The 41,323-nt window shown below is 58.5% G+C and carries 28 protein-coding genes, 1 tRNA gene and 1 pseudogene; 22 read left to right on the top strand and 8 right to left on the bottom strand.

Annotation, left to right across the window (positions count from 1 at the left end):
* Positions 1–422 precede the first annotated feature (422 nt).
* The 10 genes from VEH04_07395 (at position 423) to VEH04_07350 (ending at position 14,866) form a co-directional block, all read left to right on the top strand.
* Positions 423–3,245, top strand: coding sequence for a class I tRNA ligase family protein (locus tag VEH04_07395; GenBank protein HYG22588.1), 2,823 nt, complete (start codon positions 423–425; stop codon positions 3,243–3,245).
* 301 nt (positions 3,246–3,546) lie between these two features.
* Positions 3,547–3,948: a hypothetical protein gene (locus VEH04_07390; GenBank protein ID HYG22587.1), complete on the top strand. Its 402-nt coding sequence runs from the start codon at positions 3,547–3,549 to the stop codon at positions 3,946–3,948.
* A 73-nt stretch (positions 3,949–4,021) separates the two neighbouring features.
* Positions 4,022–4,378, top strand: a complete 357-nt coding sequence (locus tag VEH04_07385; GenBank protein ID HYG22586.1) for a hypothetical protein — start codon at positions 4,022–4,024, stop codon at positions 4,376–4,378.
* A 280-nt stretch (positions 4,379–4,658) separates the two neighbouring features.
* Positions 4,659–9,095, top strand: coding sequence for a hypothetical protein (locus VEH04_07380; GenBank protein ID HYG22585.1), 4,437 nt, complete (start codon positions 4,659–4,661; stop codon positions 9,093–9,095).
* An 879-nt stretch (positions 9,096–9,974) separates the two neighbouring features.
* Entirely contained in the window at positions 9,975–10,238 is a 264-nt protein-coding gene (locus VEH04_07375; protein HYG22584.1) for a hypothetical protein, read from the top strand.
* 140 nt (positions 10,239–10,378) lie between these two features.
* Complete coding sequence (locus VEH04_07370) at positions 10,379–10,726, top strand: hypothetical protein (protein HYG22583.1); 348 nt, start codon at positions 10,379–10,381, stop codon at positions 10,724–10,726.
* 291 nt (positions 10,727–11,017) lie between these two features.
* Positions 11,018–11,230, top strand: a complete 213-nt coding sequence (locus tag VEH04_07365; GenBank protein ID HYG22582.1) for a hypothetical protein — start codon at positions 11,018–11,020, stop codon at positions 11,228–11,230.
* A 398-nt stretch (positions 11,231–11,628) separates the two neighbouring features.
* Entirely contained in the window at positions 11,629–11,781 is a 153-nt protein-coding gene (locus VEH04_07360; GenBank protein ID HYG22581.1) for a hypothetical protein, read from the top strand.
* The gene (locus VEH04_07355; GenBank protein HYG22580.1) at positions 11,781–12,221 is read left to right on the top strand and encodes a Minf_1886 family protein; all 441 of its coding nucleotides are present in this window, start codon (positions 11,781–11,783) and stop codon (positions 12,219–12,221) included. Before VEH04_07360 ends, VEH04_07355 begins: the two co-directional genes overlap by 1 nt.
* A 38-nt stretch (positions 12,222–12,259) precedes the next feature.
* Positions 12,260–14,866: a pitrilysin family protein gene (locus VEH04_07350; GenBank protein HYG22579.1), complete on the top strand. Its 2,607-nt coding sequence runs from the start codon at positions 12,260–12,262 to the stop codon at positions 14,864–14,866.
* Here VEH04_07350 and VEH04_07345 read toward each other — a convergent pair.
* Both VEH04_07345 and VEH04_07340 read right to left on the bottom strand, forming a co-directional pair.
* Positions 14,849–15,181, bottom strand: a complete 333-nt coding sequence (locus VEH04_07345) for a hypothetical protein (GenBank protein HYG22578.1) — start codon at positions 15,179–15,181, stop codon at positions 14,849–14,851. The genes VEH04_07350 and VEH04_07345 overlap by 18 nt on opposite strands.
* Before the next feature lie 359 nt (positions 15,182–15,540).
* Entirely contained in the window at positions 15,541–15,795 is a 255-nt protein-coding gene (locus VEH04_07340; protein HYG22577.1) for a hypothetical protein, read from the bottom strand.
* A 418-nt stretch (positions 15,796–16,213) separates the two neighbouring features.
* Here VEH04_07340 and VEH04_07335 point away from each other — a divergent pair, with 418 nt between their 5' ends.
* The 6 genes and pseudogenes from VEH04_07335 to VEH04_07310 all read left to right on the top strand — a co-directional run bounded on the left by VEH04_07335 (position 16,214) and on the right by VEH04_07310 (position 19,014).
* On the top strand, positions 16,214–17,305 hold the full coding sequence (locus VEH04_07335; GenBank protein ID HYG22576.1) for a glycoside hydrolase family 43 protein: 1,092 nt from the start codon (positions 16,214–16,216) through the stop codon (positions 17,303–17,305).
* A 144-nt stretch (positions 17,306–17,449) separates the two neighbouring features.
* Positions 17,450–17,524, top strand: a tRNA-Asn gene (locus VEH04_07330).
* Between the two features lie 155 nt (positions 17,525–17,679).
* Entirely contained in the window at positions 17,680–17,859 is a 180-nt protein-coding gene (locus tag VEH04_07325) for a hypothetical protein (protein HYG22575.1), read from the top strand.
* Between the two features lie 377 nt (positions 17,860–18,236).
* Positions 18,237–18,422, top strand: coding sequence for a hypothetical protein (locus VEH04_07320; protein ID HYG22574.1), 186 nt, complete (start codon positions 18,237–18,239; stop codon positions 18,420–18,422).
* 6 nt (positions 18,423–18,428) lie between these two features.
* A pseudogene (locus tag VEH04_07315) lies at positions 18,429–18,755 on the top strand (IS1634 family transposase).
* Between the two features lie 13 nt (positions 18,756–18,768).
* Positions 18,769–19,014: a hypothetical protein gene (locus VEH04_07310; GenBank protein ID HYG22573.1), complete on the top strand. Its 246-nt coding sequence runs from the start codon at positions 18,769–18,771 to the stop codon at positions 19,012–19,014.
* Between the two features lie 368 nt (positions 19,015–19,382).
* Here the strand turns inward: VEH04_07310 and VEH04_07305 are convergent, their stop codons facing one another.
* From VEH04_07305 to VEH04_07295, 3 genes are read right to left on the bottom strand one after another with little or no spacing between them, the layout of a single operon-like run.
* Positions 19,383–19,946: a Fic family protein gene (locus tag VEH04_07305; protein HYG22572.1), complete on the bottom strand. Its 564-nt coding sequence runs from the start codon at positions 19,944–19,946 to the stop codon at positions 19,383–19,385.
* Complete coding sequence (locus VEH04_07300; GenBank protein ID HYG22571.1) at positions 19,868–20,428, bottom strand: hypothetical protein; 561 nt, start codon at positions 20,426–20,428, stop codon at positions 19,868–19,870. The genes VEH04_07305 and VEH04_07300 overlap by 79 nt, the downstream gene beginning before the upstream one ends.
* A gap of 52 nt (positions 20,429–20,480) precedes the next feature.
* Positions 20,481–21,842 carry a type I restriction-modification enzyme R subunit C-terminal domain-containing protein gene (locus VEH04_07295; GenBank protein HYG22570.1) on the bottom strand — a complete coding sequence of 454 codons (1,362 nt, stop codon included), beginning with the start codon at positions 21,840–21,842 and terminating at the stop codon, positions 20,481–20,483.
* Positions 21,843–22,252: 410 nt separating this feature from the next.
* On the opposite strand from VEH04_07295, the gene VEH04_07290 reads away from it, so the two are divergent.
* Entirely contained in the window at positions 22,253–22,885 is a 633-nt protein-coding gene (locus tag VEH04_07290; GenBank protein ID HYG22569.1) for a malectin, read from the top strand.
* Between the two features lie 11 nt (positions 22,886–22,896).
* On the opposite strand, the gene VEH04_07285 is transcribed toward VEH04_07290, so the two are convergent.
* Positions 22,897–23,553, bottom strand: a complete 657-nt coding sequence (locus tag VEH04_07285; GenBank protein ID HYG22568.1) for a response regulator transcription factor — start codon at positions 23,551–23,553, stop codon at positions 22,897–22,899.
* A 120-nt stretch (positions 23,554–23,673) separates the two neighbouring features.
* Positions 23,674–26,874 carry an ATP-binding protein gene (locus VEH04_07280; GenBank protein HYG22567.1) on the bottom strand — a complete coding sequence of 1,067 codons (3,201 nt, stop codon included), beginning with the start codon at positions 26,872–26,874 and terminating at the stop codon, positions 23,674–23,676.
* A gap of 654 nt (positions 26,875–27,528) precedes the next feature.
* Between VEH04_07280 and VEH04_07275 the strand changes: the two genes are divergently transcribed.
* The 5 genes from VEH04_07275 to galB all read left to right on the top strand — a co-directional run bounded on the left by VEH04_07275 (position 27,529) and on the right by galB (position 37,584).
* Entirely contained in the window at positions 27,529–29,598 is a 2,070-nt protein-coding gene (locus VEH04_07275) for a choice-of-anchor tandem repeat GloVer-containing protein (protein ID HYG22566.1), read from the top strand.
* Between the two features lie 32 nt (positions 29,599–29,630).
* A complete protein-coding gene (locus tag VEH04_07270; GenBank protein HYG22565.1) occupies positions 29,631–30,986 on the top strand; it encodes a glycoside hydrolase family 43 protein in 1,356 nt (451 codons plus the stop codon).
* Positions 30,987–31,007: 21 nt separating this feature from the next.
* Positions 31,008–33,431 carry a glycoside hydrolase family 127 protein gene (locus VEH04_07265; protein HYG22564.1) on the top strand — a complete coding sequence of 808 codons (2,424 nt, stop codon included), beginning with the start codon at positions 31,008–31,010 and terminating at the stop codon, positions 33,429–33,431.
* 77 nt (positions 33,432–33,508) lie between these two features.
* The gene (locus VEH04_07260; GenBank protein ID HYG22563.1) at positions 33,509–34,753 is read left to right on the top strand and encodes an SGNH/GDSL hydrolase family protein; all 1,245 of its coding nucleotides are present in this window, start codon (positions 33,509–33,511) and stop codon (positions 34,751–34,753) included.
* A 92-nt stretch (positions 34,754–34,845) separates the two neighbouring features.
* Positions 34,846–37,584 carry a beta-galactosidase GalB gene (galB, locus tag VEH04_07255; protein HYG22562.1) on the top strand — a complete coding sequence of 913 codons (2,739 nt, stop codon included), beginning with the start codon at positions 34,846–34,848 and terminating at the stop codon, positions 37,582–37,584.
* A gap of 117 nt (positions 37,585–37,701) precedes the next feature.
* Here galB and VEH04_07250 read toward each other — a convergent pair whose 3' ends face one another.
* Complete coding sequence (locus VEH04_07250) at positions 37,702–40,431, bottom strand: PAS domain S-box protein (protein ID HYG22561.1); 2,730 nt, start codon at positions 40,429–40,431, stop codon at positions 37,702–37,704.
* Positions 40,432–41,323: the final 892 nt, after the last annotated feature.

Below are 41,323 nucleotides of genomic sequence, written 5' to 3'. Positions count from 1 at the left end.
CCGATCCAAAACATCGCTTTCAGTCGGAGCATTGACCAAAACCATGAAGCAAGCCTGCGGCAGGGGGTAAAAAATGTCTAGTCATTTTCTATCCTCATCCCTCTGGACTGTCACCCGCTCGATCCAGATGAATCAGCCGTTCAAAAAGACCGAATTCGGATCAAAGCCGCTTATCCGTCCTCCGACGGGCATGTTTGCGATGAACAATACTTTAGCTGCCGACATCCCTGCCTGCCGTAGAGCCGGCCCTCAGCCCGCGAACGAGCGGGCAACTCCGCCCTCGAGAGCACCAAAAAGATTTCAGCGGTTTCGCACTTTACGCTTTCGTTCGGGCGGCAAGATGCCGCCCTCTGCGTCACGCAGCGATGCCTGACGCTACAACTGCACCAGATTCAAAGTTGTTTCCCAAACCTCTTTCCGCAATGATCACGCGCTCTATGGCCAGCAGCCGCAGACAATATCCATTTCACTTGATTGAACCCAAATGGCAGCACGCCTGGGATCAAAACCACTCGTTTCGCGCATTCAGCCCCGGCGACGCCGTCCCCGCCGATCATCCCTTCGCCCTGCGGCATGGGATCAAGTCCGGCGCCGCGGAAACCAGCCAGCTTCCGCGAAAGTTCTACATTCTCGACATGTTCCCCTACCCCTCCGGCGCAGGCCTCCATGTAGGACATCCCGAAGGCTACACGGCAACGGACATCCTGGCGCGATATCGCCGCTCCCAAGGCTTCAACGTTCTGCACCCGATGGGATGGGATGCATTCGGCCTGCCTGCGGAGCAATATGCCATCAAGACAGGCCAGCATCCGCGGGTCACCACTGAGGCCAACATCGCCAACTTCAAACGCCAGATCAAAAGCCTGGGGTTTAGCTACGATTGGTCGCGCGAAGTCGATACGACTAATCCCGGTTACTTCAAGTGGACCCAATGGATCTTCCTGAAGCTTTACAACGCATGGTTCAACCCTGAAACAAATCGCGCCGAATCCATCGATACTCTGAAGTATCCGCAGGATTGCACCACGGAATCGGCGAAGCGCGCGTTCCGCGATTCCAAACGCCTGGCTTTCGTCAGCGAAGCGCCTGTGAATTGGTGCCCTGAACTCGGTACGGTTCTGGCCAATGAAGAAGTCATCGACGGCAAGAGCGAGGTCGGGGGTTTCCCCGTCGTTCGAAAACCAATGCGCCAATGGATGCTGCGAATCACCGCCTACGCCGAACGCCTCCTTTCCGATCTCGACACGATCGAATGGAGCCATTCCCTGAAGGAAATGCAGCGGAACTGGATAGGCCGCAGCGAAGGAGCCACCGTCACCTTCACTGTTTCGGTTCCTCAAGGATCCAATGCGCCGCAGAGTTCCATCGAGGTCTTCACCACGCGCCCCGACACCCTGTTTGGCGCGACTTACATGGTCCTTTCGCCCGAGCACAAGATTGTCGCGGCGATCACCACCGCGGAGCAGCGAGCTGCAGTGGCAGAATACCAGGAGTTCGCGGCATCGCGGAGTGACCTCGAACGCACGGAGCTCGCCAAGGAAAAAACCGGAGTCTTCACGGGCGCGTTTGCCATCAACCCGGTGAATGGGGAAAAGATCCCGATCTGGATCGCGGATTACGTCCTCGCCAGCTACGGCACGGGCGCGATCATGGCAGTGCCCGCGCACGACACGCGGGATTTTGAGTTTGCGACAAAGTTCAACCTGCCGATTGTGCAGGTCGTTCAACCCGCTGATCCAAACGCGCAATGGCAGGGCTACACCGATGAAGGCACCGCTGTAAATTCGGCGGGCGCGCAGATCTCGCTCAATGGACTGCCCACAGCCGAAGCCAAGCGCAGGATCACGTCGTGGCTTGGATCCCAGGGTCTCGGGAAGAAAACCATCAACTACAAACTGCGCGACTGGCTGTTCAGCCGCCAGCGTTACTGGGGAGAACCGTTTCCGATCGTTTGGAAGAAAGATGCCGGCGGCCAAAGCTATCACGAAGCGCTTCCCGAATCAGCCTTGCCGATCCTGCCTCCCAAACTCGACGACTACAAACCCACGTCGGATGGCCAGCCGCCCCTCGCCCGCGCGGCGGATTGGGTGAGCCTGCCCGACGGCTCCACCCGCGAAACCAATACCATGCCGCAATGGGCGGGATCGTGCTGGTATTATCTGCGATACCTCGACGCGCAGAATGCGACTTCGTTCGTGAGCCGCGAGGCGGAACGATATTGGATGGGCAGCGACTCGAGCGCTAACTCGAACGTCCCGGATTCAACGCCGGAAAAGCCAGCGTCCTCCGCTGCCGTTCAGAATACCTCTACACCCGGTGTCGACTTGTATGTGGGAGGCACGGAGCACGCCGTGTTGCACCTGCTTTATGCGCGCTTCTGGCACAAGGTGCTCTTCGATCTCGGCCATGTCTCCACGCCTGAACCGTTCTTCAAGCTGGTCAACCAGGGCCTGATCCTCGGCGAAGATGGGCAGAAAATGTCAAAGTCGCGCGGCAACGTCGTGAATCCCGACGACATTCTCGTGGAATACGGCGCCGACGCCTTTCGCCTTTACGAAATGTTCATGGGCCCGCTGCAGGACAGCAAGCCGTGGAACACCAAGGGCGTCGAAGGCGTTTACCGCTTCCTCGGACGCGTGTGGCGGCTCTTCGTCGATGAACAAAGCGAAGTCGAATTCGAGCAGGCCGAAACCACCGCGCAACCGGGCGATACACAATTGCTTGATCGGATCAAATTGCATGCCGCGGTCCGGGACGTCACCCCCACAGCCGCGCAATCCAAGGTGCTCCACGCGTGCGTTCGCAAGGTCACTGAGGACCTCGACAACCTGGGATTCAATACCGCCATTTCGGCGATGATGATTTTCAGCAATGAGGCAATCAAGTGGGAGACGCGTCCTGCATCGGTGATGCGTGATTTCCTGGTGCTCCTGCATCCGTTCGCGCCGCATCTCGCTGAGGAGTTGTGGTCCCTGCTGAACACCAATCGCGGCGAAACTCGGCCGTCGCTGCCGTATGCGCCGTGGCCAAAGTTCGATCCCGCGTTGCTGGTCGAAGATATCCTGGAAATTGCCGTGCAGGTGAATGGCAAGCTGCGTGATGTAATTCGTGTCGCTGCAAATGCCGACAACGCCACTCTCGAAGCTGCGGCCAAGGCGTCCGAAAAAGTCCAGCCGTTCCTCGCGGGCAAAACGATCCGGAAAGTCATCGTGGTTCCGAAGAAGCTCGTGAATATTGCGGTCTAATTCCCGCCACTTGGCATAATTCGCGCAAACCCGTTTGCCTGTCCGTGTTCCATCTTCTCACTTTACTCGGAGTGAAGGAGAGGCTGCGGCGAGGAGGAGCCTTGGTTCTTTTATGGTGACCCCTGAACCCTGAGCAAGGTTCATGGAAAGGCCGCGAAGGTCGGCAGCGGAAACCGGCATTGAACAGGAGCAAGCAGAGGTAGCAGAGAGAGGAGCGGGATGTTTCGTGTGATTCGTGTTTTTCGTGGTCATGCAACTCTTTCGCCGTTGACTCGGCGATCCGTTTCAGTTTCGTTCGACCATGACTCCGAAAATTCGCACAAGGATTCTCGTAATAGTGGTGGTCGTGGCGGTATTCACTTTGTTTACCTCGCGACCCGTTCGTTCACCTCAGTTCGATTCCAGACTGCCTGAATCCATAGAATATATTGTTTGGGGCGAGCGGATTGCGCTTCTCACAAATGTCAGCGGGATAATGACTGTGTTGACCGCAGGCAAGGCGGTGCGGGCCCACGACTGCACACCTGCAGGCCAATTTGTCCTGCACTATAGCGGCGGGCGCAGGGCCGAGGTTTGGCTGCAGCCCGGCCATCACGAGGATCAATACGAGTTCGTCTATGACGGGTATTTCTCGATTCCACGTTCGGCTTTTATTTCAACATTGCGCAGCGCCGGAGTCGATGAGACAAAGATTCCGAAATGATGCCCAGTGTGGCTGCAGGCGCGAGTGCGGTGCACCCGATGAATCCCGGTGGCTCAACCCGTGTCGTGCGGCAATGACACCACTACCGATGAACCACGAAGATGCCGCGGCTCAGGTGCTCCAGGACGCAGCGCATATTATGTTGCCGGGAACTCAGTTCCGTGTCATTGCGCAGATCCGGCGTGAATTTGCGATCAACGGATGGTGCGATGGGCGACTCCTCGCCATGCTGGAGGAAGTAATTCGGAGGCGATTGACGCGCTGGTCGCTCGAGGACAAGCGCGGAATCTGGGATGGGCTGATTGAGAGCGGGGCGATGCTGCATCCCGGCGATCAATTTGAAAATTACCCGGAAGACAGCGTCGATATGATACTTGAGCCCGAATTATTGGTGCTCGTCACTGAGATGCTATCGCTGTCGAAGCAATGACAGCCGAGAAAATGAGCAAGGCGTGAGAGCCAACGCTGAGAGCCTGTCGACAGGCCGGGCGATCGACGGCGTCAAGCAAGCAGGGAGACTCACCGTCAATTTTCAGGCAAAGCCCAGAAGCCTTCTTTCGCTCCCACGATGCCCCTCCTCGGGCCATCGGAAGCACGAACCAATCTCAATCGCGGCAACCCGGAGATCCTGTCGCACCGTAAAACTCGGGTCAAGCTGGGCCGAATTTTTCCTGTAATGTTCGTCACCCAATTTCCTCTTTTCCAGATGTATGAATACCATGCGTCTGTTTCAAATTGCCGTATTGTCAGGCTCACTATGGTTTTCCTTGTCACTAATGGCGGGAATCCATACCTGGTCCGGAAATGGTCGTGACGATTTTTGGAGCAACCCGGCCAATTGGACAACTTCTCCGCCGTTGTCCGGCGAGACGGATCTCATTCTGATCTTTCCTCCCGATACGCCGGCAACTCAGGATGCCATTAACGACATTCCCGGTCTGGTTGTGACGAGCCTCACGCTGTCCGGTCACGGCTATCGATTGAGCGCTCTCACCGAGCAAGCCCAGCTCACGCTTGCCGCTGGCGCAACACTCACGTGTTCGGGCTCCAACAACCTCGTCCTCTCTTCGCTGGTGCTTAAAGTCGAAAACGGCATCGCCAACCTGGCGATAAACGGAACGGCTGAGTTCCGGATTCAAAGCGCAATCCTCGGACCGGGATCGATCACCAAGTCTGGAACCGGCACCCTCCGGTTGGAAGGTCTGAACTCAAACACAATCCCCCAATTCTTCGCCACCGGCGGCGTCACGATTTTCGCCAAGCCCGCTGGAATTAACGCGGTCGGCGGGAATGTCGAAATCCATCCCGCGGCCACGGTGCAAATCACGTCTTCAAACCAGATTCCCGATACCGCTGAAGTCGTCATGCATGCATCGGGCCTCGCCGCGCTGCCGGCGTTCGATCTCAACGGAAATCATGAATCGTTGGGAGCAGTCTCGGGCACCGGCGTCCTACAGCTGGGCAATGGCTTGTTGATCCTCGACCAACCCACAGGCACGAGCCGCGCATTCTCTGGCCCAATTCATGGCGCTGGTGGAACGATCCTCAAACGCGGTCAGGGGGTGTTGAGCCTGAACTACAGCTTGATCCCGGGAGCAGGGGCGGTGAGCACTTATTCCGGAGCGACGTATGTGGAAGCAGGCGAGCTCTATTTCAACCGCTCAGCCCCGTTCACCTGGATCCGTGTGCCGGGCTCGGCCCTGGTTGGCGGGACGCGAACGCCCGGAGTCGTCGGAGCTCCTGTGCCGGCGGTGGGTCCGGTGGTCATGATCGATGGTGTCTTTGCGCCCGGCTCACACCTCCTGGGGTTGAGCGATCCGCTCACAAGCGCCGGATTGAATCTCTCAGGTTCAACACGCTTCCACGCGCGGCTTCAATCCCACTCGATCTACAGCCGCGTCAACGTCATTGGCAGTGTCGCCTTGCAGCAGCCCGTTCTGGATATCAGCGTGAGTTTTACCCCCGCCGCCGGGACCGAGTTCCCGCTGATTTCCAATGACAACACCGACCCGGTTTACGGCTACTTCGCGGGTCTTCCCGAGGGCGCCGCGATTTCGGCGGACGGCGTGAAATACCGCATCAGTTATCAGGGCGGCGATGGCAATGACGTCACCTTGACGCGCGTCGGAGTGGAACTGCCGCCCACGCCTCCGGTTCTGCTCACATCCCTGCAACCTGAATTTGAGGGGGGCCAAACCGGGTTCAACCTTCTCTCCTCTACCCGGGCCGCCGAGCGCTACAATGTCGAAGCAACCGACGATCTCACCGACCCGCTCGGCTGGGAGTGGCTGGGTGAGATTCAGGCGGATGAGTTTGGCGACTTGCGGTTCTTTGACGCTGATGGCGCGAATGGCAATCGATTCTACAGGTTTGCGCGAAGCATCTATTCGCCGGTGCTCATTCCCCTACCCGGAACAAATGGCATTCCGATTTCGAATCTCCCCACACAGACCGTTGCGGCCGCGCGCCAGTATTTGCAGATCTTTGGTCCGGATTCCGGGACACCGCCCGGAAGTGACGCGGCAGACTGGAGCGACGTCGATCTCGCCCCTGCCGCCACGCTGGTGTTCGATCCCTTGCATGCGAATGGCACACAACCCGCCTACGCGGAGCTCAAGGTGGTGCCGAACGGACAGCCAAACGGCCCGTCCAAGGGTTACATTTTGATCTCCCTGACAGACAACGACGCACCGATCGTGGAATTTGCCACCCGCGGTTCAACCAAAACCGAGCGCGTGCTCAAACGCGTCGGTTCGGGGGCGCCCGCAAAAATCCTGCGGTTCAACGCAGTGTATTGGTCGGTTGAAGACGCCGGGGGTCACTTGTTGGGGCAATATGGAACGCCTCCCGGCGCCCTCGCGGACAATTCGCCGCGCCCGGATTTGAGCGGTCACTTCTCCTTTGACTCGACTACCGGCCAAAAAGTGCTGACTGCGCTCCCTCCGCTCGAACCGGCTCCGCTCTATCTGTACCCGGCCATGAAACAAAATTTCCTCACCAATCCCTTGGTCGCCAGTTATCGGTTGAATCGGAGTCAGATCGCCAGCGGCCGCTGGAGTCTGCTGCGGGGCGGACGGTTGCCGCGCCTGAGTGTTGGCGAAGGGGAATCGACGGTCTTCCTTCAAAGCACACCTCTAAAACGGGTCAGCCTATTGTCTGAAGACGGCGAGCCACCCATCGCGCAATTACAGTTGCTGGCCGGCAGCGGCGGATTTTCCGCAACCGGTCTCGCCGAGGGCAGTGCGATCGTGCGCGTAGTCACCGCCGCCGGCGCCGCGCAGAATTACACACTCGTTGTCACGTCAGCGACGCCCGCTGCGTTTGGCGCCGCGGCCGGATGTCCCAGTTTGGACACGGATACGTGGTACGCCGGGACAGGCTGGGATGGCGATCAACGACTGTTTCATCAACTCAAAGACAACAACAAGTGGTGTCCGTCAGTCGGATGCGGCCCAACCGCTCTCGCCATGCTCCTCGGCTGGTGGGACGTCAACGGCGTGCCGAGCGCGTTTTACAAACTTAACTCCGGCCGCGGAAATGCCGCCGTCTTTCGGTTCAACCCGGATTCGCTTAAGAACAGCGATGCTCCGAAAACATCGTGGGAGAATGAATCCCTCGTTCGCGCCGTGTACGATGATCTGCACGGATTGTGCAACACGTTTTGCGTGAGTGGCCAGGGCGCCACGGCCCCGGATCAAATGGCCTCTGCATTTTACGAATACATCTTTCGCGTAGCCAACTCGCTCGGCGGTTTTCCCTGGCCGGCGCCCATGAATGAATTTGGACCTTACTTTGTGGAATGCCATGCAGAGGCACACTGGAACGATTTCTTTTTGGTCGGCGGGACCGATTGGGAGGAGGGCGGCAAGGCGGTGGCAAATGGCATCAAGAATAATCGTCCAGGGGTCGTCGGAATCTGGAGCGGGATTACCCCGCACTACGCGCTTGCATACGGATACAAGCGCGTCGAACGCTACGAAGATTGCGAGCAGGTTGAGCTGACCCGCTGGTTCAAGTGCAACATGGGATGGGGCGATGACGATCCTCCCGAATGGCACGATGCCGAAGCCGTCTGGTTCGGTCTCACTGCAAGTATGACCCAGGTGCGAACACCGGATGTTCCGTCCAACTTTCCGTCCGTTCAACTGCTCCCGTACATCTTCAATGCCGATCTCGACCCTGCTCGCTGTGCCGCCGTGATGGATGACTCTGGCAATCGTCTGGATATCTTCTCCGTCTTCGATCGGAAATTGCCAGGATCCCTGGAGCGCATCCATTCACCGAACGCGGGCAACACCTGGTTCTTCGGGTATGACCCGGCGCTCGCCTCCGGTATCTTTCGCTCCAGCCCGGCAGCGACGGTTTCCATCGCGGGCAGCACGATTGATCTCTTCGCACGCGGCATGGACAAGAAAATCTGGCGGGCGCGCTCTTTGAACGGTGGCACGAACTTCAGCAGTTGGTCGCCGTTGTCGCATTCAGGCGGCATCGTCACTTTGGAATTCGCTTCCGCTCCCGCCGTCGCAGGCTCGGCCAACGCACAATTGTTGCATGTGGTGGCCCGGCATCAGGACGGAAGCTACCGGCATACGCGACTCGTCAGCGGCGCCAGTCATTGGACTCCCTTTTCGACGATCCCCTTCGGCGCATTCAACTCGGCACCGGCAGCCGCATGTTCCGGTGATGGCCAGAAGGTTTTCGTATTTGGCCGGGGAACGGACAATCGAATCTGGTGGAATTATTCGTCGAACGCCGGAACGAACTGGACGGGATGGGCGGCCATGCATTCGGGAACGTTCAGCTCGGCCCCCGCTGCGGCCGCTTCTGCTGATGGCAACGTCGTCCACGTGGGCGGCCGCGGAATGGATAACCGCTATTGGCACACCGCGCTCGTCAGCCTTGGCGGGCCTTACGCGGCGGCCGAATGGAAGGCGATCGGCAGTGGGGTATTCAGTTCCGGCCCGGCTGTTGTGTGCACCGGAGACGGCGCACAGGTGCATGTCTTTGGTCGCGGCACACCCCCGCCCCCGCCACCTCCGAACACTCTGCCCGATCCGAGCCAACCTCGTCTTTGGCGCGCGTATTCCGGCACCTACGGCAATGGCTGGCAACTCGCCTGGGACGATATCCAACCATTTTGGGAGTAATAACAATCCGAGTGCCAAGGAATTCAACGATTCGACGCGCTGCGGGATGTGTGGGGTCGCAAGCTTGTTTCGGCGACAGTTGGAAAGGGCAACATCTGGGGACCAAAGGACGAAAAGACTAAAGGACCAAGGGATTGGTTAAACCGATTTGAAGAATTCGGCCAGTTCGCGGCATCGCGTAGCCTCTTCAGCGCTCTGCCATAATTCGTGATCGAGCCGAGTCGCCAGTCGAACCTGGGCAGATCAGCGAACTCCTACTCATAGTTCACGAAGACACGATAGAATCGGAGAGGCTGCGCCGGCGCGGGATCGACCGCGACGGCCGTTCATCGTTCCCTCGACTGTCGCCTAGACAAGCAATTCGCTCCCATGTGGTTACGGAATCCAGGAGCTTGCTTTTTCGGCTTACATGCGATTATGAGGCAGGTTTTTAGGCTGTAAGCGATCTGGCGGTCGGATGCGTTTCGCGGTGGCAAGGTGATGGCGGCGCAACGGCACAACGCCGTAGCAGGCAGCTGGGTATTGCTGGAATCGGTGACACCTTGTGGGCCAGAAACAGGGAAAAAACCCGGCTACGGCCGTTTGATGAGCTTGAATCTTGCGTGAGACGCAAAGCTCCAAAACCATGCTTCGGTGACAGTCGAAGTGGGTGGCATTGGTGAATGAAGGATTGAAAAGATTCATGCACCAGGATTATGCTCCAGCCCAGCCAAAGGAACATTAAACGCATGGACGGAAACGCTATCCTCCCGCCGCTGCGCAGCGGCTTAGTGCGAGCGTGCGCTGCACTGGACCCGAACCCCACCGCGTTTCATTGCAAAACCTCCCTCCCGCGGAACGGTCCTGAGCTGGATTGTTGGGCGTTTCACCATTTTTAATATGGACACGAACGAGCAGAACATGACGGCTTGGGAAGCTGCGGGATACATCCTTGGTGTCGGGATTGGTTTTGTTCACCAATATTACAAAGTCTGCGCGATCTCGCTGGCCGTTCTTGGAGCGGGCCTGTTGCCATTCGGCAGCCGCTTAGTCGTCGGCGCTGGGCACTTCGAGGCGAGGCTCGGTCCGGGTTTCATCGTCGGCGGCCTGATGATTTTGACCAGCATCATCATTTGGCTCTCAGCGACGCACGCGCGCAATTGAGCATCAAACGCACAACGCTGCTATTGCACCGACCTCCGCCGCCCTGCAGTTTCCAAGATGCGGGTTTTCCAACATCGAATTTGCAGCGGATGATCGCCCACGTTTCTTGAGAGTTGGCCGGAAACTATGTCCTTAGCTGTATGAAGGCGCTCAAGTTTATGATTGCAACGCTGCTGCTTAGCGCCTGCGCCGTTTACGCTCAGCTTGCATGGAGCACGATGCGCTGGCCGATGGTCCTTCAGGGACCCGGTGTCGATGCTGATATGATTCGCTCCCATTTCCCGTTTCACCTGATCAGCCCTGATTGGATTCGCGCCAGCGGACAGGAGTTGGTCATTCGATGGAGGGGAGCGGAGTTTTACGCGCGCTCAGCCCTCGTCTGCCTCATTTGGCTCGTGTCGCTGATGTTCGCTTTTCGATGGGCGCGCCGCGACGCGGAGCAGATCAATCGGCCGGATGAAAGTGAACACAGGCGGCGGTTGATATGACTGGCGCGCAACGCCTTCCCAGGTTGCAGCAAAGCGCTTGAAACTTTTCGCCGCGAGATTCAGCATCGCCCGCAACCAAAGCCCTCGGAAGGTTCATTCAAAAAGGAAAAGACTATGGATAACTCCGACCGATTAGCGCCAAGACTACATTGGCAACGACCCTGGCTCGTGGACCATATGTGCATTAGGTTAATCACCGTTCTCAGTTGGATGCTGTGCGTTTGCGGCTGCGCAAGAGAGCCTGAGGAGGCGGTGTTGGGTCCTCAGTCCAGACCCTTACTCAAGATCACAATGTCGAAATCCGGGGCATTGTTCGTGGACGGTACGAATAGCTCATTTGCAGATTTGGATGCTCGCTTGGCAAGGCTGGCGGAACGAGGTGGGGAGGTTTGGTATTACCGCGAGGACGGCCAGGAGGATCCACCCCCCATCGCACTGGACGTGATGAGCCTGGTGCTTTCCCACCGAGTCCCTGTCAGCATGTCGAGCCGCTCCGAGAACTAGCTTCAGCGACAGTTAGATTTGCAGTGATCTCTATAGGCTGGCCCGAGGACCTTTCCAATACAATCGAACTGTGGGGCCCGACTTTGCCGGGCCGATTGAGCGAGTCGCGTGGCTCGAAGGCCGTGTCAGCTTTGGATGCCGAGGCGCAGGTCCAGGTTCGTCGATTCTTTCTGCCCTAGATTGACGGGTTTTTAAGTTTCAGAGCAAATTCGATGAACCCGCGCGCAGCTTCGGACCCTTTCCGCGTTTGGGCTGAGGAACCCGCCGGCAATGTTTACGACGCGCGGACGATTAACGCCCAGGCGGCCTCAAGGCTCCCGGCATGCAAGACCTCGCCACCTCGCCGTGCGCCTGCTTCTCTGATTGTGCAATCCCTCCATTGCACTATATTCCCGGGCGTGAATCGCTTGACCCGGCAGGAACAACTGGTGCTCTGCCTGGTCTGCGCGTTCCTGCTGGTTGGCTGGGCGGTCAAAACCTATCGCACTTCGCATCCCGCAGACACAGCGCAGACCCTGACGCCGCCGAGCGGCATTCACCCCAAGAATTGATGCACGAACCGACATTCGAAGACGGATTGGACCTGATCCTCACCAAGGACTCCCGCTATCAACGGGATGGATATCTGTTCGTTCGCGAGGCCCTCGATCATACACAAAAAGCGATCGTGAAGGAAAACCGCGGCAACCTGCGCCACGTCAGCGGACAGGAACTCCTCGGCGGCATCCGCGAATACGCGCTCTCGCAGTTCGGCCCGATGACATCGACGGTCCTGGCCGAATGGGGCATTCGCAATTGCCAGGATTTCGGCGAGATCGTCTTCAACATGGTCGAAGCGGGCCTCCTCGCGAAGACCGAGAAAGACAGCCGCGATGACTTCCAGAACGGCTACGATTTCTTTGAAGCCTTTGAGAAACCATTTCTTCCATCGCACAAGCTGAACAACCGCGGCGCAGCCGCCAGCCCCGCGGACACGCAGCCGAACCGCTAGGCCCGCCTCCCGCCTCCCTTCACCCCTCAGGCAAGACTTTGAACAACGCACCATCGCTTCCCGCAATTCCCCCCGACGTTTCCGTCACAACGCTCAAGAACGGACTAACCATCATTGTCCGCGAAGATCACAGCGCGCCCGTGGTCTCTGCGCAGGCCTGGTGCATGGCCGGCAGCATTCATGAAGGCCGCTGGCTCGGCGCGGGCCTGTCGCACGTGCTCGAACACATGCTTTTCAAGGGCACTTCCACGCGTCCCGGCAGCCGCATCGACCAGGAAGTCCAGGAGGCGGGCGGTTACATGAACGCCTATACCAGCTTCGACCGCACGGTGTATCACATCGATGTTCCCAACACAGGCGCGCGGGTCGCGATCGACATCCTGTGCGATATCATGCAGAACGCGGCCCTGCCGCCGGATGAACTTGCGAAAGAGATGGACGTGATCCGTCGCGAGATGGACATGGGCTACGACGATCCCGGCCGCCGCTCAAGCCGCCGCCTTTTCGAGACCGCTTTCACGCGCAGTCCGTATCGTTTTACGATCATTGGGTATCCCGACATCTTCAACGAGGTGAAGGCCGAAGACATTCGCGCTTACTATCACGAAAAATACGCGGCGAACAACGTGTTCTACGTCGTCGTGGGCGACGTCCGCAAGCAGGAGGTCGTGGCGCAAATCGAACAGGCTTACGCCCAATCCAAGGCGCGTCCGCTTGCGCCTGCAGTGCTTCCAGCGGAACCCCACCAGACCGCCGCGCGCGAGATCGTGGAGGAAGCGGCGATCGAGCTCGGACATTTTCATGTTGCGTGGCACATCCCCGAGTTAAGACATCCCGACGTGCCCATTCTGGACGTGCTCGCGGTCCTGCTCGGCAGCGGCCGCAGCGCGCGCCTTTATCGAACCGTTCGCGAGCAACTTGGCGTGGTGCATCACGTGGATGCCTGGACTTACAGCCCCGGCAGCGCCGGACTTTTTGGCATGAGCGCCGTTGCCGATGGCGACAAATTCGAAGCAGCACGCGATGCGATGCTGGCGGAAGTCGAAAAGATGAAATCGGCACCAGTGAGTTCCGAGGAACTCAGCAAGGCAGTGAAGCAGTTCATATCGGGAACCCTTGCATCGCGAAAAACAATGCAGGGCCAGGCGCAGGATCTCGGCGGAAGCTGGCTTGCGGCAAACGACCTTAATTTTTCGGCGCGCTACCTCGAAGCGGTCAAGCGCATCACCCCTGCTGACCTTCAGCGTGTCGCCAAACAATACCTTACAGCCGAGAATCGCACGTTATTCGCGCTCCTGCCCGAAGGCTGCGCAACGACAGCGGCTTCGGCGTCGAGCGAGACGGCGGATCATCCGATCCAAAAATTCGAGCTCTCGAACGGCCTTCGCGTGTTGTTCAAGGAGGATCATCGTTTGCCATTTGTCGAATTCCGCGCGGTCTTCCAGGGCGGGGTTCTCACGGAAACTCGGGATACCAACGGTGTCACACAACTGATGAGCAAACTGCTGCTCAAGGGCACGAGGGGCCGCAGCGCCGATGAAATTTCGAGCGAGATCGAATCCGTGGGCGGTCACATCGACAGCTACGGCGGGAACAACAGTTTTGGAGTCAACGCCGAGGTCATGAGCACTGATTTCAACCTGGGACTGGAACTCGTTGCTGATGTGCTGCTCAACCCAACGTTCCCTGGGGACGCACTGGAACGCGAACGCGAAGTGCAGCTCGCTAACATTCAGGCGCAAAAGGATCATCTGCTCAAGAGCGCGAGCGTCGCCATGAGGCGCACGCTGTTCGGCGATGAGCGCTATGGATTGGATCCGTTGGGGACGGAGGCGAGTGTTGGAGCGGTTCAGGTGAAGCACCTGCAGGATTGTCATCGCCGCTTCACGGTGCCCAACAATTGCGTGCTCGCCGTGTTCGGCGACATCAATCCTGACGAAGCGCGGAGTGCCATCGAAAAAGCGTTTGGTTCGTGGAAGCCCAGCAGTGAGGCGATGCCGTTTGAGAAGATCGAAGGCGGCAGCGGCTTTGCTCCGCGTGGGATGGCGCGAGTCACTGAAGTCCGCGACAAAAAGCAATCCGTCCTCGTCATTGGATTTCCCGGCACGACGCTCAATTCCCCTGAGCGCTATGCCCTGGACCTGATTCAGGAAACCTGCAGCGACCTCGGTTCCCGGCTGTTCCTTCGCATCCGCGACGAACTCGGCCTGGCATATTACGTGGGAGCCCAGCATTTTCCAGGGATCGTTCCCGGATATTTTTCGTTCTATGTCGGGACGATGCCGGAGAAGGTTGAGCTGGTGGAGAAGGAGCTGTTTCGTGAAGCCGCTTTGCTGCGCGAATCCGGGCTCACCGAGGCTGAACTGAATCGTGCAAAGGCGAAGGTGATAGGACAGAAAAAGATTTCGCGGCAGGATCTCGGAAACGTCGCGATGACGAGCGCTTTGGATGAACTATACGGGCTGGGCTTTGATCATTCCGATCGCGAAGACGCGCATTACAGCGCGGTGACTCTTGAGCAAGCCCGCGCCACGGCGGAACGGTTTCTGCAGGAGGCATGTGCTGCCATTGCGCGGGTTGGATCCGAACCGTCCGCGGAGAGCCCGGCCATTGCCAGCACTCATCGGCTAGCTTCGAATACTTAAATTTCCGCCACTAGGGACCTGCGGCAAGGGAAGGAACTGCTTCTTCGCGTCCTGATCTGTGACGATGGTCAGCGACTGCCCGCGCCGCACAACCGTGCAGCCGATCTCCGCGACAGCTTCCTTTAATTGACCGAGAGCGTCCTCCTCATTCTGCGGCATCAAGGCTCCCCGTCCGAGGGCGCGCTCCAACGGCACATTGGGCTTGATTCCAATGGCAAACCCGGCCGCGTCGTGCAGGTAATCCAAAATGGACTCCACGCCGCTCGACCCGTCGCCACGGGCTGCATCGCTAAAAATTGGATCCACGGTGTTCATGTTCCACACCTATCGTAATAACTCAATATCGCATCGTTGCCGCGGTGCTGAATCTGAGGCTTTGACATCAGCACAACCGGGACCACTCAAAAAATTAAACCTTTTGCGAGGGGACCCCGGTCTGCGGACGAGCCTGCGGTGCGCAACGCTTGCCCAGCACACGGCAGCGGATGCGCAAATTTTTGCCGGGACCGAAACCAGTTCCGCTCACAATCCGATGTATCGCAGGTTGCTTAACGTGCTCGCGTGTTTCCCACGCCTTGCGGCATGGCGGCTCCGCAGAGCAGAAACGCGCCCTGCAGGTGGGTCAAACTTCGAGCGCCATCGCGGGGCCGCCTCGCAGTGGCGATGGTGACTTATCAGCGGGCTTGTATACGAGGGGAACCATTCCAAATCATCCAGCCAATCGCCCCCAGGATGACCGCTGCAAAAGCAATCGACAGAAGCAGGTGATCTGAGGAACGCGAAAGAAAAACAGCAGCCAGCGTCTGCACGCACAGGGATCCGAAGACGTGTTGAATGTGCCGGGCGCGATGTCCCCTGAACCAGGAAACAATCCAGGCAACGCAGATGATTGCCAGCGCCAATACCATTGCCACTTGGGATGTTGTCATGGCATTTTTGACCATTCGATGTGGCGTGCCTCACGCAACGGCCGCACAAATGCTGAGGGCATCGGGGGAATCAGCCGCACCATCGCCACCTCGGCTCGCTAAAATCCGTTCGATGAGAGCGGTCCGCTATGGTGTGGGGAAAGGAGCTTGTATTTGTTGGACGAAGTCGATGGCTTTGCCAGGAGTTGTCAGGCAAGCTCCTCGACATTACAAATGGCTTTGCGGGATTGAATCGTATTTCCGCGCCCGCGGCAGCTGCGGATGGAAAATTGAGGGTGGTTCAACGCCCTGAAAGATGAACGAAGCGATGAACCGCACCACGCGGCTCGGTGCCGGGCTCGAGACGGCGATTCATGCTGTGAGAAATTCCGGAAGCAGCGCCCCAGACGCTCCGACTTAACATGACCACGTGCTACACATGACTACATTCCTCTTCCCACAATGGTGTCGACCGCTGTTGGCTGCCTCATTGGTTGCGCTTTTGGCGGTCGGAGAACAGGCGGCACAGGCCGAACCAGTCCAGGACAAAGACGCGGCGTACCTGTTCGCTTACTTCAAGGACGACACGCATAGTCTTTACTTCGCGCTGAGCCGCGACGGTTACACCTTTGAGGACGTCAACGGCGGCAAACCCATCATGGGCGGAACCCAACTGGCCGAGCAGAAGGGAATCCGCGACCCGCACATCGTGCACCGCGATGACGGCTCGTTTTACCTGGCGATGACAGATCTCCACATTTTCGGCAGGCGCGCGGGGTTCAGGACAAACGAATGGGAGAGGCCCGCTGAACTCTACGATTGGGGCAACAACCGCGCGATTGTGATGATGCGCTCGACCAACCTGATTCAGTGGAGTCATTCGATTTTCCGCATCGACAAGGCGTTTGAAGAAACCCGCGACGTGGGATGCTTCTGGGCGCCGGAAACCATCTACGATGCGGAAAAGGGCCGCCTCATGGTTTACTTCACGATGCGGCTCAGCCGCGGTCCCACGAAGCTTTACTACTCTTACGCGGACGACGCGTTCACAAAGCTCGAAACCGTGCCGCAGGAACTCTTCAAGTATCCGGGCTCCAACCAGATTCTCGATGCGGACATCACGCGGGTGGGCAGCAATTACCACATGTTCTACGTGGCGCAGGGAGCGGGCGGCGGGATCAAGCAGGCGGTGTCCGGCAAAATCAACCGCGACTATGTTTACGACCCAGCTGTTTACGATCCCGAGCGTGTCGGCCGCGAAGCCCCCAACGTGTGGCGGCGCCTCGGGACGGAGACTTACGTCCTGATGTACGACGTGTTCGGCGTGCGGCCCAGCAACATGGGATTCAGCGAAACGACGGATTTCAAAACCTTCAAGCATCTGGGCCGTTTCAATGAAGGCGTTATGAAGACCACGAACTTTTCTTCCCCGAAACACGGCTCGGTGATTCACATCACGACCGCCGAGGCACGCGCGCTCGCGAACCACTGGAAGTTCGACTTCGAGGCGCTCCCGCAGCAAGCGCAGTAAGCAGTCTTTGACATGCTGTCGGCTGGATTTTGTCGGACGCCGAGAATGTCCGCGTAAAAAGGACAAATCGTTTGACGATGGGTGGGTCGATTTGTAAATTGCGCGTCCCTTGCTGAGGACGAAACGCTTCAGCAGAGACATTGTTCCAGAGTAGCTCAATGGTAGAGCACGCGGCTGTTAACCGTGTGGTTGTAGGTTCGAGTCCTACCTCTGGAGCCAATTCGTTTCAAATCCGAACTTATTTCACCACTTCCGTAACCGTCTGGAATCAAGTCACTTGCAAAAAGCGACATGTTAACCAAAAACCATTTAGTTCGGATTGGGGTCTTGAAAACGCCCGGTTGCTTCGGTGCCGCGTCGGTACTTGGATCAAAGTGTTTAACAGAAATCTCGCGAACGATCAGCTGAACAAGGTCCTTCTGATCGTCGGCGGGGAGGTTCTTCACGACGGTCTCGAAACGCAGCAGCGCGTCAGCGATCCGCTGCTTGTCTGCCACCACGTTCTCGCGGTAGTTGATCTCGATTTGAACTTTGCCCTTCTCCAGCTCAATTGATCGCTTTTCTACTGACAGACGATCAGCCTCCGCCATGAAATCGTCGGTGATGCTGTTCGCCCCCTTCTTTTTGACGGCCTCTACACAGTTCTTCACGGCCTCGGAAAGCTCGCGATGACGCCTTTCAAGCTCAGCGAGTTTTGACTTGAGTGGTCTTAAAGCCCGCAGCTTCTCTTCGTTGGAAGCCCGAACTGCTTCTTCGATGATTTCGGGGTGCGGCCAGCCGTATTTGTACTACACCTGCACTCACGTCACGAAAGACGGCAAGGCGGCCGCTTGCCCTGTGAGGAGTATTCCAGCTCGTATTCACGGCCAAAAAGGATCTCCTGCCCATTGGATCGGATTTCGAAATTTCCCACTAGCCGAACGAATGAGAGTTGCCATGGCATCAGGTCCGGGACGGGATCACGGTCAAGCTATTGCAGCAGGAAGGCGAATGCTACGTGTTTGCACAAAGCGCCTCCCGAATCGACAAGGAACGGGCGATGCGACGGCGCCAGCTCCAGGCATTGTGGAAGAAGCTGCCCGAACTGCGTCAGATGAAGCACCAAACGCGCGACTAGTTATTGATGCGGTTGGGTGCTGTGCGGCAGCGATGGCCTGGGTCCTGGCGCCTGGTAGCCATACGGGTTCCGCGCAAGGATGAAGAGATCAACGAGCAAACGTTCAACTGGCGGCTGCGTAAAGCCAAGCTGCGGCAGGTGCGTCGCCGCGAGGGACGTTATTTGCTGCGAACTAACCTCATGGGTGAGGATCCGGTCAAGCTCTGGGAATACTACACGCAACTGACGCAGGTGGAGGAGGCGTTCAAGAATCTAAAGGGCGATTTGGCATTGCGTCCGGTTTACCATCAGAAAGCCGATCGGATCGAGGCGCACATTTTCGTCGCGTTCCTTGCTTACTGCTTGCATGCAACGCTACGGCGATGGCTGCGGCGAACTTGCGCCGGGACTGACACCTCGATCGGTGATGGAAAAATTTGCTGCCGTTCAAATGATCGATGTTCATCTACCCACGACGGATGGTCGCCACGTTATTCTGCCGCGCTATACGCAGCCGGAGAAAGAGCTTCAAGTGTTGCTGGACCAATTGAAGCTCGCTTTGCCCGAGCAGCCGCCACCTCGGATCACGTCAGCTGGCAAGATCGCCCAGTGAGCCCTTGTAGTGCAGACCTTTTGGAATCCTTCCTTGATTATGAACCACTTACGCCTTCACATATGCCCGAATAGCGGAAGTCGGGCTAAACTGAATACAGCAGGGATTCATGTTGGTTGAGCAGTCTTCCCTGCGATTCAGTTTGCCAAGGGGTTGTTGGTTTAGTTGAGTTCAGTAAAGAATGAAGCTGAATCACCACATCCCCATTTGGTCTGTGCCGATGATTTCGTTCACGTTGCCGCGTTGGGAGGGCAGGACGCGGGGGAAGCTGAAGGCTGAACGATGAGGGCTGAAGTGGAGTTTTTTGATTTCATCGTCAGCTAAATTCCTTCAATGCGTAGTTTAATACCTAGTTGATTGGATAATACCTAGTTTCCAGTTTTCTCCCATCTCGCGCTCCGGCCAGTGCCAAGGGCTTTGACTTTTTTGGCTTTTTGCAGCCGGGCGAGAATCCGGCGGATCAAATCCAGACCGACGCCAGGACTTTCGGCCTGCAGGTCCGCCACGCGGAAGGTGCCAATCTGCCGGTCAATCGCCGCGAGCACAGCCTCCGTCTTTTCGCCCCGCGGGGACTTGAGGTGGCCGACACGTTGCTCAAATTCCTTGCATGCCTGCGTGAGGATGAAGAGCAGGAAATTCATGGTAGGCCAGGGATCGTGTTTGCCGTCGTGCCAGCGTTGCGAGCTTTGTTCGAGGACTTCGTAGTAGCGCTCTTTGTTCTCTTCGATGATTCGTTCCAGGCTGATATATCGGCCGACTTCGAGTCCACAATGGTAGCAGCCGAGCAGGAACAGCAAACGCGAGACGCGGCCATTGCCGTCGCGAAACGGGTGGATGCAGAGAAAATCCAGGTTCAGCGCCGCGACGAGCGCAAGCGGATGAATCCATTTCTCCACGAGGCCGCGCTGCCAAAGCTCAACCATTTCCGCCATCGCTGCCGGCGTTTGTTTGGCAGGAACAGATTTGAAACGGACCCGGCTCCGCCCATCAGCGTAGGTCTGGATGATGTCCCGTCTTTCTGCTTGTATCGGCCGGCGTCCCAGATTTCGCCCCGGCACAGTTTGTGGAGCCGCTGTATCGTCGCCTCGGAAACGGGGAGCTTCGCGCCGGATTCATGGATGAGTTTCAGCGCGTCGCGGTAGCCGCGCACTTCTTCCTCGTCGCGGTCGCGCAATGCCGGCTTGCCGAACATAAGCGTGGCGACTCGGGATTGGTCTACCTCGACACCTTCAATGCGATTGGATGAAATGGCGCTTTCGATGAGCGCGTGCTCGCGCAGGACCTTGAGCTTTTGAGGCGATTGGCGGGTGAAGAGCTCGGACTTGCCCTTGGCCTCGCCGAGATCGGCGAGATACCAACCGGCGCGCGTCGGGATCGTCTTCGGCTCGGCGGCAAGTTGCCGGAGGGTCATCATGATCCAAAGGCTGAAAGCTGAAGGCTGAAGGATAAAGGGGAGTTTGCTTCGTTCATTCAGCGTAAAGCAGGGTTTGAAGTTGATTCACCGCCATCCGCAGTTCATTCGGGCCACCGAACACCTCCACGATTTCACCGACTGAACCATGCCGCGAGATCGGCGGCACTTTCAAAACATCCGGCAGCACGAACTGCAATTCTCCATCTGCCGCATACTTCTCAAGGAGCTCATTCAAAATCTCCCCCGCCTCGGGTTGCAGGTAGTTGAACATGGCCGCCTGTTGCTTCTTCACCCGGTCAGCGCGCGGACGGCGGGTCAAGATCGGAGCGTTGTAAGCCAGATGAGGGAGCAGGTGGAACGGGTCGGCATCAGGTTTCCCGGCTTGCAGGGCCAGAGTCTTGAAATCAATCCCAAGTTCAGCCAGTTGAGCGATGATTTCTGCGCGTTGTTTTGGATCACACCAGCCGGCGCGCAGTTGAACCGTGCTGGGACAGATGGAACGCACCTTGTCACCGGTGTATTCCGTTAGCTTTACCACACGTAGCTGTTTTCCGTCCGCGTCCAGCTCATAAACCAAGTCCGCCGCGATCTCGACCTGGCCGCCGTCAAAGTAGAACTTTCGACTCCTCTCCCTGGCCCTCTCCTCGGACGAGGAGGAGAGGGAATCTGTATGGGGCGACAAGCTTCGATTCCAACGTGAAGACCAGAGCTTCCAGCAGATTTGGAACGCTACAACCGTTTTGCCCGTGCCGGTGGCCATGGTGAGAAAAACGCGCTTCTCTCCTTGGATGATGGCCTGCACCGCGCGATTGATTGCAATCTGCTGATAATACCGCGGCTCCTTGCCTGTCGTGAGGTTCGGTGGAGTGAGAAGAGGCAACGCTGCCGTTTCGTCGGCTAGACCTTCACAGGCACTGAGGCGATCCCAAAGTTCTTCGGGCGCTGGGAACTCCGGACGCGTTCGCTCCAAGCCAGTGGTGAAATCGAATTCGATGATCTCCCGGCCGTTGCTGGCGTAGGCAAATTTCAGTTTGAGAATTTCGGCGTAGTCCTTGGCCTGCTGCAATCCGGTGGCAGCGGACTCGTTTTCAGGCTTCACTTCAACGACAGCCAGCCAGAGATCCTGAGATTTGCGAAGGATGTAATCAGCTCGCTTTCCTTTTTTCCGCACAGCCCGATTGCCGTGAACCACGATGCGACCATCCGTGAAACTGCGTTGCTCACTGATCTGGTCGTCCGACCAGCCGACCGCATAAAGCTTCGGCAGAATCAACGTTCGACACGTATCGGCGTTCGGTTGGCATGGACGAGTGGATCGAGGCACGAAGTCCTCGTGGTGGTCGAATGAATGCAGCTGGCCGATAAAGGCGAATGTGTCTGCCGAAAAAAGATATGAACCAATGCCCTGTGCCATAGATCCTTGGAGGCGGAAGCTAGGGTAAGTTCAACCGTATGAAAAGCCGAAAGAGCGCAAGAGCAGGATCTGAAAGCTCAGTGCGTCGCAGTCGAGGGGAGATCGCAGCCGTTCGAGGTTTACTGCGCACCCCATTCGACTCCCTCTCTTCCGCTCCGAGCGGAGGAGAGGGCTCGGGAGAGGAGGCGCGTTTCACTTCGGATCACACGACAGGCAGCGAAAATCAGAGCACCCTCTCCCCCGGCCCCTCTCCCGCTCCTGCGTCGCAGGCGAGGGGAGAAAGTGCCAATCGGGGCGAGAAAACAGGAACAGTGTAAAGGCGCGCCCGAGACAATGAATCCGACGAATGGCATATTGCCGACCCGGTAACCAATCGCTTAAATCCGCGTCATAACGAATCTCAAACATCCATGAAACGCAATCTCCTCATTGTTTTGAGCGCTGCCGCGCTTACAACCGGGTGCCAATCCGGTTCACACAGTTCAAACGCCGACTCCGCCACCCGCCACGATGCGGCAGGAGTCACAACGAGCGCCACCGCGGCCGCGCCTGCTCCAGCAGCCGCAGCCCGGCCGCCCGAAAACAAACCCGCCTTGCCCGCCATTCGAATCAATGCAGGCGCTGGCGCGCTCAAAGACGCGACTGGCGTTGAATGGCTTTCGGATACAGGCTTCGATGGCGGCGACGTCATTGAACGTCCCGAAATACCGATCGCGAACACGAAACAGCCGGAAATTTATCGTTCGGAACGGTATGCAATGGCAGGCTTCACCCAAAAACTCCCGAACGGCAAATACCAGGTGAAGCTCCATTTCTGTGAAACCTTCGAAGGGATTTCAGGCGCGGGCGAGCGTGTCTTCTCATTCGATGTCGAAGGAAAACCCTTCAAGGATTTTGATGTCTGGGCTAAATCCGGCGGCGGCGCCCGCGCCTACATCGAAACGGTTCCCGTGGAAATTGCCGATGGCGAATTGAACATCAAGTTCACCGCGCAATCTGAAAACCCGCAGATCAACGCGATCGAAATCCTCCCCGCGCAATAACGCGAACTCCGTCAGGAAGCCGCGATGTTTCGGCGGTCGCCAGGATTCGAACGGAAGAACTTGGCGGCCGCTTCCGTGCGGCAGCGCACGTGCAGCTTTTCGTAAATGTGCATGAGATGAGTGCGCACCGTTCCAAAGCTGATGTTCAACCGGGAGCCGATCTCCTTGTTGGAAAGTCCTTCGGCAAGCAACGCAAGAATTTCTGTTTCCCGCGCTGAAAGTTGCGCCGTCGGAGAAGCTTCCTCTGGATCATCGATGAATGAACGCACCACCATGCGTGCAATCTCACTCGTCATGGGCGCCCCGCCAGCGCGCACCTCTGCGATAGCAGCCAGGATGTCCTTCTCGTCCGACCGCTTCAACACGTAGCCGCACGCCCCCGCCTTCAGCGCCTGAAAGATCATTTTGATGTCCTTGTACACCGTCAGCATGATCACCTGGACACTGGGCACCATCTGCCGCAGCCGCGCTGTGCAGGCAATGCCTGATTCCCCGGGCAGATGAATATCCATGAGGACAACATCCGGTTTCACCGCTGGAATGCGCAGCAGGGCTTCTTCCGCGGATGAACATGAAGCCACCCATTGCAGTCCCGCAGTGCTGTCAATCAACGTCTGCAGGTACTCGCGCAACGTGGCGTTGTCTTCGACAATAGCGACCTTTGTCATTAAATCCTGACCTATATCCTGTCTTAATACTGCTGGCATGTCATCTGACAACCTTGCGGCCGTTTCGACAGGCTAGCCTAACGTTCGCCCGCAGGAATCCGACGAACGTCGTATTCGGCGTCACCCAGCCGGGGGAATCGACCCTGTGGATGCACCCAGGGGCAGGCGCAGTGTCACCGCAGTCCCTCCACCTTCCCGGGATTTCACGTCGCAAAGGCCGCCCAGTTCCTTCAAACGCGAGCAGAGATTTTTCAACCCATGGCCGTCGCGCCCTGCGAACCCGTTAATGCCCCTGCCATTGTCGCGGATATCCACTTCAAGATTCCCCTCTGCAATGGAAAGACAAAATTCAACCTCTGTTGCTTCGGCGTGGCGAACGATGTTGTTCAGCGACTCTTTGACAGCCATCAGCAGATCGTGCCGAACCCGCCCCTCGATGCGCACGTCTGGGAATTGAACCGGCACCCTGAAGCGGCAGGAAATGTTGGTGTGGCTGAAGAATTCGGCCGCATATCCGCTGAGATAATCCGCCAGCGATTGAAGTGAATTGTCCTCGGGATCAACCGCCCAGACGATGACGTCGAGCGCCGCAACCAGATTGCGGGCCTTGCCGCTGATGGTTTGGAACAGCGAAGCAGGATTCGCCTCCTCCCCGCGCCGAGCCTCGCCACCAAGGGCCTCCAGCGCTTTTTCCTCGCGCCTAAGGCCGGTGCTCGCGAGGGCGCTGATCTCCGTGAGGCTCGAACCCAGGTCGTCGTGCAGGTCGCGGGCGATCCGCGAACGCTCCGCTTCGAGCGCGTGCCGATGTTCAATGCGTTCGCGTTCGCGGATCTGGTGCTGCAGCTGGGTCGTGCGCTGTTCGACCAGGCGTCGCAATTGTTTGATCCAGATGGCGGTGAATGCCAGGGTCACGAGCAGCACTCCCACGACAGCCAGCAATCGGGGCAAGGTCCACCAGGGCGGTTGCGACAACACCACCACGTCCCGCGCGGAATTGAGCATCAGCGCGAACGAGTCGGATTCGTGGCCCGCGCCCAGGTTGCGGCCGCGCCCCGCATACACGCCATCCAATGAAAGCCTGCTGCCTGGCCGCAGCGATAATTCCGTTCCAGCGCGGGGAGCGAAGCGCGCATGATACAAACTGGAGCCAGACTGCATTTCCAGAACCGGCGAGCCCTGCTCCGTGTGCCAGCCCAGCAACTTGCCTTCAATTCGAACGCGGATGGAATCCAGGCCTTCAGCAGGCAGCTCCGTTTCTGCCAGCAGTCGCGGCTTGGGCAATGGCCCTTCGCCCGTTTTGCGCAGCACCGCTTCACGCAGCAGCAATGCCGTGCGGCCAATGTCTGGATATCCGACCGCCTCCACAATATCGCCGGGGCGCAGGTAGGTTCGCTCCGCGAGGAGCAGCCGAATTCCCACGCCATCCTCCTGCAGCCATGCCTGCGAACCAGCGGCATGAACAACCACGCCGCGCACCTTCACGCGGCGAAAGGGGGTCGCCTGCGCATCGAACAACAGGAGATCACGGGGCGTTTTGGAAGCCGCGTCAAAAAGGTCATCGGGCGCGGAGGCATCCACAGCGATCGCTGCGTTTCGCATCAGAACGGTTCCCACAGTCACTTCCCGCGAGTCCGGATTCCAGACCGCGTAGAGAACGCCGCGAATCCGCGCAACCGAGCTTTGAAACGGCGCGAGCTGGGATTCGTAGTAGTCATCCATCTGGACATCGAGCCGTCCCTCGGGCAGAAGCAGCGTAACCGTGTTGCTTTGAACCGCAGTGACCAATCCGTGCAATTCCGCCCACTGCACGTCCATCCTCCCCGTAAGCAACTCATTCCAGGTCGGCCGCACAGGCTCCGGCAAGCAGCCGCCGCCCAGCACCACCACCTTGCTGGCAACGATGATCGGCGCAAAATCACCCGCCTCGCTGTGACCCTCCACCTCAATCAGGTCACCAAACGAAGGCGGGACGTTCGTGAGCGCCGGGATTTGAACGAAGATCCCGCGAGTGTCGTCCTGCAGGGATATTCTCCGCTCGAAAAAGGACGTCCTGATTTCCGTCACAACACCGCGAACCCGCACCGGAATCGCTCGCCGCGCCACGTCGAGCGGGAGACTTTGCACTGCGCCGACCGATGTGATGACACTCGGCGGATGCCGGCGATTCGGAGTTCGGCCGATCTCAATATGCCCGGAATCGACGACGAAAACACGCCCAAGCAGTGTGCGTTGGTCGCGCGTCATCACCCCGCGAGCGACGCCTGTCACCCGCACCTCGGCATTCCTCAATTTCGACACGTCCAAACCCTCTGCATCCGCCACCTGAGCCAGAATGACATCGCGATCAGAACGCAGCTCAAACACAAGTCCTCTCGCCTGCTGCGAAACAAAGCCGACGCGCCCTTCAATGGTCGCCCATTTTCGGTGCGTCAATGACTCCATCGGCTCTTCCGGAAATGCGCGTTTCGCTTTCGGCACCTCGGCAGTTCCAAGCCGAACAATCGGCAGCCGTGGGTCGCCGATGTACAACAGGCTTCCATCATCGGATCGAACGGTGAATGAATATTGGCCGTCCTCCAGCGCTTTGAAGAAACCGCTGAAACGCATTCCGGTCATCTCATCACGCGTGGTGAAATCCAGGCTGAAGTCCGGCACAATCTCCGTCTTCACAGGAACCAGCAAATCAAAGTTCGGCATCGACTCCCAATAGCCCTCGAAGTGTTCAACGCGCAGCCCGGGTGCATAATTTGTGCGGCCGGATTCGTCGACGATGGCATGCCACAAATCCGCTGGATCGACTGCCTGCGGCGGGCGGTTGGAAATTCCGAACGACACCTCGAGGTTGGATTCGCGGAGGTTGTTGAACCATTCCAGGCGGATCGGATGCAGCCCTTCCTTCAATGGCACACGCCCAAGCCATGTGCGATGGATGTGAATGCCGTCATTGTCCACGAGCGGGCCGGCGGCGAGTTCGATGCCCATCGGCCTTCGGCGCAGGAGGGAATGATAACCTTCGATGAGCAAGCGTTCTCCGGGTCGAAGTGCGTCCCGAAACCGGCCCACCTCGAGAAGCTCCACACCTGAACTGTCCTCCACGATCAGAACACCGATCTCAGGGCGGCTCGCCGCGCAGACCACAACTTCGAGCCGCACGTTTCGGAAAATGCGTTCTTCCGAACTGAGGGCGGTCGTGAGCTGTTGCAGGTTGGTAATGATTTGGGCTTCAACAGACTGGGCGAACGTGAAACCGAGCAGCGCCAGCACCATGGACGCAAACGGAAAAACTCCCGCCAACCGGACCCGATGTCGGGGATCGATCATGTCTCAGCTTACCCGAAAGGAATTCGAAGCTGCAACCATCGTGCCTCGCGTGCCCATGCGTTCGTCTCCCTCTTTTCGGCTTCGAGCCGAGGAGAGGGCTGGGGAGAGGAGGCGCGTTTGAGCTTGGGACCGACGTCACGCTGTAGAAGGAATCAGCGCACCCTCTCCCCCGGCCCCTCTCCCGCTCCTGCGTCGCAGGCGAGGGGAGAAAATCAGTCTGAAAACGAGCGCCCTGATTTGCGTGTAAAGCCCCATTCAACTCCCTCTCTTCCGCTCCGAGCGGAGGAGAGGGCCGGGGAGAGGAGGCGCGTTTGACTTGGGATAGCACGACAGTAGGGGAAAAAATCAGAGCACCCTCTCCCCCACCCGTCTCCCGCTCCTGCGTCGCAGGTGAGGGGAGAAGAATGCAGCCTGAGACCAGCGCCTTAATATGCGCCTGTCCATTCCCATCCCGACTCCCTCTCTTCCGCTCCGAGCGGAGGAGAGGGCTGGGGAGAGGAGGCGCGTTTGACTTTGATACACGATGAGCAGGGACGAAATCAGATTACCCCCGCCCCTCCTCGCATACGACGTATGTCGGATGGCTGGCAGCGACGCGATTCCGCTAGTTTCCCCCTTCGCATGAAGCTCAGCGCACCGACACTCTGTACCGCCGTGACTACGAGGTCTCTGCCGAGTGCTCATTCGCTACCCATCATAACCGCGCTTCTCCTTTGCTGTTTCCCAACGACAACTCGCGCCGCGCTTGCATCTTTTGAGTCTGAATCGGGGACGCTCGGCGCGGATTGGACCCTGAACAATTCCGGCACGCCCACCTATATTACCGTCGCAACAGATGGAGCCGGCAACCAACCCGGCACCGCCGCCCGCGTGGCAAGTTACACCGTCACATTCCCCGAGCCAGGCCTCTACCACCTCTACGCACGGCTCAGAACCGGATTCGGCGCGTTCAACGACGACAGCATGTTTTTGGCTTCCAGCTTCGGCAGCAAATCGCCCACATCGAACTTTGACTGGATCCTCGTAAACGGCCTCGCAGGTGCAGGGTTCAACAACGACGCGCAAGTCGTCACGGGCGGCGGATCGGTGGGAAATGGCGTGTGGAAGTGGATCAACCTGTCCCAGTTCACCAGCCACGCCGGTTTTACTGTTGGCGCGGGAAGCCTCACCCAAACGTTCCAGATTGGCGCGCGCGAAAACGGCCTGGACCTCGACAAATTCGCGTTCGGAAATGCAAGTGCCTCCTTCACCGTTGCCGACCTGGATAGCGGAACCGCATCCAACCCGCCGCCAATGACAAACACCTTCAACGGCCCGGATGGAATCGCACTGCATCGATTCAGCCCGGCCGCGAACGGCAGCAATGCCGAAGGAGCCAACCCAGCGGCGGCAGTCATCGTGGTGGATGATCGTGTGTATGGCACCACCTTGAACGGCGGCGTCAACGGTGCTGGCACAGTCTTTCAGATGCGCACCGATGGCTCGAACATGGTTGCTGTTCGGTCGTTCGCAGCGGCGCCTGACGCCAGCCATTCGCAGGCCGCTCTCGGGATTTCAGGAAACGCACTCTTCGGAACAAGTCTCGCAGGCGGCAACAACGGCGCAGGCACAGTATTCCGAATGGAAACCAACGGCAGCGTTTCCGTCCTGCGCCACTTTGCAACCATCGATCCGCACACCGCGACGAACTTTGGCGGCGCAAGCCCGTCCAGTGCGTTGGTCGAGGCCGGCGGGAGGTTCTATGGAACGGCAACCGCTGGCGGCGCAGCGGCAAATGGAACGATCTTTTCGGTTGCGACAAATGGAACCGGATTTTCAGTGCTGCGCAACTTCAGCGGCCTGGATGCGCAGTCAGGCACGAACACGGACGGAGCAATCCCGGCGGGCGGATTGATCGCGGATGGCGGGGTTCTATACGGCACGACTGCCGCCGGAGGGCCGGGCGGAAGTGGAACTGTTTTTTCCATCCGCACGAACGGCGCCGATTTTACAACACTCCATGGCTTTTCAGCGCCTGACCCGGCGACACTGACCAACATCGACGGCGCCATGCCCTGCGGACGGCTGGTTCTCTCCGACGGAACACTCTACGGCACCACGTTCAGTGGAGGACACGGCGGGCGCGGCACTCTCTTCTCGATGCAGACGAATGGAAACGACTTCACCGTGTTGCATCATTTTTCTGCACTGGATCCTGAAAGCCGAACGAACTCCGGGGGCGCGTCTCCGGGCGCGGGATTGACGCTCTCCGGCAACGTTCTATATGGAACGGCGCCGCTCGGTGGCCCAGGCGGAGCCGGCACGATTTTCAGCTTTCACTTGAACTCGACGCAGTTTACGAAACTCCACGCCTTTGCAGCGGTGTCGTCCAATGGCACGAATGCACACGGAGCCTTTCCAGTAGCGCCAGTGGTGCGTGCAGGCAGTGCGTTGTTTGGCACGGCTTTCAGCGGCGGCCCGGGCGGCAGCGGCACTGTGTTCAGGATTCCGTTGGCGGCAAATCCTGCTGTCATAACGAACGTGATGCTGCAGACAAACGGAACGTTCACCGTACACTTCACCGGCGATGCCGATTCCACAAATGTGATTCAATCCACCACCAGTTTGAATCCTCCTGTCACCTGGCAAAACGTTTCGACGAACGTGGCCAATGCGGACGGTGCCTGGGACTTTGCGGAGACAAACGACGGCGCCGTTCGTTTTTATCGTTCCTTTACACAATGATGTCCCTGCCCTCCTCAATTTCAACCTCACGCATGAAGAATTTCCATTTCACCCGAATCGTTTCGTCCATCGCATTGCTCGGGCTTGTACCCAGCGTTGTCGCCGATTACCCGATCGTTTCGCATCGATATCTGGCGGATCCAACCTCGCTCGTCACAAGCAATCGCGTCTACATCTACTGCTCCAACGACGACGAAAGCCCTGTCGAAGGCAGCTATAACATTCCGAATGTGATCTGCGTATCGAGCAGCGACATGAAGAACTGGACCGATCACGGGTCGGTATTTCGCGCGGCGGACAGCACGAAGTGGGCGAAGAAGACGTGGGCGCCCGCGGCGATTGAACGCGACGGAAAATTCTTTCTCTACTTCGGGAACGGCGGCGCCAACATCGGCGTTGCCACTGCGCCCACCCCGATCGGACCGTTCACCGATCCCCTGGGCACGCATCTCATCAATTCCCGCACGCCCGGCGTTCAACCCGCAACCAACATGTGGCTGTTCGATCCAGGCGTATTCATCGACGACGACGGACAGGCGTATCTGTATTTCGGCGGCAACGGCGACCACAACGTCCGCATAGCAAAATTGAAGCGGGACATGATCAGCCTCGATGGCGAGGTCATGAAGATGAGCGCCACGAACTTTTTCGAAGCCGCGTGGGTGCACAAGCGAAACGGCATTTACTACTTCTCCTACTCCACAACACCCAGGGCGCAGATGCGTTTCGATTACCTGACCAGCGATAATCCGACGACAGGATTTGTTTACGGCGGGGTGGTTTCAGATCAGCCGCCGCTCAACAACAACAATCACCACGCCGCGAACTTTGAATTCAAGGGCCAATGGTACCACGTTTACCACAACCGTATCGTCGCGCGTCAGGCAGGAATCCCCGCGGGATTTCGCCGCAATCTCGCCATCGAGGAGTTGTTCCATAATCCCGACAACACGATCCAGAAGGTGAAGTATACAACCAATGGCGTGAACCAGGTGGGCCGCGTGAATCCTTTTTCGCGCTTCGAAGCGGAAACGTTTTTCGCGCAGCACGGCGTTGAAACCGAACCCTGCCCGGCGGGAGGCATGCAACTGGCCGATCTTCACAACGGCGATTGGGTGAAGGTGGCCGGTGTCGATTTTGCACAAGGCGCCCGCAAGTTCAGCGCGCAAGTAGCGAGCGCAGATGAGGCCGCAACCATCGAGTTGCGCCTGGGAAGCCCAGACGGAAAACTCGTCGGCACCTGCAAGGTCGGGAACACGGGCGGTGCGCAGGCTTGGAAAACCGTTTCGTGCGAAGTCTCCGAGGCAAGCGGTGTCCACGATCTCTGCCTCAGGTTCGTCGGCGGCGAAAAACCGCTGTTGAATATGGACTATTGGAAGTTCGAATAATGCGTTATTCGTGGACCCGTTATGCGACTGCACCCATTGAAAGATCTGCTCTGGTCCGCTTCGACGCTGGCATTCCTGGCCCAAACCGCCATTGGCGCCCCGCTTGCCGTTGAGCCGAAGACTCCTGCACGGCTGACGCCGCTTTCGTCAGTGCGCCTTCTCGACGAGGGACCGTTTGCAGCAGCGGTGAACGCCAATCGCGCTTACCTGCTTGCGATGGATCCCGACCGGCTCCTTGCGCCGTTCTTCCGCGAGGCGGGTCTTGAACCGAAGTCGCCTCCCTACGGAAACTGGGAAAGCAGCGGCCTCGGCGGCCACACAGCTGGCCACTACCTTTCCGCTCTTTCCACAATGATCGCATCAGGCGCGGATGCTCCCGGCCGCGAACTGCAACGCCGCCTGGAATACATGGTCGCTGAGCTCGACCGCTGCCAGCAACACAGTGCTGATGGTTACATCGGCGGAGTCCCTGGCGGCCGCGCGATTTGGAACGACATCGCGAACGGCCGCCTGCAGGCCAATGGCTTCGGCCTGAACGGCAAGTGGGTTCCGTGGTATAACCTGCACAAGACCTTCGCCGGGCTCCGCGACGCTTACGTCGTTGCAGGCAACGAGACCGCGCGCAAAGTTCTCGTGCGTTATGGCGAATGGTGCGAGCAACTGATCTCCAAGTTGAGCGACGAACAAATGCAGGACATGCTGCGCGCTGAGCACGGCGGAATGAACGAGGTGCTGGCCGACATCCATGCAATCACGGGAGATGAAAAATTCCTTCGCGCTGCCCGGCGCTTCTCGCATCAGGCTGTGCTTGAACCGTTGCAACGCCAGGAGGACCGGCTCACGGGCCTGCACGCCAACACGCAAATTCCAAAGGTCATAGGATTGGCACGGATCGCCACGTTGATGGACGATCGCAAGGCGAATGCCGGCGCGCGCTTTTTCTGGGACAACGTGGCGACCAAGCGAAGTCTCGCATTTGGCGGCAACAGCGTTTCGGAACACTTCAATGACACCAAAGATTTCAGCGGCATGCTGGAACATCGCGAAGGGCCCGAGACCTGCAACACTTACAACATGCTCCGCCTCACCGAGCAGCTCTTCGCGACCGAACCCGCCGCGCGCTACACGGACTTTTACGAGCGCGCGCTTTACAACCATATTCTTGCCTCGATCCATCCCGATCGGCCCGGCTTCGTTTACTTCACCCCGATTCGCCCACAGCACTACCGCGTCTATTCGCATCCGGACAAAGGGTTTTGGTGCTGCGTCGGCAGTGGCATTGAGAATCCCGGGAAATATGGCGCGTTCATCTACGCGGATTCCACCAACGGCCTTTACGTGAATCTGTTCATCCCGTCCGAGATCACGGCCACGAACCTCGGGCTGACGCTGCGCCAGGAAACGGGCTTTCCGGATCAACCACGCACCACACTCGCGCTGAAGCTTCGCGAATCGTCCGAGTTCTCGCTTCACCTGCGACACCCTGGTTGGGTCGCGGAAGGCGAATTCGCGGTGCGCGTGAACGGCAAGCCCGTCACGGTTCGTTCAACGCCATCCTCCTATTTCGAACTGCGGCGCGTCTGGAGCGATGGGGATCGTGTCGAGATCGAGCTCCCCATGCGCACCACAGTGGAACGTCTCCCCGACGGATCCGATTGGGCTGCGATTCTCCACGGGCCAATCGTGCTGGCCTCTCCTTCGGGCACCAACGATCTCGCAGGCCTTGTTGCGAACGACAGCCGCATGGGTCACGTGGCATCGGGACCGCTCATTCCGCTCGATCGCGCACCCGTTCTGCTGGCAAGCGCGCGTGAGGTTCCACAGCATGTGAAACCCGTTCCCGCCGCAAAGGAGCTTCGATTCAAACTCGTCGATATCGTTGAGCCGCCGGCGCCCGGCGGCCTTCCGCTCATCCCGTTCTTCCGGCTGCACGACGCGCGCTACCAGATGTACTGGCAATTAACCACGAAGCAGCAACTGGCTGCGCGGCGCGAACAGCTCGCTGCCGAGGAACGGGCCCGAGCCGCGCGCGAGGCAAACACTCTGGATCGTGTCGCGGTCGGCGAACAGCAGCCCGAAGTGGAACACGATTTTGCAGGCGAAAGGACCGACACGGGATTGCGCAACAATCGCCGCTGGCGGCGCGGCGAATGGTTTCAATACACGCTCAACCCGCGCGGCGAAAAGAATGTGCAATTGGAGGTCACTTACGGGAGCGGCGATACGAACCGCGCGTTCGAAGTGCTGGCCAACGGCGAACCGCTGACGGCCATCCAAACGCCCTCTCAGCGGTCCGCTCAATCCGTTGAGCAACGTTATTCCATTCCGCCCGCGCTCCTTTCCCGCGCCGCCGATGGCCGCGTCACCATCAAATTCGCAGCGCGACCCGGCACACGCGTGCCGCCTGTGTACGACGTGCGACTGATGAAGGGAGATTCCGAGTGAACCGGCCTTTCCAACGTACTGCGGGTTCTTCGTGTTCGTTCTAAGAAACAACGGCCTGCCTAAATCACCATCAAACCATGCGCTCCCCTGCATCGTCCAAGTTCAACGTTTTGAAATCAGCGGCCACGCTTGTCGCGTTGGTGGCCGCCCTAAATCAATCAGGCGCGGCGGATGGCCGATGGGTAACGACGTGGGCAACCGCCCCGCAACTCACTGAACCTGGAAATCTCCCGCCAGTGCCGCTGGCCCACAGCACGCTTCGACAGTTTGTTCGTGTGAGCATCGGCGGCACGCAGGTTCGCGTCCGCTTCTCCAATGCATACGGCACCGATCCCGTGGTCATCAATGCCGCGCGCATTGCGCTCGCGCCCAGCACCGCCAGCGGCGGAAATGGCGACATCATTACAAACTCCCAGACGCCGCTCACATTCCGCGGCGCTCCCGGCGCAGTCGTCCCCCGCGGACAGGTCGTGTATTCGGATCCCGTTGATTTCGTTCTGCCAGCTCTCACCAACGTTGCGATCAGCACGTTCTTTGGTGACATTTCCGCCACCACGATCAACGGCCACCCTGGTTCTCGCACCACGTCATTCATCCAGGCCGGCGATTCTCTGTCCGCACCCAGCATGCCCGGTGCAAGCAAGACGAGGCATTGGTACATCATCACTGGCCTTGAAATCCTGGGGAGCAGCTCGAATCGGGCAGTCGTCGTGCTGGGAGATTCGCTCACCGACGGACGCGGTTCCACTGACGACGGAAACAATCGCTGGCCCGACAAGCTCGCCGAACGTTTGCTGGCCCATGAACCGACTTCCGGCGTGGGCGTTGTTAACATGGGAATTGGCGGCAATGCGATCTTCGGCGGGCTTGGACCGTCCGCGGTAAACCGCTTCGACCGCGACGTCCTGGACCAGAAAGGCGTCCGCTACCTGATTGTGTTTGAAGGCGTGAATGACATCGGCAGCGGCGCGAGCAGCATGACGACCGCGACAAACCTCATCAACGCCTACACTGAGTTTGCCAACAAGGCCCGTTCGCGAAATATCCGCGCATACGGCGCGACCATCACACCCTTTGGGGGAAGCGGTTATTACAGCACCCTGCATGAGCAGGAACGGCAGTTCGTCAACGCGTGGTTCCGGACCAATACGGTTTTCGATGGTGTCATTGATCTTGATGCCGCAGTCCGCGATCCAGCGGACCCTTCGAAGTTCAAGGCAGAGTTTTATCCGGGTGTGAACGCAAACGACTGGCTGCATTTGAATACGGCGGGTTATAAGGCTCTGGCCGACGCGATCGACCTGAATTTGTTCACGGAATAGCAGCGAGCACCGCCCGGACGGGAGCATTCACTCATCGTGCCCATGAATAGCGTACCTGAACCATGAAAAGCCTCCGCTCCCTTCCGCTCGGCATGTGCTCCTTCAAAATCGGCTTCATCCTTGCAGTGTGCCTCTTTGCGGAAGAAATCGCGGAATCGGCACCTGGACAAGTAGCCGCACCACACCAGCGCATTTCCATCAACGAAGACTGGCGGTTCACGATGGGTGATCCGGATGGCGATTCTACAGGTTTGATTTATGACGTGCGTCCCGAGGTAGCGGACCGCCAGGATGACAAGGCGGCTGACAGTCAACCGACCGAGGCGGAGAGAATTGCCGCGACCAACAAAGTCGTGCTCAAGCCTTGGATTCTCCCAACGGGAAATGCGTTTCTGAAGGATCAATCGAAACGCCACGCGCGCCCGCAAGGCGAACCACCGCGACAAGTGGCTTACACGAGTTCGACCTTCGACGATAGCTCATGGCAAAAACTCAACCTGCCGCATGACTGGGCAATCCAGGGCCCGTTCAATTCCAATCGCGCCAACGGCGTCGGCGGCGGGATGGGCCGATTGCCAAGCCCCGGCGTCGCTTGGTATCGCAAGAAGCTCGACATTCCCGTCAGCAGTGCGGGCAAATCTGTTTTCCTCGATGTCGACGGCGCCATGTCATACGCAACCGTTTGGTTGAACGGGAACCTCGTCGGCGGCTGGCCGTATGGCTACGCGTCATGGCGGGTCGACCTCACGCCCTGCGTCAAACCCGGCGGTGAAAACCAACTCGCGATACGCCTCGATAATCCATCGGACTCGTCCCGATGGTATCCCGGCGGCGGCCTCTATCGGAATGTCTGGCTCACCACGACTCATCCGATCCACGTCGGCCAATGGGGAACGTATGTAACGACGCCTGAAGTATCACGAGAGCGCGCGACTGTGAACTTGCAAGTCACGGTTGACAACAACGGCAAGCAACCGTCGAAGGTTGAAGTAACAACGGAATTCTTCGCGCTGGATGAAAACGGAAAAATCACGGGAAAAGCCGTCGCAACGGCCGCCCCGGCGCAGGTTCCGATTGCCGCCGGGGAAAGTGCTCTCGTCGAGCAGAAAGCCGTTTTCAGGAATCCCAGACTCTGGGGCCCGCCACCGTCGCAGCAGCCGAATCGGTACGCTGCGTTAACTGCGATTGCTGTGGACGGACGGCTCGTCGATAGCTACGAAACACGCTTCGGCATTCGTGAGATTCGCTTCGATTCCAAGCAGGGAATCTTCGTGAACGGCGAGCGCATTCCGATTCGCGGTGTGAACCAGCATCACGACCTTGGAGCGCTGGGCGCAGCTTACAACCACCGCGCGGCGCAACGCCAGCTGGAGATGCTTCGCGAACTGGGCTGCAATGCGGTTCGCATGAGCCACAACCCGCCCACGCCGGAATTGCTCGAGTTGACGGACGCGATGGGATTCCTGGTCGTTGACGAAATCTTTGATTGTTGGGAGCGCAAGAAAACCCCGCTGGATTTTCACCTGATCTTTCCCGAATGGCATGAGCAGGACTTGCGGGCATTCATCCGCCGTGATCGCAATCATCCATCCGTCATACTGTGGAGCATCGGCAACGAAGTCGGCGAGCAGTACACCGGCGATGAAGGCGCCGCGGTTGCAAAGCGTCTTCACGACATCGCAAAGGATGAAGATCCCACGCGTCCCACCACGACGGCGATGAATTATGCGAAGCCCAGCATGCCTCTGCCTCGCGTGGTCGATGTCATCAACTTGAATTACCAGGGCGAAGGAATTCGCGACACGCCCGCCCACGCGGAACTCAGGGGCATCCGCACACCGCCGCAATACACCGCCTTTCACGAAGCGTTTCCGGACAAAGTCATCATCAGCAGCGAGACCGCGGCTGCGCTGAGCTCGCGCGGGACATATTTGTTTCCCGTCACCGATGCGATCAGCGCGCCCGTGAAAAACGGGCTCGGCGGCGATTCCCGCAAGCAACACGTGAGCGCCTACGAACTGCACGCCACCGATTTCGGCTCATCCGCGGACAAGGTCTTTGCCGCGCAGGACAAACATCCGTTCGTAGCGGGAGAATTTGTCTGGAGCGGATGGGATTATCTGGGCGAGCCGACGCCTTACTACGGCGCCCGCAGTTCCTATTTCGGCATCATTGACCTCGCGGGATTCAAGAAGGATCGATTTTATCTGTATCAATCCCGCTGGCGGCCCGACCTTCGCTTCGCGCACATCCTGCCGCATTGGACCTGGCCTGAGCGCCTTGGGCAGGTGACGCCCGTTCACGTATTTGCTTCTGCCGATGAAGCCGAGCTCTTCCTGAACGGTGAATCAAAAGGCCGCAAAAAGAAGGGGCAATATGAGTATCGATTCCGCTGGGACGACGTCGTGTATCAGCCCGGCAAACTTCGCGTGGTCACTTACAAAGGCGGAAGGAAATGGGCAACAGCAGAGACGAAAACCGTTGGAGCACCTGCGAAGCTGACATTAAAACCGGACCGCACCCGAATCCTGTCGGACGGGAGCGATCTATCGTTCGTCACACTAACGATCACCGACGAAGACGGATCAATGGCGCCGAGTGCAGGCAACCGCATTCGTTTTGAAGTCGCGGGTCCGGGTGAAATTGTAGCGACGGACAATGGGGACCCCACGAGTTTTGAACCATTTCAATCGCCAGCCCGCAATGCGTTCAGCGGCGTTTGTCTGGCGATCATTCGCGGCAAACCGGGGCAGTCCGGCAGGATCACTCTGACCGCCAGGAGTGAAGGCCTAAAGCCCGCCACGACTCGCATCACGAGCCGAGCACCCTGACAGTCGCAAGGCGCGCGGCGTTCACGCCACTTCAACGTTCGCAAACATCACGCGTCGGCAATCGCCCACGCATCCGCAACCGTTCGCCACCAAACGGCCTGAAGGCACGCGCTCCTTCTAATCACAATATCGCAGTTCAATCCAAAACCGGCTTCCATTCACGCCATCCGATTCCACCCCGACCTTGCCGCCCATCTTCTCCATGGCTTTGCGGACGATCGTAAGCCCAATACCTGTTCCCTCGAATTTTCCCGGCGGATGGACCTGCTCAAACATGTTGAAGATCCGCTGCTGATGCTCGGGGTTCACGCCAATGCCATTGTCTTCAAACCAAACGCGCACATTCTTGCCTGCACGTTCGGAGCGGATACGAACGCGCGGCTTCACGCCGGACGCGACAAATTTCACGCCATTGTTCAAGAGGTTTGAAACGCACTGGCCCAAAGTGATTTCGTGCCCCAAGACCGCCGGCAGCGGGTCGACGATCTCTATGTCGGCCGCAGGCGGCTGCAGGCTTGTGTGCTGGTAGATCACATCGCGCACCAGGCGCTCGAGTTCAACCCGTTCCGGCTGCACATGCGAACGCGCAATGCGGCTATATGCCAGCACATCCTGCGTCAGCCGATTCATCCGATCCGTGCTTCGCTGGATCTTTTGGAGATAACCACGCGCGATGTCGTCCAGGTGATTGCCATAATCCTCCAGCAACACCCCGGCGTAAGCGTGCATTGCGCGGAGAGGCGCCCGCAAATCGTGCGAAACACTGTAGGAGAACTCTTCCATTTGCTCGACTGCCTCGCGCAACGACGCCGTCCGCTCGCTCACTGTGCGCTCCAGGATCTCCCGCGCGCGCACCTTGTCAGTAATGTCACGCGCCACCTTTGATGCACCTGTAATATTCCCGCGCGCATCCTTGATCGGCGAAACCGTCAGCGAAATATTCAAAGGCGTCCCATCCTTGCGGCAACGGACAGTCTCAAAATTCTCAATCGCCTCACCCGCGCGAATGCGATTTAAAATCCCGGGTTCCTCGTCATCGCGGCCGTTCGGAATGAGGATGTTGATCGGCTGCCCGACGGCCTCCTTTTCAAAATACCTAAAAAGCCGTTCAGCGCCGCGATTCCAGCTGCGGATGATGCCATCGAGATCCACGCTGAAGATTGCATCGTCGGAATGCTCCACGATTGCCGCCAGCCGTGCGGCGCCTTGCTGGGACTTCTTGTTCTGGATGGAGCTTGCGAGAACGTTTGCAATCGCCTGCAGGAACGCAACGTCATCCTCGGTGAAAACCCGCCGCTCCGTCGTGTGGGTCCCAATCACGCCCCACGACCGGCCGGGTTCGCCCATGATGATGCAACTCATGCCGCTGATCACACCATGCTCGTGCAGCAATGACGGACCATTGAAACGAGTTTCGGTGCGCAAATCTTCAACAACAACGGGCTCGTTCGAGAGCAATGTAAAGCCGGCCTGCGAATCCCGGCCAATGCTGACCGTGGCCTGCCCGACAAGTCCGTCTTTCCAACCCACACCTGATCGCAACAGCACGGCTTGCTGCTCCGGCAATAGCTCAAGGACCTTGCAATACGGCACATCAAGTGTGCGCGCCACCACTCCCACCGCGTAATCAAACAGCTTCTGCAATTCCGATTGCTTGAGTGCTGCGATCCCCAGTTCAGCGACGGCCCTCTGCTGGCGGGCACGCACGGCGAGGCTCTCCTCAGCGTGCTTGCGGCCGGTGATGTCTTGAACCACGCCGATCAAACGGAGCGGCGTCCCAAGCCCATCCTTGATCGCGGTGATCGTCGCAAGAGTCCAAATGACCGCGCCGTCCTTGCGAACGAAGCGCGTCTCGTACGAGTAATTCGATATCTCGCCATTGATCAACCGCGCCATTTTCTCGCGCGTTCTCGGACGATCATCAGGATGCGTGATGTCTGACACCGTGATGCGGCACAATTCATCCTTCGAGTACCCGAACAGTTCGGCGAACTTCTGGTTCATTTCGACGAAGCACCCGTCAAGGCTCGCCAGCGCAATTCCTACAGCAGCCTGGTTGAACGTCGCGCGCAACCGCTGCTCGCTTTCGCGCAGCGTTTCTTCGGCGCGTTTTCGTTCGTCGACCTCCGTCTCAAGCGCGCGAGCCTTCTGCTGCAGCATTGCGATTTCTCGAAGGCGGCCCTGCTCGTCACGTGAGAAGTAGCGCTCGGAGGGCAGCACGTGGGAGTGTTTTTCGCAGATCTTGCGGAGGCCGTCGCCATCCACGGTCTTCGTGAAGTCGTCCAGTGGATAGGCGCAGAACAGCGAGAATACATGTTCCTTGCCGAGATCATTCCAAAGTTCCTCGAGCCTGATCGCTGCGGGGCTGTTTCCATCGGCCCACAGGAGCGCTACCATTTCTCCAAACGCCCTAAGCCCGGGACGCCCTTTTCCGGCCTTCTGCACCAGGCGGCCGACCACCTTCTTGAAACGCGCTTGATCTGGCGCTCCATTCACCAGGAACTTTGCCATCACCCCGGCGGCGTCGAGTGCAACGTAGTTTCCGCGCGCTTCCAGTGCCGCCAGATCGAGCCCATTCGAAGTCAGCCGGCCCGCGATAGCTTTTCGATGTGCGGGCGTGGCTATGACGACTGCGGCTTCCCCTGCCCCCAAACCCGCGCCGATGAATTTGGCTACGGAATCCGCGAGGCCTTCTTGGTCCTCGTAGAATTGAACGAAGTGATCGCGCCCACCCGCATCGCAATGGTCATGGCTGCTTTCTATTTCACTGTTCGCCAGGAAACCATTTGTTTCCGCTGATGATTTTCCGAGGTTCGCCGCCGGGCGTGTCAATTTTACTTCGCTCATGGTCGCAGGGATCAGTTGGTGTATTTCACCGCCCGCCGGCTGCCACAAGCGAGAGAACGGAAAGCATAAAACAGAATCCCGTGTAGATCATGCATCGGACACCATGCCTCCTCGCAGTGGGTCTTAACCTACGCACGTCTTGGACCGCATCTTCCTCCCCTCGCCTGCGACGCAGGAGCGGGAGAGGGGCCGGGGGAGAGGGTGCTCTGATTCATTCTACAGCGTGATGTCATTTTCAGGGTTAAACGCTCCTCCTCTCCCCAGCCCTCTCCTCCGCTCCGAGCGGAAGAGAGGGAGCTAGGAATGACCTGCACAGGTAAGCATCTGGCCGCACGTCTTGGACTGCATCTTCCTCCCCTCGCCTGCGACGCAGGAGCGGGAGAGGGGCCGGGGGAGAGGGTGCTCTGATTCATTCTGCAGCGTGCCGTCGTTTTCAGGTTTAAACATTCCTCCTCTCCCCAGCCCTCTCCTCCGCTCCGAGCGGAAGAGAGGGAGCTTACGAATGACCCTGCACAGGTACGCATCTGGCCGCACGTCTTGAACTGCATCTTCCTCCCCTCGCCTGCGACGCAGGAGCGGGAGAGGGGCCCGGGAAGAGGGTGCTCTGATTCATTCTACAGCGTGCCGTCGTTTTCAGGTTTAAACATTCCTCCTCTCTCCAGCCCTCTCCTCCGCTCCGAGCGGAAGAGAGGGAGCTACGAATGACCCTGCACAGGTAAGCATCTGGCCGCACGTCTTAGGCTGCATCTTCCTCCCCTCGCCTGCGACGCAGGAGCGGGAGAGGGGCCGGGGGAGAGGGTGCTCTGATTCATTCTGCAGCGTGATGTCATTTTCAGGTTTAAACACTCCTCCTCTCCCCAGCCCTCTCCTCCGCTCCGAGCGGAAGAGAGGG

Source organism: Verrucomicrobiia bacterium, from assembly GCA_035629175.1.
In the GTDB taxonomy this organism is placed as follows: domain Bacteria; phylum Verrucomicrobiota; class Verrucomicrobiia; order Limisphaerales; family DASXHY01; genus DASXHY01.
Note: the sequence above shows the minus strand (reverse complement) of the source record. Positions and strands in the feature narration are given on the sequence as shown.

Coding starts and splice junctions, on each gene's coding strand:
- VEH04_07395 (HYG22588.1), top strand. CDS start 423: ATGATCACGCGCTCTATGGCCAGCAGCCGCAGACAATATCCATTTCAC.
- VEH04_07390 (HYG22587.1), top strand. CDS start 3,547: ATGACTCCGAAAATTCGCACAAGGATTCTCGTAATAGTGGTGGTCGTG.
- VEH04_07385 (HYG22586.1), top strand. CDS start 4,022: ATGACACCACTACCGATGAACCACGAAGATGCCGCGGCTCAGGTGCTC.
- VEH04_07380 (HYG22585.1), top strand. CDS start 4,659: ATGAATACCATGCGTCTGTTTCAAATTGCCGTATTGTCAGGCTCACTA.
- VEH04_07375 (HYG22584.1), top strand. CDS start 9,975: ATGGACACGAACGAGCAGAACATGACGGCTTGGGAAGCTGCGGGATAC.
- VEH04_07370 (HYG22583.1), top strand. CDS start 10,379: ATGAAGGCGCTCAAGTTTATGATTGCAACGCTGCTGCTTAGCGCCTGC.
- VEH04_07365 (HYG22582.1), top strand. CDS start 11,018: ATGTCGAAATCCGGGGCATTGTTCGTGGACGGTACGAATAGCTCATTT.
- VEH04_07355 (HYG22580.1), top strand. CDS start 11,781: ATGCACGAACCGACATTCGAAGACGGATTGGACCTGATCCTCACCAAG.
- VEH04_07345 (HYG22578.1), bottom strand. CDS start 15,181: ATGAACACCGTGGATCCAATTTTTAGCGATGCAGCCCGTGGCGACGGG.
- VEH04_07340 (HYG22577.1), bottom strand. CDS start 15,795: ATGACAACATCCCAAGTGGCAATGGTATTGGCGCTGGCAATCATCTGC.
- VEH04_07335 (HYG22576.1), top strand. CDS start 16,214: ATGACTACATTCCTCTTCCCACAATGGTGTCGACCGCTGTTGGCTGCC.
- VEH04_07310 (HYG22573.1), top strand. CDS start 18,769: ATGCAACGCTACGGCGATGGCTGCGGCGAACTTGCGCCGGGACTGACA.
- VEH04_07305 (HYG22572.1), bottom strand. CDS start 19,946: ATGGCGGAAATGGTTGAGCTTTGGCAGCGCGGCCTCGTGGAGAAATGG.
- VEH04_07300 (HYG22571.1), bottom strand. CDS start 20,428: ATGATGACCCTCCGGCAACTTGCCGCCGAGCCGAAGACGATCCCGACG.
- VEH04_07295 (HYG22570.1), bottom strand. CDS start 21,842: ATGGCACAGGGCATTGGTTCATATCTTTTTTCGGCAGACACATTCGCC.
- VEH04_07290 (HYG22569.1), top strand. CDS start 22,253: ATGAAACGCAATCTCCTCATTGTTTTGAGCGCTGCCGCGCTTACAACC.
- VEH04_07285 (HYG22568.1), bottom strand. CDS start 23,553: ATGACAAAGGTCGCTATTGTCGAAGACAACGCCACGTTGCGCGAGTAC.
- VEH04_07280 (HYG22567.1), bottom strand. CDS start 26,874: ATGATCGATCCCCGACATCGGGTCCGGTTGGCGGGAGTTTTTCCGTTT.
- VEH04_07270 (HYG22565.1), top strand. CDS start 29,631: ATGAAGAATTTCCATTTCACCCGAATCGTTTCGTCCATCGCATTGCTC.
- VEH04_07265 (HYG22564.1), top strand. CDS start 31,008: ATGCGACTGCACCCATTGAAAGATCTGCTCTGGTCCGCTTCGACGCTG.
- VEH04_07260 (HYG22563.1), top strand. CDS start 33,509: ATGCGCTCCCCTGCATCGTCCAAGTTCAACGTTTTGAAATCAGCGGCC.
- galB (HYG22562.1), top strand. CDS start 34,846: ATGTGCTCCTTCAAAATCGGCTTCATCCTTGCAGTGTGCCTCTTTGCG.
- VEH04_07250 (HYG22561.1), bottom strand. CDS start 40,431: ATGAGCGAAGTAAAATTGACACGCCCGGCGGCGAACCTCGGAAAATCA.